51 protein-coding genes (1 of these 51 cut by a window edge) are annotated in these 57061 nt (G+C 70.7%); 17 read left to right on the top strand and 34 right to left on the bottom strand.

The annotated features are described in order from the left end of the window. Positions 1-420, bottom strand: the beginning of a protein-coding gene (gene ggt / locus AC0680_RS00255; RefSeq protein ID WP_478623456.1) for a gamma-glutamyltransferase. It extends 1413 nt beyond the left edge of the window; 420 of the gene's 1833 nt are visible here — the first part of the coding sequence; its start codon is at positions 418-420; its stop codon lies beyond the left edge, outside the window. A gap of 144 nt (positions 421-564) precedes the next feature. Here ggt and AC0680_RS00250 point away from each other — a divergent pair, with 144 nt between their 5' ends. Beyond that, positions 565-1308 (top strand): hypothetical protein, encoded by a 744-nt coding sequence (locus tag AC0680_RS00250; RefSeq protein ID WP_478623454.1) that lies wholly within the window; start codon positions 565-567, stop codon positions 1306-1308. A gap of 86 nt (positions 1309-1394) precedes the next feature. Next, positions 1395-2495: a calcium:cation antiporter gene (locus tag AC0680_RS00245; protein ID WP_478623452.1), complete on the top strand. Its 1101-nt coding sequence runs from the start codon at positions 1395-1397 to the stop codon at positions 2493-2495. Positions 2496-2522: 27 nt separating this feature from the next. Here AC0680_RS00245 and AC0680_RS00240 read toward each other — a convergent pair whose 3' ends face one another. Together AC0680_RS00240 and AC0680_RS00235 are read right to left on the bottom strand one after the other, a co-directional pair. Then, positions 2523-4430, bottom strand: coding sequence for an APC family permease (locus AC0680_RS00240; protein WP_478623450.1), 1908 nt, complete (start codon positions 4428-4430; stop codon positions 2523-2525). 234 nt (positions 4431-4664) lie between these two features. Further along, positions 4665-5402, bottom strand: coding sequence for an SDR family NAD(P)-dependent oxidoreductase (locus AC0680_RS00235; protein ID WP_478623448.1), 738 nt, complete (start codon positions 5400-5402; stop codon positions 4665-4667). Between the two features lie 160 nt (positions 5403-5562). On the opposite strand from AC0680_RS00235, the gene AC0680_RS00230 reads away from it, so the two are divergent. Then, entirely contained in the window at positions 5563-6384 is an 822-nt protein-coding gene (locus tag AC0680_RS00230; protein ID WP_478623446.1) for an alpha/beta fold hydrolase, read from the top strand. A 71-nt stretch (positions 6385-6455) separates the two neighbouring features. Here the strand turns inward: AC0680_RS00230 and AC0680_RS00225 are convergent, their stop codons facing one another. The 3 genes from AC0680_RS00225 to AC0680_RS00215 form a co-directional block, all read right to left on the bottom strand. Then, on the bottom strand, positions 6456-7739 hold the full coding sequence (locus AC0680_RS00225; RefSeq protein ID WP_478623444.1) for an Ig-like domain-containing protein: 1284 nt from the start codon (positions 7737-7739) through the stop codon (positions 6456-6458). A 91-nt stretch (positions 7740-7830) separates the two neighbouring features. After that, positions 7831-8715, bottom strand: a complete 885-nt coding sequence (locus AC0680_RS00220) for an alpha/beta fold hydrolase (RefSeq protein WP_478623442.1) — start codon at positions 8713-8715, stop codon at positions 7831-7833. Further along, positions 8715-9305 carry a TetR/AcrR family transcriptional regulator gene (locus tag AC0680_RS00215; RefSeq protein WP_478623440.1) on the bottom strand — a complete coding sequence of 197 codons (591 nt, stop codon included), beginning with the start codon at positions 9303-9305 and terminating at the stop codon, positions 8715-8717. The genes AC0680_RS00220 and AC0680_RS00215 overlap by 1 nt, the downstream gene beginning before the upstream one ends. A gap of 209 nt (positions 9306-9514) precedes the next feature. On the opposite strand from AC0680_RS00215, the gene ligD reads away from it, so the two are divergent. Continuing rightward, positions 9515-10486 carry a non-homologous end-joining DNA ligase gene (gene ligD, locus AC0680_RS00210; protein WP_478623438.1) on the top strand — a complete coding sequence of 324 codons (972 nt, stop codon included), beginning with the start codon at positions 9515-9517 and terminating at the stop codon, positions 10484-10486. A gap of 62 nt (positions 10487-10548) precedes the next feature. Here the strand turns inward: ligD and AC0680_RS00205 are convergent, their stop codons facing one another. Beyond that, positions 10549-11448, bottom strand: coding sequence for a hypothetical protein (locus AC0680_RS00205; RefSeq protein WP_478623436.1), 900 nt, complete (start codon positions 11446-11448; stop codon positions 10549-10551). A 334-nt stretch (positions 11449-11782) separates the two neighbouring features. Between AC0680_RS00205 and AC0680_RS00200 the strand changes: the two genes are divergently transcribed. Beyond that, positions 11783-12838, top strand: coding sequence for a glutathione S-transferase family protein (locus AC0680_RS00200; protein ID WP_478623434.1), 1056 nt, complete (start codon positions 11783-11785; stop codon positions 12836-12838). Between the two features lie 106 nt (positions 12839-12944). Next, a complete protein-coding gene (locus AC0680_RS00195) occupies positions 12945-13244 on the top strand; it encodes a hypothetical protein (protein ID WP_384436136.1) in 300 nt (99 codons plus the stop codon). Between the two features lie 34 nt (positions 13245-13278). Here the strand turns inward: AC0680_RS00195 and AC0680_RS00190 are convergent, their stop codons facing one another. Continuing rightward, positions 13279-14607, bottom strand: a complete 1329-nt coding sequence (locus tag AC0680_RS00190; RefSeq protein ID WP_478623432.1) for an aminotransferase-like domain-containing protein — start codon at positions 14605-14607, stop codon at positions 13279-13281. A 195-nt stretch (positions 14608-14802) separates the two neighbouring features. Between AC0680_RS00190 and AC0680_RS00185 the strand changes: the two genes are divergently transcribed. Beyond that, on the top strand, positions 14803-15609 hold the full coding sequence (locus AC0680_RS00185) for an alpha/beta fold hydrolase (protein WP_478623430.1): 807 nt from the start codon (positions 14803-14805) through the stop codon (positions 15607-15609). 436 nt (positions 15610-16045) lie between these two features. On the opposite strand, the gene AC0680_RS00180 is transcribed toward AC0680_RS00185, so the two are convergent. Beyond that, on the bottom strand, positions 16046-16252 hold the full coding sequence (locus AC0680_RS00180; RefSeq protein ID WP_478623428.1) for a class I SAM-dependent methyltransferase: 207 nt from the start codon (positions 16250-16252) through the stop codon (positions 16046-16048). 192 nt (positions 16253-16444) lie between these two features. Between AC0680_RS00180 and AC0680_RS00175 the strand changes: the two genes are divergently transcribed. After that, positions 16445-18058, top strand: coding sequence for a CocE/NonD family hydrolase (locus tag AC0680_RS00175; RefSeq protein ID WP_478623426.1), 1614 nt, complete (start codon positions 16445-16447; stop codon positions 18056-18058). A 57-nt stretch (positions 18059-18115) separates the two neighbouring features. Here AC0680_RS00175 and AC0680_RS00170 read toward each other — a convergent pair whose 3' ends face one another. From AC0680_RS00170 to AC0680_RS00140, 7 genes are all read right to left on the bottom strand, one after another. Beyond that, positions 18116-19657, bottom strand: coding sequence for an alpha/beta hydrolase (locus AC0680_RS00170; protein ID WP_478623424.1), 1542 nt, complete (start codon positions 19655-19657; stop codon positions 18116-18118). Between the two features lie 208 nt (positions 19658-19865). Beyond that, positions 19866-20444 (bottom strand): hypothetical protein, encoded by a 579-nt coding sequence (locus tag AC0680_RS00165; RefSeq protein ID WP_478623422.1) that lies wholly within the window; start codon positions 20442-20444, stop codon positions 19866-19868. Positions 20445-20584: 140 nt separating this feature from the next. Beyond that, on the bottom strand, positions 20585-21454 hold the full coding sequence (locus AC0680_RS00160) for an amino acid ABC transporter permease (protein WP_478623420.1): 870 nt from the start codon (positions 21452-21454) through the stop codon (positions 20585-20587). Further along, positions 21451-22095, bottom strand: coding sequence for an amino acid ABC transporter permease (locus AC0680_RS00155; RefSeq protein ID WP_478623418.1), 645 nt, complete (start codon positions 22093-22095; stop codon positions 21451-21453). The genes AC0680_RS00160 and AC0680_RS00155 overlap by 4 nt, the downstream gene beginning before the upstream one ends. 19 nt (positions 22096-22114) lie before the next feature. Continuing rightward, entirely contained in the window at positions 22115-23047 is a 933-nt protein-coding gene (locus AC0680_RS00150; protein ID WP_478623416.1) for a glutamate ABC transporter substrate-binding protein, read from the bottom strand. 13 nt (positions 23048-23060) lie between these two features. Continuing rightward, the gene (locus AC0680_RS00145) at positions 23061-23804 is read right to left on the bottom strand and encodes an amino acid ABC transporter ATP-binding protein (protein WP_478623414.1); all 744 of its coding nucleotides are present in this window, start codon (positions 23802-23804) and stop codon (positions 23061-23063) included. 140 nt (positions 23805-23944) lie between these two features. After that, positions 23945-24385, bottom strand: a complete 441-nt coding sequence (locus AC0680_RS00140; RefSeq protein WP_384436106.1) for a DUF6278 family protein — start codon at positions 24383-24385, stop codon at positions 23945-23947. A gap of 214 nt (positions 24386-24599) precedes the next feature. Here AC0680_RS00140 and AC0680_RS00135 point away from each other — a divergent pair, with 214 nt between their 5' ends. Next, entirely contained in the window at positions 24600-26408 is a 1809-nt protein-coding gene (locus AC0680_RS00135; RefSeq protein WP_478623412.1) for an SGNH/GDSL hydrolase family protein, read from the top strand. A 43-nt stretch (positions 26409-26451) separates the two neighbouring features. On the opposite strand, the gene AC0680_RS00130 is transcribed toward AC0680_RS00135, so the two are convergent. Next, the gene (locus tag AC0680_RS00130; RefSeq protein ID WP_478623410.1) at positions 26452-27276 is read right to left on the bottom strand and encodes an SDR family oxidoreductase; all 825 of its coding nucleotides are present in this window, start codon (positions 27274-27276) and stop codon (positions 26452-26454) included. 128 nt (positions 27277-27404) lie between these two features. On the opposite strand from AC0680_RS00130, the gene AC0680_RS00125 reads away from it, so the two are divergent. Then, the gene (locus tag AC0680_RS00125; RefSeq protein WP_478623408.1) at positions 27405-28277 is read left to right on the top strand and encodes a helix-turn-helix transcriptional regulator; all 873 of its coding nucleotides are present in this window, start codon (positions 27405-27407) and stop codon (positions 28275-28277) included. A gap of 323 nt (positions 28278-28600) precedes the next feature. Here the strand turns inward: AC0680_RS00125 and AC0680_RS00120 are convergent, their stop codons facing one another. The 3 genes from AC0680_RS00120 to pcaDC all read right to left on the bottom strand — a co-directional run bounded on the left by AC0680_RS00120 (position 28601) and on the right by pcaDC (position 31465). Further along, complete coding sequence (locus tag AC0680_RS00120) at positions 28601-29380, bottom strand: exodeoxyribonuclease III (protein WP_478623406.1); 780 nt, start codon at positions 29378-29380, stop codon at positions 28601-28603. A 53-nt stretch (positions 29381-29433) separates the two neighbouring features. Further along, positions 29434-30075: an MBL fold metallo-hydrolase gene (locus tag AC0680_RS00115; RefSeq protein ID WP_478623404.1), complete on the bottom strand. Its 642-nt coding sequence runs from the start codon at positions 30073-30075 to the stop codon at positions 29434-29436. A 106-nt stretch (positions 30076-30181) separates the two neighbouring features. Further along, positions 30182-31465, bottom strand: coding sequence for a bifunctional 3-oxoadipate enol-lactonase/4-carboxymuconolactone decarboxylase PcaDC (gene pcaDC / locus AC0680_RS00110; protein ID WP_478623402.1), 1284 nt, complete (start codon positions 31463-31465; stop codon positions 30182-30184). A gap of 668 nt (positions 31466-32133) precedes the next feature. On the opposite strand from pcaDC, the gene AC0680_RS00105 reads away from it, so the two are divergent. Next, positions 32134-32505, top strand: coding sequence for a hypothetical protein (locus AC0680_RS00105; RefSeq protein WP_478623400.1), 372 nt, complete (start codon positions 32134-32136; stop codon positions 32503-32505). Between the two features lie 277 nt (positions 32506-32782). Beyond that, positions 32783-34159 carry an IS1380 family transposase gene (locus AC0680_RS00100; protein WP_478623398.1) on the top strand — a complete coding sequence of 459 codons (1377 nt, stop codon included), beginning with the start codon at positions 32783-32785 and terminating at the stop codon, positions 34157-34159. A gap of 239 nt (positions 34160-34398) precedes the next feature. Here the strand turns inward: AC0680_RS00100 and AC0680_RS00095 are convergent, their stop codons facing one another. The 12 genes from AC0680_RS00095 to AC0680_RS00040 all read right to left on the bottom strand — a co-directional run bounded on the left by AC0680_RS00095 (position 34399) and on the right by AC0680_RS00040 (position 46882). Continuing rightward, positions 34399-34743, bottom strand: a complete 345-nt coding sequence (locus AC0680_RS00095; RefSeq protein ID WP_478623396.1) for a DUF4352 domain-containing protein — start codon at positions 34741-34743, stop codon at positions 34399-34401. 727 nt (positions 34744-35470) lie between these two features. Next, positions 35471-37114: a hypothetical protein gene (locus tag AC0680_RS00090; protein WP_478623394.1), complete on the bottom strand. Its 1644-nt coding sequence runs from the start codon at positions 37112-37114 to the stop codon at positions 35471-35473. Between the two features lie 55 nt (positions 37115-37169). Continuing rightward, a complete protein-coding gene (locus AC0680_RS00085; RefSeq protein WP_478623392.1) occupies positions 37170-37478 on the bottom strand; it encodes a hypothetical protein in 309 nt (102 codons plus the stop codon). 519 nt (positions 37479-37997) lie between these two features. Then, positions 37998-38678, bottom strand: coding sequence for a hypothetical protein (locus AC0680_RS00080; protein WP_478623390.1), 681 nt, complete (start codon positions 38676-38678; stop codon positions 37998-38000). 221 nt (positions 38679-38899) lie between these two features. Beyond that, positions 38900-39607, bottom strand: a complete 708-nt coding sequence (merB, locus tag AC0680_RS00075) for an organomercurial lyase (RefSeq protein WP_478623388.1) — start codon at positions 39605-39607, stop codon at positions 38900-38902. A gap of 117 nt (positions 39608-39724) precedes the next feature. Continuing rightward, positions 39725-40297, bottom strand: coding sequence for a hypothetical protein (locus AC0680_RS00070; RefSeq protein WP_478623386.1), 573 nt, complete (start codon positions 40295-40297; stop codon positions 39725-39727). Further along, on the bottom strand, positions 40294-41415 hold the full coding sequence (locus AC0680_RS00065; protein WP_384436056.1) for an ROK family glucokinase: 1122 nt from the start codon (positions 41413-41415) through the stop codon (positions 40294-40296). Before AC0680_RS00065 ends, AC0680_RS00070 begins: the two co-directional genes overlap by 4 nt. 229 nt (positions 41416-41644) lie before the next feature. After that, complete coding sequence (locus AC0680_RS00060) at positions 41645-42487, bottom strand: ATP-binding cassette domain-containing protein (protein WP_478623383.1); 843 nt, start codon at positions 42485-42487, stop codon at positions 41645-41647. Next, complete coding sequence (locus tag AC0680_RS00055) at positions 42484-43554, bottom strand: ABC transporter permease (protein ID WP_478623381.1); 1071 nt, start codon at positions 43552-43554, stop codon at positions 42484-42486. The genes AC0680_RS00060 and AC0680_RS00055 overlap by 4 nt, the downstream gene beginning before the upstream one ends. Continuing rightward, on the bottom strand, positions 43551-44534 hold the full coding sequence (locus AC0680_RS00050; RefSeq protein ID WP_478623379.1) for a sugar ABC transporter substrate-binding protein: 984 nt from the start codon (positions 44532-44534) through the stop codon (positions 43551-43553). Before AC0680_RS00050 ends, AC0680_RS00055 begins: the two co-directional genes overlap by 4 nt. A gap of 251 nt (positions 44535-44785) precedes the next feature. Further along, positions 44786-45811 carry a substrate-binding domain-containing protein gene (locus tag AC0680_RS00045; RefSeq protein ID WP_478623377.1) on the bottom strand — a complete coding sequence of 342 codons (1026 nt, stop codon included), beginning with the start codon at positions 45809-45811 and terminating at the stop codon, positions 44786-44788. 351 nt (positions 45812-46162) lie between these two features. Then, positions 46163-46882 (bottom strand): GntR family transcriptional regulator, encoded by a 720-nt coding sequence (locus AC0680_RS00040; protein ID WP_478624444.1) that lies wholly within the window; start codon positions 46880-46882, stop codon positions 46163-46165. A gap of 234 nt (positions 46883-47116) precedes the next feature. Between AC0680_RS00040 and AC0680_RS00035 the strand changes: the two genes are divergently transcribed. The 5 genes from AC0680_RS00035 (at position 47117) to AC0680_RS00015 (ending at position 55012) form a co-directional block, all read left to right on the top strand. Next, positions 47117-47494 (top strand): VOC family protein, encoded by a 378-nt coding sequence (locus AC0680_RS00035; protein ID WP_478623375.1) that lies wholly within the window; start codon positions 47117-47119, stop codon positions 47492-47494. A gap of 219 nt (positions 47495-47713) precedes the next feature. Next, positions 47714-48106 carry a CU044_2847 family protein gene (locus AC0680_RS00030; protein ID WP_478623373.1) on the top strand — a complete coding sequence of 131 codons (393 nt, stop codon included), beginning with the start codon at positions 47714-47716 and terminating at the stop codon, positions 48104-48106. Between the two features lie 48 nt (positions 48107-48154). Next, positions 48155-50320, top strand: a complete 2166-nt coding sequence (locus AC0680_RS00025; RefSeq protein ID WP_478623371.1) for a VMAP-C domain-containing protein — start codon at positions 48155-48157, stop codon at positions 50318-50320. Beyond that, a complete protein-coding gene (locus AC0680_RS00020) occupies positions 50317-51282 on the top strand; it encodes an AAA family ATPase (protein ID WP_478623369.1) in 966 nt (321 codons plus the stop codon). The genes AC0680_RS00025 and AC0680_RS00020 overlap by 4 nt, the downstream gene beginning before the upstream one ends. Before the next feature lie 4 nt (positions 51283-51286). Next, on the top strand, positions 51287-55012 hold the full coding sequence (locus AC0680_RS00015; RefSeq protein WP_478623367.1) for an SAV_2336 N-terminal domain-related protein: 3726 nt from the start codon (positions 51287-51289) through the stop codon (positions 55010-55012). A 16-nt stretch (positions 55013-55028) separates the two neighbouring features. On the opposite strand, the gene AC0680_RS00010 is transcribed toward AC0680_RS00015, so the two are convergent. Beyond that, complete coding sequence (locus AC0680_RS00010; protein WP_478623365.1) at positions 55029-55856, bottom strand: transporter substrate-binding domain-containing protein; 828 nt, start codon at positions 55854-55856, stop codon at positions 55029-55031. Between the two features lie 191 nt (positions 55857-56047). Beyond that, positions 56048-56713 carry a bifunctional 4-hydroxy-2-oxoglutarate aldolase/2-dehydro-3-deoxy-phosphogluconate aldolase gene (locus AC0680_RS00005; protein ID WP_478623363.1) on the bottom strand — a complete coding sequence of 222 codons (666 nt, stop codon included), beginning with the start codon at positions 56711-56713 and terminating at the stop codon, positions 56048-56050. Positions 56714-57061: the final 348 nt, after the last annotated feature.

Raw genomic sequence — 57061 nt, 5'->3', positions numbered from 1 at the left:
GCCGTTCTCCAGGAACAGGTCCTTGCCGGCGGAGCCCGGTGCGGTCTCCCGGCCGTCGAGGGTGCGCACCGTCTTGGACCTGGCGTCGTAGTAGACGAAGTAGCCGCCGCCACCGATGCCCGCGGAGTAGGGCTCGGTGACGCCGAGGGCGGCGGCGGTGGCGACCGCGGCGTCGACGGCGTTGCCGCCCTTCTTGAGCACCGATATGCCGGCGGCCGAGGCGTCCGGGTCGACGCTGGAGACCGCCCCTCCGTAGCCGACGGCGACCGGCGTCTTGTCCGGTGTGGCGAGGGTGGCGCCGTCCCGGTCCGAGGTGGCCGGGCGCGGCGGTGCGGACTGGGCGACGGCCGGGACCGCCACCAGGGAGCCGGTCAGCGCGGCGGCCGCTCCCAGGACGGTGAGACGTCGGAATCTGGTCATAAGCGGGGTTTCCTCCACGGTGTGCGCGAGGGACGGCAGGGGCCGGAGCCTACTCGGGCGAACAGCGCGCCGACAGGGGGCATTTCGGGTGCTACCGGCCCCGGCCTCGAACGCACAACCGGAGAGCCGCTACGCTCCCCGGCCATGGATGACACCCTGCTGCTCCTGTCCGTCGCCCTCGCCGCCCTCGTCCTGGGCCTGGCGGCCGGCTGGGCCGGGCAATCGGCGGCGGTCCGCCGGAGGCTCGCCCGGGAACAGAGCTTCTTCGGGCTGCCGGAAGGCTCGGAGTGCGTACTGGTCACCCACCGGGACAGCTCCTCGGCCCACTGGAGCATCCCGCGCCATGACGCACTGGCGCTGCTGGGGCTGGCCGCGGTGGTGGAGACCTGCGGCGCGCACCCCGAGGTCGCCCCGCACGACACCGGCCTGCAGGGCTTCGGGGCGCGCACCGAATTCTGCGTCGGCGATCCCACCGCGCACCGCAGGCTGGCCGCCCATATGGCCAATCTGCTGCCGGGCATCGCGGTGCACCCGGGTGACGAATCCGGCGCGGGCCGCGGCACCTTCTCGGTCGGCGGCTCGACGTACCGGATGGAGCCCGGCGCGGTGGAGTACGTCCTGCTGGCCCGTCTGACGGCGGGCGAAGGCGGCCGCCCGGTGTTCCTGGCGGCCGGCCAGCGCCCGGTCACCCACCGGGCCGCGGTGCGCCACCTGGTACGCAACCGGGCCCGGCTGGCCCGTAAGCACGGCACGGACGGCCAGTTCTGCCTCCTGCTGAAGGTGGTCAACTCGCAGGCCTACGGGCCGGACGTCGTCGAGCTGGTCGCCGACGTCACCAAGGCCGCGATCACGCCCGCCGAGGTGAAGGGCCACCGGGCGACGGCCTGAGGCCGAGGCACCGCCGGGCGCCCGGGGTACGGCCGACCGGCCGAGCGGACGGGCGGCCGACCCGCTGATCTGCCAGGCTCGACGGCATGATCGCCGGCCTCCGTTCGACCGCCCAGCACTGGAGCGATCTGCTGCCGGTGCTGGCGGTGGTCCTGCTGGTCGTGACCTGGGGACGGTCGCTGCCGGGCGGTTTGGTCGCGCTCGTGTCGTGTTTCCTGGCCGCGGCGGTGCTGGCCGCGGTGCACCACGCCGAGGTGATCGCACTGCGCGTCGGTGAGCCGTTCGGGTCGCTGGTGCTCGCCGTCGCGGTGACCATCATCGAGGTGGCGCTGATCGTCACGCTGATGGCCGACGGCGGCGAGAAGAGCGCGACGCTCGCCCGGGACACCGTCTTCGCGGCGGTGATGATCACCTGCAACGGCATCGTCGGGCTGTCCTTGCTGGTCGGCGCGCTCAAGCGGAGGGTTGCCGTCTTCAACGCCGAGGGCACCGGCGCGGCACTGGCGACGGTCGCGACGGTCGCCGGACTGGGCCTGGCCCTGCCGACGTTCACCACCAGCGCTCCCGGCCCGCAGTTCTCCACCCCGCAGCTGGTCTTCGCCGCGCTGTCCGCGCTGATCCTCTACGGGCTGTTCGTGGCCACCCAGACCGTCCGGCACCGGGACTACTTCCTGCCGGTGACCACCTCCGGCGAGGTGATCGACACCGAGGAACACGCCGACCCGCCGTCGGCGCGGGCGGCGTGGAGCAGCCTGGGGCTGCTGGCGCTGGCGCTGATCGCGGTGGTGGGACTGGCGAAGGCGGTGTCGCCGACGATCGAGTCCGCGGTGATCGCGGCGGGTCTGCCGGCGTCGGTCGTGGGCATCGTCATCGCCCTGCTGGTGCTGCTGCCGGAGACCATCGCGGCGGTCCGCGCGGCCCGCCGCGACCGCGTCCAGACCAGCCTGAACCTCGGCCTCGGCTCGGCGATGGCCAGCATCGGCCTGACCATCCCCGCGGTCGCCCTCGCCACGGCCCGGCTGCCGGGGCCGCTGGTCCTGGGCCTGGGCCCCAGCCACCTGGTCCTGCTCGCGCTGACCGTGACGGTCGGCACCCTGACGGTGGTGCCCGGCCGCGCCACTGTGCTCCAGGGCGGTGTGCACCTCACGCTGCTGGCGGCCTACATCGTCCTGGCGGTGAGCCCGTAGACCCGGCCCGCCTGCCACGCCCTCGCCCTAGAGGCGATAGGGCACGTTGACCACGGTCACCCCCGGCGTGAACATCAGCCGTGCCGTGAGCCGCAGGGCGCTCTGGTTGTGCAGCGGCTGCTCCCACCAGTGGCCGACGATGAACTGGGGGATGACGACCGTGACGGCGGCACCGGGGTACCGCTCGCCGGCGCCGACCACGTAGTCGATCACCGGCTGGGTGAAGTCCCGGTAGGGCGAGCTGAGCACCTGCAGCGGTACGTCGATGTCATGGGCGTCCCACTGCGCGCGCAGGCCCGTCACATCGGCGGGATCGATCGCGACGGTCAGCGCCTCCAGTGAGGTGGCGCGCATCGTACGGGCGTAGCCCAGGGCCTTGAGCGTGGGCACGTGCAGATCGCTGACCAGCACCATCACCGCGTTCCCGGCCGGCGCCCAGGGCCGTGCGTCCGGGGTGGCCGACAGCTCCCGCGCGACCCGCTCGTAGTGCCGGTGCACCGCGCGCATCCCCAGGAACAGCGTCGGCATGGCGATCACCACGATCCAGGCGCCGTGCGTGAACTTGGTGATCAGGACGATGATCAGCACCAGCCCGGTGAGCACCGCGCCGACCGCGTTGATCGCCTGGGAACGGCGGCGCCGGGCCCGTTCGCGGGGCCGCAGCCCCGGGGCGGCCAGGACCGTCCGCCAGTGCCGGACCATGCCGGTCTGGGAGAGGGTGAAGGAGACGAAGACGCCGATGATGTAGAGCTGGATGAGGTGGGTCAGCTCGGCGTCGAAGAGGACGATCAGCCCGATCGCGGCGAGCGCGAGCAGGACGATGCCGTTGGAGAAGACCAGTCGGTCGCCGCGGTTGCGCAGCTGCCGGGGCGCGAAGCGGTCCTCGGCGAGGACCGACGCCAGCATGGGGAAGCCGTTGAAGGCGGTGTTGGCGGCGAGGATCAGCACGCCGGCCGTGAAGGCCTGCAGCAGGTAGAACAGGGCGGCGACGTCGCCGAAGGTGGCCCGGGCGATCTGGGCGAGCGCGGTGGAGGTCGGCGTGTCGGCCGGCAGCCCCAGCTCGGTGGGGTCCACCGCGACATGCACGTCGTAGAGCATGGCCAGGATCGTGATCCCGCCGAACATGGTGACGGAGAAGAACCCCATGACCAGCAGCGTGCTGGCGGCGTTGCGGCTCTTGGGCCTGCGGAACGCGGGCACGCCGTTGCTGATCGCCTCGACTCCGGTCAGCGCCGTGCAGCCGGAGGCGAAGGCGCGCATCCCCAGCAGTACCAGTGCCAGGCCCGTGTAGACCGATTCGGCGTGCAGCGGCAGGTCCGCGGACTCGGCACGGATCGTCGCGCCGGTGGCCATCCGTACGGCGGCGAACGCGAACATCAGGTAGACGAAGAAGACGAAGCCGTAGGTGGGGACCGCGAAGATCCGGCCCGACTCCCGGACCCCGCGCAGGTTCATCAGCGTCAGCAGCACCACGAACGTGACGGACAGCGCCACGTTGTGGCCGCCGAGGGAGGGGATCGCGGAGGTGATCGCGGCGACGCCGGAGACGACGGACACCGCGACGGTCAGCACGTAGTCGACGAGCAGCGCACTGGCCGCGGTGAGCGCCGCGCCCCGCCCGAGGTTCTGCGCGCTGACGAGGTAGGCGCCCCCGCCACCGGGATACGCGTAGCAGGTCTGCCGGTAGGAGGCGACCACGACGACCAGGACCAGGACGATGGCGGCCGCGGCGTACCAGGTCAGATGCAGCAGCGCGACCCCGCCCAGGCCCACGACCAGCAGGATCTCCTCGGTGGCGTAGGCGACCGAGGACAGCGGGTCGCTGCAGAAGATCGGTAGCGCCAGCCGCTTGGGCAGCAGCGTCTCGCCGAGCCGCGCACTGTCCAGCGGGCGGCCCACCATCATCCGCTTCGTCCTGGAGAAAAGGGGGGTCATAGCCGGACAAACTATGGTCCGCCGGAGGGGGCGGGAGGGAGGCTCGCGGAGCCGCGCCACGGCGGGAGCGGCCACCCGCCGCGCCGCCGACTCCGGCAATGGTTTATCGTTCAATCGCAGCGGGCTCTTCCCCCCTGCCCGCTGCGAGCCCCGGCCGGAATCCCCCGTTCGGCCGGGGCTCCCCCACTCCCCACCGGGTGCGCGCACCGTCCGGAGTCCGGGCGCGGCGACCTCTCAGCGCAGGTGCGACGCCCCGTTGACGTCCAGGACGGTCCCGGAGGACCAGAGCGCCTCCGGCGAGGCGAGGTAGTGCACGGCCGAGGCCACGTCCTCCGGCGACGCCACCCGCCCGAACGGGCTCTGCCCCCGGACCTCGTCGGTGAGGCGCTCCGCGACCCGCTCGGTCTGCACGAACCCGGGCGCCACCGACGCCACACCGATCCCGTACGGCGCCAGATGGACCGCCAGCGACTGCCCCATCGCGTGCAGCGCCGCCTTCGACGCGCCGTAGGCGGGATGGTCCGGCTCGCCGCGGAAGGCTCCCCGCGACCCGATGTTGATGATCCGCCCCTCCACCTCCCGCTCGATCATGTTGCGCGCCGCGCAGTAGCTGACGTTCGCCGCGCCCAGCAGGTTCACGTCCACGACCTGCCGCCAGGCGCGCTGCCACTCCTCGAACGACGTACGGTCCAGCGGGTGCGCCACATTCGCGGCGGCGTTGTTGACCAGGACATCGACGCCCCCGAGCCCGTCCACCGCCGCCCCGACGATCTCCGCCGCCCCCTCCGGCGTCCGCACATCGCCCTGCACCAGCACATGCCCGCCGCCCGCCAGCGCCCCGAAAGCGGCCTCGGCCGCCTCCCGGCGCGACGAGTAGTGCAGCGCGACGCGATCGCCGCCGGCCGCGAACAACTCGGCGACCGCACGTCCGATCCCCCGCGAAGCCCCCGTCACCAATACCGCCCGGCTCATCGGACGCCCTCCCTCAGCACATCGATCTCCGCCAGCCGTACCGAAACGATCTTATGGACACGATCCCGGGGAAGTGCGGGGGCCGCACGTGACGGACACGACCCGGGGGTGCACCATCACCCGGTCACTGCCTCGTCCGCCCACAGCAAGGGAGCCCACCATGCCGCCCGAGTCGTTCATCCGCCTTCGTGGCCGTCGCTTCGCCTTCCTGGACTTCGGCGGACCGGGACCTGCCGTCCTCGCCCTGCACGGTCATTTCGGGAGGGGGCGGATCTTCGCCCCGCTGGCGGCGGCACTGGCCGGGCGGTACCGCGTCGTCGCGCTCGACCAGCGCGCCCACGGCCTGTCCGACCACGGCGGCGGGCTCACCCCCGACGACTACGTCGAGGACGCGGCCGCCCTCTTACGCGCCCTGGATCTCGCGCCGGCCACGGTTCTGGGGCACTCCATGGGCGGGGCCGTCGCCTACCTCCTCGCCGAGCGCCACCCCGGCCTCGTCACCGCACTCGTCGTCGCCGACATGACCGTACGCAACGAGGAGCCCGAGACCCACCCCGTTCTCGACGTCTCGGGCTGGCCGCGCAGGGCGGCGTCGCGCGAGGACCTGCGAGCCGCGATCGAGGCACACGGCGTTCCCGACGCCGGCTACTTCCTCGACAGCGCCACGGAGTACGACGACGGCTGCGGACTGCTCTTCGACACCGCCGACATGATGGCCTCTCAACACGCCCTGACCGGGGACCACTCCGCCGCATGGGCCGCCTCCAGGCAGCCCGCCCTGCTGCTCAGGGCGAGCGAGAGCTTCGTCCTCACCGGCGAAACGGCCCGCCGGATGGCCCGGGAGCGGCCGGGTACGGAGCTGGTCGAACTCTCCGGCTGCGGACACTGGCTCTACGCCGACGACCCTGACGGGTTCGCCCACGCCGTTCGATCCTTCCTGGACCGCACCCACGCGCACCTCACCGACGCACCGGCGACGTGACCCCGAGAGCCGGGCCCGGCGACCTCCGCTTCCGCGGTTCGGTCGCCGGGCCCGGCCGAACGTCAACCCGCCTACGCCGTCACCGACTTGGCGAAGAGGCCGTAGAGCTTCTTGTAGGCGTCGTCCTGCGTGGGGATGAGCACGAGGACGCGGAGGGTCAGATGACCGCCCTTCGGGACGATGTGGATTCCCTCCGGCGGCGAGCCGAGGACGACGTTGCCGTCGGAGCCGTCGTTGATGACCATTCCCCAGAAGCTGGCCTCGAACTCCGAAGCCAGGACCGAACCGTCCGGGAGCTGGCCGAAGCCGACGTTCCAGTGCCGGACATCGGTTTCACCGGCGTACATGGTGACGTCGTAGGAGTAGATGTACTTTCCGGTCTGCCAGTCCTGCCAACTGGAATTGAACGTGTAGCCGACGGTGAGGTTCTGCTGGGCCACCGTGAAACGGACCGTGTCCGGTTCGGATTCCTGGCCGCCATGGACGGCCTTTACCGTCACACTGTGACTGCCCAGGCTCCAGCCGCCCTCGGGAGCGAAGGTCCATTTGTCGCCCGTCACCGGAGAGGTGCCGACCTGGGCGCTTCCGTCGACGAGAACCACCGATTCCGCGTTGAACGCGACACCGTCGACGGACACGCCGGGGTCGACTTCCGTACCGTCCTTGGGAGACCTGATGTCCACGACCGGCGTCGGGAGGATCACATAGAAGCTCCGGTATGCCCTGCCGGACTGCACGTCGTCCCGCACGGCGATGGCGGACAGGTCGTGCTGCCCGAGGCTCCAGTCGACGTCCGGGTCGTACTCCCACTTGCTGTCCTTGACCGGGCAGGTGCCCAACTGCTTGGCACCCTCGTACAGCAGCACCTGCTGCACGTCGGGCGCCGCGTTGCCGCGGATGGGCTGGCGGCGCTCCTGGGTCGTCGCGCCGGCCGCGGGAACGGTGAAGACCGGCGTCGGGACGGGCTGGACGAATGCGAGCGCCGACTGGGCCTGGTCGTTCCACGAGCCGGTCGGGCTGCCGGCGAGCGGGATCCTCGTCAGATCTGCGATCGACTCACCGGCCTTGACCGGTAACTGCGCCCCCTGCTGATTGGTCCGCGTGAAAAGGACGTTGTCGATTTCGGTGTTGTTGACGACGGCGCTCACACCGTCACCGCTCTGGTCGAATCCGTAGTCACTGAAGTTGTTCGCCGTCCCCTTGACCGGAATGACGAGAATCTTGTCCCGGTCTCCGCCCACGTTATAGTTGGCGTCGGCGAACAGGGAGAAGGCACCCGCCGGCGCCTTCTCCTTTCCTCGCCCGCGAATGACGTGTGGTTCGTCGGCGGCGGCGCCATTTCCGTTGACGGTCATATCCCGTCCTCTCTGTTGGGCGACTGTGCATGCGCATCGATGCCCACGGTCCACTCCGCAACAAACGCCCGAAAATTCGTATCAAATCAGTTCAGGCCATGGACACCGGCCGCGGGCCGTCGGCGCGGAGGGACGCCTCCTGTCCTCCGAAGGCCTTGCGGAGGGTTTCGCCGAACTCGGCGGGGTGCGTGGTCAGGCCGGTGTGTCCGCCGGGGAAGTGCCGGAATTCCGCGCCGAGGCGCTCGGCCAGGAAAGCGGCCGACCGGTAGGGCAGTTCGCCGCGGGAGTCCTGGCCGCCGGCCAGGACGAGCCGGTCCGAGAGTGCCTGGAGTCGGGGGACGTCCGGAGCGTAGGACATGAAGCGGGGCACGATGCGCCCGACGAAGTAGGGCAGGTTGGCCATGGTCTGCTCGGCCCGCGCCGCCGCCTGCGGCGGAAGCCTGAGCTCGGCCTTCGGCTCGGGGGTCGCCTCGTCCTTCTTCAGCCCCTCGGCGAACACCGCCATCGCCGGCATGAGTCCCTGCGTGTGGAACGTCTCCTGCACGCGCGCGACGAGCGCACGGTGTTCCAAGGCGTCGGGGAGGACCTCCACCACCGGAGGCTCGTGTGCCACGAGGCGTTCGACGCGGTCGGGGCGGGCGGTGAGCAGACACAGGGCGGCGATCGCGCCCGAGCTGGAGCCGAACACCCGGGCCGGCTCACCGGGCGACAGCAGCTCCAGCAGGCGAAGCGCGTCGTCGGCGTGCTCGGCCACGCGCTGCTCGGCCTCGGGGTCGTCCAGTGCGCTGCGGGACATTCCGCGGGGGTCGTAGGTCGCGACGGTGTATTCGGCGGCCAGGTCGTCGGCGATGCCGTCGAAGGCGGCCGCTCCGCCCGCCCCTCCGGGTATCAGCAGCAGAAGCGGGCCCCGGCCGCGCACTTCGTAGTGCAGGGTCGCGCCGTTCACGCGCAGGCGGCCGATGGTGGGGGCGGTCATCAGGAGTCTCCTTCGTTCAGCGGGGGCCAGTGCTCCAGGAGGGAGTGCAGGGCGTCCAGGGCGCGGACCCAGGAGTGCTGCGGCGAGCGCTGGTGCGCGAACCCGCCCGCGGCCTCCAGGGCGACGAACCCGTGGAAGGTGCTGCGCAGCAACCGGACCGCGTCGGTCAGATCGGGCTCGGCCAGCCCGTAGCCGCGCAGCATGCCGTAGGTCAGCTCGACGGCGCGTCGCGGTCCTGGGGCTGCGGCGGCCAGTTCGGGATCGATCTGGAGGGGCGTCTGCGTCGCCATGTAGCGGCCCGGGTGCGCGTGGGCGTACTCCCGCCAGGCGTCGGCGAACGCGACCAGCGCGTCCTTGCCCGAGCGTCCGGCGGTCGCCTCCGCGATACGGATGGTCTTCTCGTCCGCCGCCAGCAGGGCGATCCGGCCGCGCAGATCCTCCAGACCGCGCACGTGTGTGTACAGGCTCGCGTCCTTCACGCCGAGCCGCCGCGCCACCTGCGACATGGTCACCTGATCCAGCCCGACCTCGTCCGCCAGCTCGGCGCCCGCGATCGTCACCCGCTCCGCCGTCAGCCCGGCCCGTGCCATACGCCCACTCCTTCCTAGGGGTATTAGGTTTACCCTAGGAGCCCTAGGAAAACAATCGGGAATCGGACGAGACGGGAGGAAGGAGGGGAGGCAGAGAGGGGGCGGAAGGAGGGGAGAAAGCAGGCGGAAGGAGGGAGGGGGACGCGGCGCGTGCGTCGTGGCGCCGGCGCCGATCTGCGGGCGCCCCGGCCTCGTCCGATCATCGAACCATGGCCCCCACCGCCGAGCACGGCTCGACCCCGTACCCCGTGATCCGGCCGATGCTGGCCACGGTCGGGCCGCTGCCCGACGAGGACGAGGAGGCGGCCTGGGCGTTCGAGGCCAAGTGGGACGGCGCGCGCTGCATCGTCAACACTCCCGGAGACGGCACGCTCCGGCTGGTCACACGGGCGGGCAACGACGCGACCGGCACCTACCCGGAGCTGGCGCCGCTGGGCGAGCAGTTGCGGGGCCGGCCGGCGGTGCTCGACGGCGAGGTGGTGGTGCTGGACGCGCGCGGACGGCCGGACTTCGGGCTGCTGCAGCGGCGGATGGGTGTGGTGAACCCGCGGCGTACGGCCCGGCTGGCCATGGAGCACCCCGTACACCTGATCCTCTTCGACATCATGTACCTGGGCGCCTCGCTGCTCGGCTCGCCGTATCACGAGCGCCGGGCGGTGCTGTCCGGACTGCGGCTGCGCGGCCCCAACTGGTCCGCGCCCGCCTACCTCCGGGGCCATGCGCAGCAGGCGTGGGAGGCCTCGCTGCAGGGCGGGCTCGAAGGGGTCGTGGCGAAGCGGCTGAACTCGGCGTATCTGCAGGGTGTCCGGTCACCCGAGTGGCGCAAGACGAAGCATCTGCTGACCCTCGACGTGGTCATCGGCGGCTGGACGGAGGGGCACGGCGTGCTCGCGGGGCTGCCCGGTTCCGTCCTGGCGGGCGTGGCGGAACCAGCCGGGCTGCGGTACGTCGGCTCCGTGGGCTCGGGGCTGTCGGACCGGGAACGGCGGGAGCTGGCGCAGTACCTGGCGGTGATCCCGATGGACCGTTCGCCGTTCATCAACCCTGTGGACGCCATGGGCGCGCACTGGGCCGAGCCCCGGCTGGTCGCCGAGGTCACGCTCACCGGCTGGACCTCGGCCGGGCGGCTGCGGCACCCGATCTGGCATCGGCTGCGGCCCGATCTGACACGTCTGGGCTGAGGCGGGGGCAGGGACGGCTGCCCCCGGAATGGCCCGGGAACGGGGCGGAGGGCCCCGTCAGGTCACGGGCGGCAGAACGCCGCCGTGGTGACCGAGCCGCCGTCGTTCTCGTCGTCGGTGCCGAGGATGCCCGTGCTCGAACCCGGCAGGCAGGCCAGCGCCTCGATCTTGTGCCCGGCGAACGTGGCGAGCCGGTCCGGCGTACCGGACAGCCGCAGCTCGGCCTCGCCGTCGTCGCGGACGACGAGGCGCCCGGCGGCATAGAGCGCGGAGGCGTACGGGCCGTCGTCGCCGGGATCCGAGGCCGACGACACCGTCAGCCCGCCGCGGGCGGAGAGTTCCACATCGGAGACGTGACGCACGTTCTCGGCGGGGTAGGGCACGCTGAATTCCGCGGAATCGGGCTTGCCGAATGCGTCGGTGGCCGGATTCCAGGTCGCCGCGGTCAGCTTCGCCGGGCGGTCGTCGCCACCCCGGTCCGCCCAGACCGCGACGACGGCGCCGCGGGCGGTGCGGGCCAGCGCGAATCCCTCGTAGTTGCCGTCCGGCGAAATGCCCGGCAGCCGGAATTCATGGATGACGCGTACGGCGTCCCTTTCCCGGCGGATGCGGTACGCCGTTCCGTCGCTGGCAAGGGCCACGTACTCGCGCTCCCGCCCCGGCACGGCGTCGATCGCTTCCAGGTCGACGGGGGGCTCACCCTGCCAATCGACCGCCCGCACCCGCGGTTTCGCGTGCCGGTGGTACCGCACGGCGACCAGCCGCTGCTGCCCGGGCTCCTTGTTGTCGCGCACGGCGAGGGCGTCGACCGTGTCGCCGTGCCCACCGTCGACCACGATGCCGCTGACACCGGCGGTGATGCCGTCCCCGACCCGCTGCCAGTCGTCCGCCGGCAGCCCACCGGAAGCCGGCGCGAGGAGCGTGGCGCCGGCTATGACCGCAGTGATTACTTTCTTGATCATCGGCCGAGTGTAGGGCGGATTCCGAGGTTACCGACGAGTGATCGACGGGCACTTCGTAAAGATTCAACGACCGTCATCCACCGCCGTCAGCCATTTCCCTATTTCCTCCGGGATGCCCATCGGGACCACCATTCCGCCGTCGATCCGTATCAATCCGTATCGATCCGAACGATCGGCGCGACAATGACAGGGGGCGCCATATCCGGTATGTCGATATCCGGTATGTCGCCGGTCCGCGCGATGCGCCGGGCGGCTGACGCACCGGGACGGCAGCGCCGGTTCGGGAAGGCTCGACAAGAGCAGCCACCCACCCCCGGACGGAAAGGAGCCGGTGATGCCCCACGCCACCGAGGGCGACGCGAGGTGCGGCAACACCGAGTACGGCAGAGCGCCCTTCAAGCGCTCCCGGAGTCACTTCGCGGACCGCATCACGGCGGACGGCCGCGACGGCTGGCCGGTCGAGGCCGGCCGCTACCGGCTGGTGGCGAGCCGCGCCTGCCCCTGGGCGAGCCGCGCCGTCATCGTGCGGCGGCTGCTCGGTCTGGAGGACGCGCTCTCGCTCGCCATCCCCGATCCGCTCCAGGACGACCGCAGCTGGCGCTTCACCCTGGATCCGGACGGACGCGACCCCGTCCTCGGCATCCGCTTCCTCAGCGAGGCCTACGACGCCCGCGAGAAGGGCTACCCGGGCGGGGTCAGCGTCCCCGCCGTCGTCGACGTGCCCAGCGGCAAGCTCGTCACCAACGACTTCCAGCAGATCACCCTGGACCTGTCGACACAGTGGACGGCGCTGCACCGGCCGGGCGCTCCGGACCTGTATCCGCAGCGGCTGCGCGAGGAGATCGACGTCGTCATGGCGGGTGTCTACCGGGACGTCAACAACGGCGTGTACCGGGCCGGTTTCGCCACGACCCAGAGCGAGTACGACGCCGCCTTCCGCGATCTCTTCCGGCGGCTGGACCTGCTGTCGGAGCGGCTGTCCGAGCAGCGCTACCTCGTGGGCGACACCCTCACCGAGGCCGACGTCCGGCTGTTCACCACGCTGGTCCGCTTCGACGCCGTCTACCACGGCCACTTCAAGTGCAACCGGTTCAAGCTGGCCGAGGCCCCGGTGCTGTGGGCGTACGCCAGGGACCTCTACCAGACGCCGGGCTTCGGCGACACCGTCGACTTCCACCACATCAAGCAGCACTACTACCGGGTGCACACCGGCATCAACCCGACCGGCATCGTCGGCCTGGGCCCGGACCTGTCCGGCTGGCTGACGCCGCACCGCCGCGAGGAGTTGGGCGGCCGGCCGTTCGGCGACGGCACCCCGCCGGGCCCGGTACCGCCGGCCGAGGAGGTACCGCCGAGCGGCCGCCCCGAGCACCTCCGCCTCGGCTCCTGACCGGCCGCCCCGGCTCCCCGCCCGCCTGACCGGCACGCCCGTACCGTGAGACCCTGAGAACACAGGGACTGTGAACTCCACGAGATCCACGCGAGGAGTGAGCCCGATGAGGATGGTTCTGACGGCCCGCATACCTACCGAAGTGGGCAACGAACTGATCAAGAACGGCGCCCTGCCGAAGATCATGGAGACGGCGATCGCCGCGCTGCAACCGGAGGCGGCCTACTTCACCCTCGACGGCGGCGACCGTGCCTGCTTCTACTACTTCGACATGCAGCAGTCGTCCCAGATGCCGGCCCTGGTGGAGTCGTTCTTCATGGATTTGCACGCCAAGGTCACCCTCCAGCCGGTGATGAACGCGGACGACCTGCGCAGGGGGCTCGGTGAGCTGATGAGCGGCACCTGAGCGCCCCGGCCGGTGCTGCCGCCGCCCGCCCGCGTCACTCCGGTCCGGCGTCCTCCGGTGTGCCGCGGGCCAGTTCGCCGAGCACGCCCAGCGCCTCGGCCAGCGCGTCCAGGGGCGGCGACGCGAGTGCCAGCCGCACGGCGTTGGGTGTGTGGCCCGCGCCCACCGCGAACGCTCCCGACGGTGTGACGGCGATCCCGCGACGCGCGGCCGCCGCGACGAAGGTGTCGGCGCGCCATGGCTCCGGCAGCTCCCACCAGCAGTGGTACGCCTGCGGATCGGCTCGCACCCGGAAGCCGGCCAGCTGTTCGGCGGCGATCCGCTGGCGTGCCGCCGCGTCCCGGCGCTTGTCCGCTTCGACGGCCGCCGCGGTGCCGTCGGCCATCCAGCGGGTCGCGGCGTCGAGCGCGAAGCGGGCGGCCGTCCAGGCCCCCGACCGCAGCGCCGTCGCCACGTCCAGGGTGAGGGCCGCGGGCACCGTGAGGAACCCCAGGGACAGGCCGGGGGCGAGCCGCTTGGACAGGCTGTCGACGACCACGGTGCGTTCCGGCGCCAGCGCCGCGAGCGGCGGCAGGTCGTCGCGGAGGAATCCGTAGATGGCGTCCTCGATGACGTGGATACCCAACTCCCCGACCACCGCGGCGAGTTCCCGGCGTCGCGGGTCGGGCATCGTGATGCCCAGCGGGTTGTGCAGGGCCGGCTGGAGGTAGACGGCGCGCAGGGGGGCGGCCGCGCGGAGCGCCTCGGCCGTCAGGCCGTGCTCGTCCATGGCGAGGGGTACCGGCGTGACGCCCAGGCGGGCCGCGATGCCCTTGACGACGGGGTAGGTGAGGGATTCGACGCCGAGCCGCTCGCCGGCCGGAACCAGCGAGGCGATCGCGGCGGCCAGCGCCTGCCGGCCGTTGCCGGCGAAGAGCAGCCGCCGGGGGTCCGGGGCCCAGCCGGCACGGGCGAGGTGCGCCGCCGCGGCCTGCCGGGCCGCGGGCGTACCGGCGGCGCCCACCGGGCGGAGCGCGTCGGCCAGGGCGTCGGGGCGCAGCAGATGCTCAAGGCTCCTGCCGAGCAGGGCGGGGTGCTCCGGCAGCACCGGGAAGTTGAGCTCCAGGTCGATCCTGGCGTCGCCCGGCTCGGCGAGCGCGGGCTCGGCCGACGGGGCGGCGGTGCGTACGAACGTGCCGCGGCCGACCTCGCCCACCGTCAGCCCCCGTCGGCCCAACTCCCGGTACACCCGGGCCGCCGTCGAGCCGGCGATCCGCCGGTCGCGGGCGAACCGGCGCAGCGGCGGCAGCCGGTCGCCGGGCCGGAGCCGGCCGGCGGCGATCTCCGCCGCCAGCTCGTCGGCGATCACGCGATAGTCGTCCATCACTCTTCCCCCTCCTCCTCGAACAAGCCCGTCAGGCACCCGGGCCGGTCGCTCACGCGAGCCCGCCCTCCTCGGCGAGAGCTCCCTCGACGAGCACCTTACGCGACATTGCACCGAGATCATTATTTATATTGCACCGAGAGATTGCCCCTCATAGCATCGAGGAACCACTGAGCGGCAGAGGGGATGCGCGGCATGGGATCGGCCCGATTCGCAGAGATCAACGTCGGATACGAGGACGAGGGCAGCGGCGAGCCGCTGGTGCTCCTGCACGGCCACCCGTTCGACCGCACGATGTGGCGCCCGCAGATCGCACACTTCAGCCGGGCCGGATGGCGGGTGATCGCCCCGGATCTGCGCGGCTACGGCGAGAGCTCCGTCGTACCCGGCACGACCCCGCTGGAGACCTTCGTCCGCGACACCGTCGCCCTGCTCGACCGTCTGGGCATCGAGCGCTTCGTGCTCGGCGGACTGTCCATGGGCGGCCAGATCGTCATGGAGTTCTGGCGGCTCCTCCCGCACCGGATCCGGGCCATGGTGCTCGCGGACACCTTCCCCGCGGCGGAGACCGAGGCCGGCAAGGCCACCCGCCGCGACATGGCCGAGCGGCTCCTGCGCGAGGGGATGTCCGGCTACGCACACGAGGTCCTGCCGAAGATGATCTCGCCGCGCACCATCGCCGCACGGCCGGACATCGCCCGGCACGTCCTGGGGATGATGACGGGCACGCCGCCCGAGGGCGCGGCGGCGGCCCTGCGCGGCCGCGCCGAACGCCCCGACTACACGGCGCTGTTGTCGCGGATATCGGTTCCGGTACTGGTGGCGGTCGGCGCGGAGGACGCGTACACCCCGGTCAGCGACGCCCGCGACATCCACCGGCGCGTTCCGCACGCCCAGTTGACGGTGGTCGAGCAGGCGGCACACATGCCGAACCTGGAGCGGGCGGACGAGTTCAACGCCGCGCTGGAGGCCTTCCTCACCACCCTGCCACGGACCGCCTGACGGCAGGACGCGGCGAGGCGGGGCCCGTCTCCCCGATCCCCGTCGACCCCTCGCCCGTACGCCGGCAGCGCCGCATGCGGCAGCACCGAAGCGCCGGAGGAGTCCGTGAACTCCCTTGCCGGCGCGGCGAATCGGCGCCTGATGCGCTCGGCCCCGGCGGCCCCCTGGCCGATCACGGTCTGACCGATCGTCGCCACTCCCGCCGCCGCGCCGCTCCACCACTCCCGCGGCGTCGTGCGGTGGTCCCACACCACCGCGCGGCAGCCGGAGTCCACCAGGCCGGCGCCCCGGAGCAGACCGACCAGGCCCCGCGCCGTACGCGGGAAGTCGTCCTCGGGCGCCGGCGCGGGCAGATGCGGCGGACGCTCCGCCCCGGCCGCCCGCACGGCGCGCCCGAGCAGCGCCTGCCCCGGCGCCGCGGGCACCGCCCAGGTCGTCAGAGCGATCCGGCCGCCCGGCCGGTCACCCGGCGCAGCTCGTCGAGGGCCGCCCTCGGCCGCCCCACGTGATTGAGTACGAAGTTGCCGACGACCGCGTCGAACATGGCGTCGACGAAGGGGAGTTGCGGCAGGGCGGCAACCTGGACACACGCCTCGGGAACGACGCCCGCGGCCCGCCGAGCCATATCGGGCTCGGCGTCCACGGCGACCACCCGCGCCCCGCGCGCCGCCGCACCGACTCGCCCTGGACCCAGGGACGTTACCCACCCGTAACCTACCGACGGGTTACCTAAGGTAAGCCCCGCACCTTACTCTCCAGTCAACTCGAGCCGCCGTATGCCCCTCCTGTCTTCCGACAGCGTACGGCGGGCTCGCTTCGAGATCTGGAGCAGAAGATGACGCCCTCCCGCACGACTCTGCGTGCCGCGATCGGCACCGTCTCGGCGGCAGTGCTGGCCACCACCGTTCTCACCGGTGCGCCGGCCACCGCCCAGGCAGCGGCACCGACATCAGCCCCCACGGCGGCGTCCGCCGACTCCGTTGCCGCCTCGTCCGCCGTCAGGTTCGTCGACATCGAGGGCGACGGCGGGATCACCCTCAAGGCGAACGTGTTCACCCCGGCCGGCGCCGACGGCACCCGCCGGTACCCGGTCATCGTGCTGCCGACCAGCTGGGGGATGCCGCAGGTCGAGTACCTGGCACAGGCCAAGAAGCTGGCCGACGCGGGCTATGTCGTGGTCGGCTACAACTCGCGCGGGTTCTGGCAGTCCGGCGGGCAGATCGAGACGGCCGGACCGCAGGACGTCGCCGACGCCTCGAAGGTCATCGACTGGGCGCTGGCCAACACACCGGCCGATCCGCAGAAGGTCGGCATGGCCGGGGTCTCCTACGGCGCCGGCATCAGCCTGCTGGCCTCCGCGTTCGACAAGCGGATCAAGGTGGTCGCGGCGCTCAGCGGCTGGGGCGACCTCATCGGTTCGATCTACAGCGGCCGTACCCAGCATCTGCAGGCGGCGGCGATGCTCGGCGGTGCGGGCGAGCTGACCGGACGGCCGAGCCCCGAACTGCGGACCATCCTCAAGGACTTCCTCGGCTCGAACCTCGCCAAGGAACAGGACATGATCGCGTGGGGGAAGAAGCGCTCCCCCGCCACCTATCTCGACAAGATCAACGCCAACGGCGCCGCCATCATGCTCGGCAACGCCTGGGGCGACTCCCTCTTCCCGCCCAACCAGTACGCCGACTTCTACGAGAAGCTCAAGGGCCCCAAGCGGCTGGAGTTCCGCCCGGGTGACCACGCGACGGCCGAGGCGACGGGGCTCTTCGGACTGCCCAACGACACCTGGACCAACACCAAGCGGTGGTTCGACCACTACCTCAAGGGCGCGGACAACGGCATCGACCGCGAGTCGCCGGTGCTGCTCAAGTCCCGTTCCACCGGCGCGTACGAGGGCTACAAGAGCTGGAAGGACGTGCCGTCCGCGCAGCGCAGGATCGAGCTGGGCGGCAGCAAGCAGATCAACACCAACTGGGACTCCGGCGCCAACGGCGGGCTGATCTTCCTCTCCAGCATGCTGGACCAGTTCTTCCGGTTGCCGCCGATGGCCTCGATCCCGCTGCTGCCGCGCTCCCTGGCCGCCGTCTGGCAGTCCGAGCGCTACGAGAGCGGGCAGCGGGTCCGCGGCACCACCAAGCTGCACACCACCCTCACCAGCACCGCCGAGAGCGGCACCGCCATCGCCTACCTCTACGACGTGGGGCCGCTGGGCCTGGGCAGGCTGGTCACCCACGCGCCGTACACCTTCCACGACAAGACCCCCGGCCAGCCGTTCGGCGTGGACCTGGATCTCTTCTCCACGGCCTACGACGTCCCCGCCGGGCACCGGCTGGCGGTGGTCGTGGACACCGTCGACCCGCTGTACATCGAGCACAATCCGGGCGGCGCGCGGCTGACGTTCTCCTCCCCGGCGAACGACCCGTCGTATGTGTCGGTGCCGGTGCGCGACTGAGGTGCGGCTCGGAGGTCCGAAGGGCGCGCCCCGGACCTTCGAGCCTACGGAACCCCGCTAGCCGCGCTGCGCCGGTACGGGCAGCGGCTTGGTGGGGCACGTCGCATCGTGCGCCGGGACGGTTCCGTTCAGGAGGTAGGCGTCGACGATGCGGTCGACACAGGCATTGCCGTTCTGGTACTGCCCGTGGTCGCCGCCGCCCGCGACCGTGACCAGGCGTGAGCCGCGCAGCGCCTGGTGCGCCCGCACCGCGCCCTCGTAGTACGTGGCCGGGTCGTGCTCGGAGTTGAGCATCAGCGTGGGTGGCAGGCCCTTGCCGGTGACCTTCACCCTCGGCGCGTCCGAGTCCGGCCAGTACACGCAGGTCGCGGCGTACGCCAGCTCCCGCGCCCCGACCAGCGGGTACTTCTTGGTGTCCGCGGCGCTCTGCCGTAGCCAGTAGCCCAGGTCCCGGCTCCACGGGGTGTCGTTGCAGGTGACCGGGAAGTACGTGGCGGCGAAACCGGGAGACAGGTAGTTGCCGAAGGCCTGCTGGGCGAGCCGGCGCTCGGCCGGCGTCGCCGTCTCCCAGTGCTCCAGGGCGGCCAGCACGGACGCCAGCCCGTCCCACTGGCGGTCGGCGTTGTACATCCCCTGGAGCGTGGCGTTGTCGAGCTGGTTGGGCCCGATCGTCAGCGGGCCGACGGTGATCGGGCGGTCGTGCAGCGCCCGGCGGCGCGCCTCCCACGTCGCCTTCGCTTCGGCGGCGGTGCTCCCGTAGTGGTAGACCGAGTCGTACCGGGCGATCCACGGCAGGAAGTCCTGCTCGAAACGGCGCTGGAAACTCTTCGGTTGCCCGAGTTCGGCCTGCTGCCAGGTCTCGGCGAACGGCAGGTTGCTGTCCAGCACGGCGCGCTCGACATGCTGCGGGAAGCGTGTCGCGTAGTACGCGCCGAGCCAGGTGGCGTACGACGGCCCGTAGTACGAGATCCTCCGCACGCCGAGCAGTGCGCGGAACAGGTCCATATCGCGTACGGCCTGGTCCGTGGTCAGGTACTTGACCAGGTCGCCGCTGCGCTCCTGACAGGCCCTGAAGAACTGCCTGGACCGGGCCACCACGCCGTGGACCGCCGCCGGCGAGCGGTCGCGGAAGTCACCGGCGTAGAAGTCGCGGAACTCGGCGTCGGTCTGGCAGGTCGCGTGCGAGCTGCTGCCGACGCCCCGCTGGTCGAAGCCGACCACGTCGTACGCGGCACCGACCGCGGGCGACGCCTTGACGAAGCCCGCGGGCCGCGTGAGCCCCGAGGCGCCCGGCCCGCCGGCGGCCATCATCAGCACCCCGCGGCGCTCTGCCGGGTCGGCGGCCCGGTGCCGGGACACCTCGATGGTCAGATCCGCGCCGGTCCCCGGGTGGTGCCAGTCGCGGGGCACCGTCATCGCCGCGCACTGCAGCGAGGGCTCCCGGTCGCAGGGCTGCCAGTCGAGCCGCTGCCCGGTGTAGCGCGCGGTGGCGGGCGCGGCGCCGCCGGCCGCGCCGCCCGCCGGGGCGGACTGCACCGCGACCGCCGGGGCGACGGCGCTCGCGACGGCCGCGATCACCACACCCGACAGTGCGGCCACGGGCCATCGCGGTTTCCTGGACGTGGACATCGAACCTCCCGGTGGCCGCGCTCGGCCGCGCGGCGTCTGAGGCGATGTTCGCGCTCCGGGAACCCTCGATCGATCATGCTGATTGCCGTCTTCGGGGTGGCACCAGCACCACCACGGCCGTGCCTCGCGCGCCGACCTGCCGGGACGGCGCACCAGGACGTGTCTCCCGGCCGGCCGATCAGGTCCGGCTCGCGCCCCGGGACCTGTCCTTGAGAGTGTACGTCCCGTCGAAGACCGGGGAGTCGGCGGCGGGTGCCAGGCAGCGGGTGCTTCTCGGCTCGTCGGGGCCGGTCGCGCCGGACAGTCCGATGCGGGCCTGTCCGCCGCCCTCCGGCACCAGGAAGCTCACGCCTTGGCGGAAGTGCGGGTGCACCCGGCCGGTCCACGGGTGGCCGGGGCTGGTGCGCACCAGGGTGCCGGTGACGGTCGCGGTCGGGCCGCCGGTGGTCAGGCAGTCGACCTTGAAGTCGCCCCAGAGCACCTGGGTGGTGCCGTCGGACCGCTGGTAGGAGTGCGAGAGGCGGAAGGTGCCCCAGGAGCGCTCGGGCCGGTTGCCCGCCCCGTAGACGCTGTGCGCGTCGACCGCGAAGCGGACCTCCTCGGTGTCGACGGGGTATTCCATGCGGGCCTCGCCCTTGAGGGCGGAGACGGTGGTGGGCGCGGGGGTGTCCGGCTCCGCGGGTGCCGCGGCGACCGGGGCCGCGAGGGCGAGGACGAGGGCGAGGGCGGCGGTGACGCGCAGGGGCTTGAAGGGCATGGTGGGCTCCGATCGACAGATACCGGCAGATGGGGACTGCCGCGGCATCGATCGTCACCGGCCGCCCTGCTCCCCGGCGTCGTCCGTGCGGAGGTTCCCGCTCCGCCGCACGGCGGAGCGGGAACTGCGCCCTGAAGCGCTCACCCCAAATGGCGCCGGTGGTCCCCCGGCATCAGGGTGCCGGGCTCGGCGGGGGCCACCTCGACGGCCTCGACCTTGGGGTTGCGCTTCTGGCGCCGGGAGACCCAGTTGGCCAGCCAGGACAGCAGCATGCACATCCCGATGTAGATCGGCGAGATGATCATGACGACGGGGATGAACGGCAGGCCGTAGTCGAGGTTGGAGGCGATCAGCTTGCCGGCGTGCAGGAACTCCTCGTAGGTGATGAGGTAGCCCAGCGAGGTGTCCTTCAGGGCGACCACCAGCTGGCTGATGATGGCCGGGAGCATCGCACGGACCGCCTGCGGCACCAGGACGTGCGTCATGACCTGGGTCTTGCGCATGCCCAGTGCGTACGCGGCCTCCCGCTGGCCGCGCTCGACGGCGTTGACGCCGCTGCGGAAGACCTCCGCGAGGACCGAGCCGTTGTAGAGGGTCAGGCCGGCGACCAGGGCGGGCAGCGGCGCGACCTGCAGCGCCACATAGATGAAGAAGATCATGACGAGCAGGGGCATCGCGCGGAAGAACTCCACCACCAGGGTGCACACCCAGCGCACGATCCGGTGCTCGGAGAGCCGGCCGGTGGCGAGCACCGCGCCGAGCGCCAGGGAGAACACCGCCGCGAGGCCGAAGGCCCGCAGCGTGTTGCCGAGACCGGTGAGCAGCAGTTCCTGGATCCCCTTGTAGAGGAAGGGGCTCCACTTGGCCGCGGTGAACTGCCCGGTGTCGAAGAGGAGGTAGACGATCCAGACGACCAGGGCGATGATCACGGCCGTCGCCCCGACGCCGTAGAGCCGGTGCCGCGCCCTGGTCCGCGGGCCCGGAATGTCGTACAGGGCGGTGGTGGTCATCGGGCGGCTCCGAAGCGCTTCTCCAGCACGTTGAAGATCGCGCTGATGGACAGGGTCACGATCAGATAGCCCACGGCGATCCAGACGAAGGACCAGATGATGCTGTAGCCCATCTCGCTGAGCGGTTTGTAGACGCCGAGCAGTTCGGTGACGCTGAAGGCGCCGGCGATCGCGGAGTTCTTGGCGAGCGCGATCAGCGTCGAGCCGATGGGCGGGATGACGGACCGGAAGGCCTGCGGCAGGACGATGTCGCCGAGCGTCTGCGGAAAGCTCAGGCCCAGGCTGCGGGCCGCCTCGCCCTGGCCGACCGGCACGGTGTTGATGCCGGAGCGCACCGCCTCGCAGATGAAGGCCGAGGTGTAGCAGCCCAGCGCCAGGATGGCGAAGAGCTTGAAGGGCAGTACGAGGCCGAAGCGCGGCAGGCCCAGCACCACCGCGAAGAACAGCAGCGTCAGCGGCGTGTTGCGCAGCACCGTCACCCATGCCGTGCCCAGGGCCCGCAGCGAGCCGACCGGTGCGACACGGAAGGCCGCCATGAGGAAGCCCAGGCCGAGCGCGAGCAGCGAGGCGTAGACGGTGAGTTCGACGGTGCCCAGCAGGCCCTCCCCGTAGAGGGAGAGGTTGTCGAGGAGAACGTTCATCGGTCGGTTCCTTGGCTCCTCAGTCCGCCGGGTAGCGGTCGATCGGGGGCGGCTTGGGCGCGGGCACCCCGGACAGGCCGAGGGTCGCGTCGTAGGCCTTCTTCCAGTTGCCGTTCGCCTCGTCCGCGGCGAGCGCGTCGTCGAGCGCGTAGCGCAGCGCGTCGTCGCCGTGCGGGACACCGATGCCGTACGGCTCCTGGGAGAACGGCTTGCCGACGACCTTCAGCTCGTCGGGCACCTTGGCCGCGTAGCCCAGCAGGATCGCGTCGTCGGTGGTGACCGCGTCGACCTGGTAGGTCAGCAGGTTGTCGACGCACACCGAGTAGGTGTCGTAGGCGACCAGGACGGCCTTGGGGTACTCGGTCTGCATGCGCTGGTACGGCGTCGAGCCGGCGGCCGAGCAGACGCGTTTGCCGGCCAGGTCCTGCGGCCCCTTGATGTCGTTCTCGTCGGCGCGCACCAGCAGCGACTGGCCGGCCATGTAGTAGGGGCCCGCGAAGCCCACCAGCTTCTTGCGCTTGTCGTTGATGGTGTACGTGCCGACGTAGAGGTCGATCTGGCCGTTCTGCAGGGCCGTCTCGCGGTTGGCGGAGGCGATCGTCTTGAACTCGACGGTGTCGGGCGGGAAGCCGAGTGCGGCCGACGCCATCTTGGCGATCTCGATGTCGAAGCCGGAGTAGAGGCCGGAGGCCGGGTCCCGCTCGCCGAGGTAGGGCTGGTCCTCCTTGACGCCGATGATGAGGTGGCCGCGGCGCTTGGCCCGTACCCAGGTCGGGGAGTCGGGCAGCGAGAAGTCCTTGGCGACCGGGTACTGGGGCAGTTCGCTGCCCTTGGGGCCCTTGACCGGCGGGCTGCCGGGCCGGCCGCAGCCCGCGAGGGCGAGCGCGGCGAGCGCGAGGGCCATGAAGGCCACCAGGGCACGGCGCAGGCGCGTGGATTGACGGTGCGGCATCGCGGCGCCCCCGTTAGTGCTTGAGGATCTTGGAGAGGAAGTCCTTGGCCCGTTCGCTGCGCGGTGCGGTGAAGAACTCCTCGGGGGTGCGGTCCTCGACGATCCGGCCGTCGGCCATGAACACCACGCGGTTGGCGGCGGAGCGGGCGAAGCCCATCTCGTGCGTGACCACCACCATCGTCATGCCCTCCCGGGCGAGCTGGCGCATGACCTCCAGCACCTCGTTGATCATCTCCGGGTCGAGTGCGGAGGTCGGCTCGTCGAAGAGCAGCGCCTTGGGCTCCATGGCGAGCGCGCGGGCGATGGCGACGCGCTGCTGCTGGCCGCCGGAGAGCTGTGCGGGGTACTTGTCGGCCTGCGAGGCGAGCCCCACCCGGTCCAGGAGTTCGCGGGCGCGCCGCGCGGCCTCGTCCTTCTTCTTCTTACGGACCTTGATCGGTGCCAGCATGATGTTGGCGAGCACGGTCTTGTGGGCGAAGAGGTTGAACGACTGGAAGACCATGCCGACTTCGGCACGCAGCTGGGCCAGCGCGCGGCCCTCTTCGGGCAGCGGCCGGCCGTCCAGCTTGATGGTGCCCGACTCGACGGCTTCCAGGCGGTTGATGGCCCGGCACAGGGTGGACTTCCCGCCGCCGGAGGGCCCGATGACCACGACCACCTCCCCGCGGCCGACGGTGAGGTCGATGTCCTGGAGGACATGCAGATTTCCGTAGTGCTTGTTGACCCCGCGCATCTCGATCAGCGCATCACCGGCCATATGCAGTCCTGCCCACTCTCATCCGTACCGCGCGGAGCCCGCAACCTACCGGGACGAAAGGGGCGGTTCTTCGCTGACACGCACGTATCAGCGGATAGGAGTGGATAAATCGGTTAAGCCCGTTACCTCCCAGGCGGGCGTCAGGCCTCGGAGGCCTCGGCGTAGACCTGGGACAGCTCCGGCGCGCCGACATCGGCCCATTCGTGGCCCGCCGCCACCACGTCGACCTCCCGCCCGGACTCCAGCCGGACCACCGGCTGCCCGTTGGGCCAGACATGCCAGACCGCGCCGCGCACCGTGCGCACCAGGACCGTGCCGAGATAGAGGCCCGCGTCGTTGCCGAGCCAGGGCACCACCTCCGGATCGTCCCGCCATACCGGCTGCAACTGATCCAGCAGCTCCAACGACCGTACGGAGTCGTCCAGTTCCACCCCCGCGGTGGCGGCCTGGGCCCGCAGCAGCTCGCATTCGGACAGCAGCTCGACGACGCTTCCGGGATCGGCGCGCACCGACTCCGCGAGCGGCACGGACCGGTGCGCATGCTGACGCCTACGCCACTTGTCCAGGAAAGACATGTTCATGGTGTGCAGGGTCCCACCCGACCTGTGGTGCGGGCCACAGGCGCGCGGCGTGATCGGGCCCGGTTCGTCACCTTGACGCTCCCTGCCTGCCTCCCTACCTTCATGGCGCTCGGATCGGATCGGCCGGATCCGGCACAGCCCCCTGACTCCTTGAGGGAGCGGCCGGATCGCAGCGCACACCTGCCCGTTGACGCCCCCGAAGGGACACCGACCGATGCGCCTACGACGATGGGGAACCATCCTGACCCTGCTGCTCACCGCGACGGCACTGCCCGTCACCACCTCCGCCGGCCCGGCCGTGGCCGCCCCGGCACACCACCCGCTGCCGCTGACGAGGCTCTTCGACAACACGGCGGTCAGCGACGACTCCGCACCCGGCGCGGCCGACTTCGACGGCGCCGGCCACTCGCTGTCCGCGCAGGACCTGGCGGCGGCCGGCTGGACCCCCGGGAGCGCGCTGACCATCGACGCGACCCGGCTCACCTGGCCGCGTACGGCCGCCGGGACGCCCGACAACCTGCGGGCGGACGGCCAGTCGGTGGCCGTGCGCGGACGGGGCGCGGCGCTGACGTTCCTGGTCGCCGGGACGGGCGGCACGGCGTCCGGCACCGGCACCGTGCGCTACCGGGACGGCTCGCGCAGCTCCTACGAACTCACCGCGCCCGACTGGCTGTCCGGGCCGCTCAGCACCAAGGCGGTGGCGCTGCCGCACGTCAACGGCGCGGACGGCGGGCCGGTCGGGCCCGCGCGGCTGTACGCGGTGTCGGTACCGCTGCGGGCCGAGCGGGAGGTGACTTCCGTGGTCCTGCCCAAGGCGCCGGAAACGGGGGCCCAACTGCATGTCTTCGCGGTGTCGGTCCGGGACGACGGGCGCGGCCGGACCGGGAGTTGGGCGGCCAGCACGGCCGGCTACCGGGCCGTCGGGCCCTGGAGGGACCGTACGCTGCGGCTGGTCGTCCACAGCGGGGCGGGCGGGCCGCGGGCGCGGATCCGGATCGCCAACACCTTCGCGGCGACGCCGGTCGACATCGGGGCGGCCAGTATCGCGCTACGCGGCGCGGGGGCGGCGGCGCACGGCGAGCCCGTGCCGCTGACCTTCGGGCGGGGGCGGACCGGCACCCGGATACCCGCCGGCGCCGAGGCCTTCAGCGACCCGGCGCCCTTCGCCGTCCCCGCCGGCACCGATCTGCTGGTGAGCATCCATCTGCCGGGCACGGTGACGGCGGCTCCGGTGCACCAGGAGGCGGCCCAGCTGTCGTATCTGAGCGCGGACGGCAGCGGGGACCGTACGACGGACGCCGCGGGCGGCGGCTATCCGGAGACGACGACCTTCTGGCCGTTCCTGACGGGTGTCGAGGTGGACGGCGGGCCCGGCTCGATCGTGGCGCTGGGCGACTCGCTCACCGACGGGGTGAAGTCGACCAGCGGCGCCAACCGGCGCTGGCCGGACGTCCTCGCCCGCCGCTTCCAGACGCAGAGCGCGCTGCCCCGTTACGGCGTGCTCAACCACGGCATCTCGGCGAACCGGATCGTCACCGACCGCTATCAGGGCGACGGGGTCAGCACGGACACCGGCGGGGTCAGCGCCCAGCACCGCCTGGAACGCGATGTGCTGGCGCAGCCGTCGGTGCGGACGGTGGTGGTGTTCGAGGGCGTCAACGACGTGCGCTGGGGGACCCCGGCCGAGGAGGTCGTCGCCGGCCTTCGGGCCCTCGCCCGGCGGGCGCACGAGCGGGGAGTGCGGGTCGTGGTCGCGACCATCGCCCCCTGCGAGGGCTACCGCGACTGCACCCCGGAGGTGGAGGCCCGCCGCCAGGCCGTCAACGCCTTCGTGCGCGGCGACGCCGGCGCCGTCTTCGACGCGGCACTGGACTTCGACGCCGTACTGCGCGATCCGCAGCGCCCCCAGCGCATGCTGCCCGCCTACGACAGCGGCGACCACCTCCACCCCGGCGACGCGGGCCTGCAGGCGCTGGGCGAGGCGGTGGACCTGCGGGCACTGGTGCCGGGGCGGCGGGGGTGAGGCCGGGTGCCCCGGGAGGCGCGCTGCTCCCGGGGCGCCGGGATCAGCCTTGCTGCACAGGGACGACGACCATATCGGCGACGTTGACGTGCGGGGGGACGCAGACGGCGAAGGCGATGGCCTCGGCGATGTCCTCGGCGGCCAGCGGACGCAGGTCGGTCCGCATGCGGGCCAGTGACGTGCGCAGGTCGGCGTCGTGCATGTCCGCGCCGAGTTCCGTGACGGTGACGCCGGGTTCGACGTTCTTCACGCGGACGCCGCGGGGCCCCAGTTCGGCACGGAGATTGCGGGTCAGGTGGGCGACGGCGGCCTTGGTGGCGCAGTAGACCGACCAGTTGGGGAAGAGGGCGTGGCCGGCCACGGACCCCACGTGCACCAGATCCGCGGGACGGCCGTCGGCCGCGGCGGCCAGGAGGCCGTCGGTGAAGGCCCGCGCCGTGTGGAGCAGACCGCGGAGATTGACGTCGATCATGCGGTCCCACTCGTCGGTCCGGGCGGCCTCGAAGGGGGCGCCGAGCATCGCCCCGGCGTTGGCCACGACGAGGTCGACGGGCCCCAGGGCCGAGGCGACGGCGCGGGCGGCGGTGCCGAGCGCGTCGGGGTCGGTCACGTCGACGGCCACTGGCAGCAGGGCCCCGGTGGCCGTGGCGCGGAGCTGCTCGGCCAGGTCCGTCAGCCGGTCCTCGCGACGGCCCAGGAGGGCGACATGCGCCCCGCCGGCGGCCAGGCGGCGGGCGGTGGCCGCGCCGATCCCGCTGGAGGCACCGGTCACGACCGCGACCCGGCCGGTCAGGGGCCCGGTGAGCCGGTCCTCGCCGGTGGCGGTGGTGAGGGAGGAGGAGGCGGTGGTCAAGGGGGTGGAAGTCATGCCCTCACCCTGCGGCGGGCCCGCCGCGGGGACCAGGCAACGCCTCTCCCGGGAGGAGCGGTCCCAGGAGTTCCACGGCCACCTTCCGGGCTCCCGCAACCGGCTTCGCCGTGTCTAGGGTTGCGGTCATGGACAGCGCGAACCCGCTCGGCGAGTACCTCCGTGCCCGCCGCGCCCTGGTCACACCCGAGGACGCCGGACTGCCGGTGTCCGGCCGGCGCCGGGTGGCGGGGCTGCGCCGGGAGGAAGTGGCGATCCTGGCCGGCGTCAGCACCGACTACTACACACGGCTGGAGCAGGGCCGCGAACGGAGTCCTTCCGCGCAGGTGGTCGAGGCCCTGGCCCGGGCCCTGAACCTGGGCGAGGACGCAGCGGACCACCTGCACCGGCTGACGCGACCGGCCCCGGAGCGGGGGCGGGCACGCACCCGGCCGGAGCCGGTCGGCCCGGCACTGCTGCGGATGATGGCGGGCTGGCCCCGTAATCCGGCCGTGGTGCTGGGACGCAGTCTGACCGTGCTGGCCGACAACTCCCTGGGCCGAGCCCTGTTCGCCGGCCACACCCACAGCGGCGATCTGCTGCGTCTGGTGTTCCTCGATCCGGACGCGCGGGCGTTCTACCCGGACTGGGAGAGGGCGGCGAGCAACGCCGTGGCCGCGCTGCGATCAGCGGCGGGCACCGGCCACGACGACCAGCAGCTCGTCCGTACCGTCGGCGAACTGTCGTTGCGGAGCCCGGAGTTCCGCCGGCTGTGGGCCCGCCACGACATTCGCCGGAAGACCCGCGAGACCAAACGCTTCCGGCACCCGCTGGTGGGGGAACTGACGCTGGACTACGAGTCGCTGACCGTCAACAGCGCCCCCGGGCAGCAGTTGGTCGTCTACCAAGCGGCCCCCGGCAGTTCCTCGGAACAGGCGCTGATCCTCCTGGGAAGCCTGACCGCCGACGACCCCGCCCGCCGTCCGACACCGTCCGGGACGGCGTCCTCCGACGAGAGCTGAACCCCCGCCTCGGGCCCGTGCGGACGACCGGCCCGTGCGGACGACCGGCCCTGCGGCCGGCCGGTTCGTCGCCGGCCGGCCACGCCCCGTCCAGGGCATGACGCCCAGGGGCCTTCGTTCGGATCATCGAGCAGCCCGCGTGGAGATGCCTGCGCATGTGGAGTCCGGCGCCGGTCAGCCGTTCTCCTCCGCCGACCGGGGTGCTTTGCCGGGCCGGATGGTGGTCACGACAGGCCATCACGTCCGTGAAGGCGGATGCGTCCCGGCCTGGCCGGTGGTGAGAACGACGGCCAAGGGGCAGCAAGGGCCGTCGGCTGCGAGGCCTAGACGTCGAGGTCCACGACGACGGGGGCATGATCCGAAGCGCCCTTGCCCTTGCGCTCCTCGCGGTCCACATAGGCGTCGGAGACGGCCTTGGCGAACGGCTCGTTGCCGTAGACCAGGTCGATGCGCATACCGCGGTTCTTGGGGAAGGCGAGCTGGCGGTAGTCCCAGTAGGTGTACGGCCGGTCGTACTTGAGCGGGCGCGGCACGACGTCCGTCAGGCCCGCCTCGCGCAGCGCCGTCAGGGCGGCGCGCTCGGCGGGGGTGACATGGGTGGCGCCGACGAACACCGCGGGGTCCCAGACGTCCTCGTCCGTGGGGGCGACGTTGTAGTCGCCGAGGACCGCGAACGGGCGGGGACCCGCCGCGTCCTCGGCGACCGCGGTCTTCAGCGCCTCGAACCAGCCGAGCTTGTAGGTGTAGTGCGCATGGTCGATCTCGCGGCCGTTGGGGACGTACACCGACCAGACGCGGGCCGGGCCGCAGGTCGCCGAGATCGCGCGCGGCTCCTGCGCCCCCTCGTAGTCCGGACCGCCCGGGAGCCCCTGCACCACGTCCTCCAGCCCCACCTTGGACAGCAGGGCCACGCCGTTCCACCGCCCGGTGGCGTTGACCGCCGCCTCATAGCCGAGCTCGCGCAGCTCGTCGTACGGGAACTGCTCGGCGGTGCACTTGGTCTCCTGGATGCACAGCACGTCCGTGCCGGTGCTCTCCAGCCAGGCCAGCAGCCGCGGGAGGCGGGCGGTGATCGAATTGACGTTCCAGGTGGCGATGCGCATGTCTGTAAACCTACAGCGCGGCACTGACAGTCGGCTCCCGGCCGGTCCGGCGCTCAGCCGACCAGGGTGCTGCTGCCGGGAGCGAGCCGGCCGTGGTCGGTACCGCCCAGCTGGTCGATCATGGTGTCGTAGATCGGCCGGGCGTGGTCCTGGAGCAGGCTGTCGTGGATGTCGACGGCCCGCCGGGGCGCGACCTCACGGACGTAGTCGATCACCTCGGCGACCTTGTTCCAGGGCGCGTGGACGGGCAGCAGCAGGGTGTCGACCGTACGGCCCTCGGGGACGGTGAGCGCGTCGCCCGGGTGGAACACCGCGCCGCCGTCGAGCAGGTAGCCGACGTTGGTGATCCGCGGGATGTCGGGGTGGATGACGGCGTGCAGCTGGCCGTGCACCTCGACCTCGAAACCGGCCGCGGTGAAGGTGTCGCCCTCGCCGACCGTGTGCACCCGGCCGGGGAACGCGGCCGAGAGCTGCTCGGCGACGCTGGCCAGGGTCCAGATCTGGGCGCCGGGGTTGGCCTCCATGCCCGCGCGCAGCCGGTCCTCGTTGAAGTGGTCCCGGTGCTCGTGGGTGACCAGGATCGCGTCGGCTCCGACGGCCGCGTCCGCTTCGCTGAAGACACCGGGGTCGATGACGAGCGTCTGCCCGTCCTTCTCCAGCCGGACACAGGCATGGGTCTTCTTGGTGAGTTCCATGGCCGCCATCTTGCCGCGCGCGGGGCCGGTGGGGGGCGAGATGGGCGAGCGTCCGCAGGGGCGTCCCCGCGGGCCCGGAAGGCGCGGCGAGCCGGGCCCGCCGGCCTCACGCCTCCGGCGTGGTCTCCTCCCGGATCACCCGCTGGGCGATCGCGAAGGCGGAGTTGGCGGCCGGGACACCGCAGTAGACGGCGGTGTGCAGCAGGACTTCCTTGATCTCCGTGGGAGTCAGGCCGTTGCGCAGGGCCGCGCGGGTGTGCAGGGCCAGCTCGTCCTGGTGGCCGCGGGCGACCAGCGCGGTGAGCGTGATGACGCTGCGGGTACGGCGGTCCAGGCCGGGGCGGCTCCAGGTCTCGCCCCAGGCATAGCGGGTGATGAAGTCGTGGAAGTCGCCGGTGAAGGCGTCGGTGGCGGACTCGACCCGGTCGACATGGGCGTCGCCCAGGACCTCGCGGCGGATCTTGATGCCCGCCTCGTACGTGCCGCCGCGGTGCTGCTCCGGCTGGGCGAGGCCGGACTCTATGGCGGCGGGCGGTGCCTGCGGGGGCGGCGGGGGCGCGATCTGCGGCTTGGGGGCCGCGGCGCCGATGGCGGCCTGGCCGCCGGGGCCCGGCTTGTCGTGCCAGGCGGTGGTGAAGTGCCGGATGAGGAGCTCGGTGACGGCCGAGGGCTGCTCGACGGGCGCGAGGTGGGAGGTGCCGGGCACCAGCGCCAGGCTCGCGTCGGGTATGCCGGCGACCAGAGTGCGGGCGTCGGTGGTCGGGGTGACCTGGTCCTCGGAGCCGACGACGACCAGTGTGGGCACGCCGACCCGGCCGAGCGAGGACCGTACGTCGTAGGAGGCCAGCGCCTCGCAGGAGGCGATGTAGCAGCCGGGGTCGGTGGTGCGCACCATCTGGACGGCCCACTCGACGATCGCGGGCTGGGCGCCGGCGAAGCCCTGGGTGAACCAGTGCTCCGGGGAGGTGCGGGCGATCGGGTCGAGCCCGTTGGTGCGGATGACCACGCCGCGCTGGCGCCAGGCATCGGCGGTGCCGTAGCGCGGCGACGAGGACACCAGGGCCAGCGAGGTGACCCGGTGGGGGCGGGTGAGCGCCAGCTGGGTGCCGATGGCGCCGCCGATGTTGCAGCCGGCGTAGCCGAAGCGGTCCACGCCGAGCGCGTCGAGGGTGGCGACCAGCCGGTCGGCCAGTTCGGCGATGGAAGGCGCCGCGTGCGCGGGCGAGCCGCCGTGACCGGGCAGGTCGAAACGGATCACGCGCCAGTGACGGGTCAGCTCGGGGATCTGCCGGTCCCACATGTGCCATGTGGTGCCCAGCGCCGCACCGAGGACGAGTACGGGGGCGTCATCGGGGCCGTCGATCCGGTGCTGCAGGGTCTTCTCACTCACCCGACCACGCTACCCACTCCGTGACGCGATCCTGACACCCGGGTCAGGAAGAGCCGGCACGAGGGCGTCCGGAGCATGGCCGTCGACCGCGCCCGAAGCAGGAGAAGCGCAGGTCGAAGCCTCACGTTCGATACGGCGCAGACGACCCGGTGACCCGGCTCGTCGTAGCTCACCATGATCCGCTGGTACGGATGCGGCGCCTGGCTCTTGATCAGGACGGAGGCGTCTGCTGGCCCATCGCAGCAGTGCTGCGGGGTGTGCGTCGGCAATGGTGATCGTGGCATCGTCCAGGTCGACATCTGCCCACCGAAGTCCGCAGACCTCAGCAGGGCATCGGCCCATGAGAGACAGCAGAAGCGGAAGGGATCACGCCCATTCAGTGGGCCTGGTCGATCGGAGTTCCGGCAGATGCTGGACGTCACGCTCATCCGCACCAACCCCGCGTACGTACAAGCAGCGCTACTCCCGGGGGACGACACAGGTCAGGAGCTGATGCTGCGGGCAGGCCGGGAATCGCCGGCCTGCACACGCAGGAGGCCCCCACGCGCCGACCCTCGTCCGTGAACTGCCCGACATCCTCGCTGTTTCCTTGACCGCCTCCATGGAGTATGAGTCTCGTGACTACCTCCCGAGCTGTACGGCCCCTCAAGGGGGCCGCAGTCACTGCAGTGGCTGGCCTGATATGCCATCTCATCCTCAGCGCCGGTTTCGCTGCCGTGAGGAACGCCGAGAAGAGCGCGGATCCCGCGAATACATGGGCAGGGACTGACATACGCACCGCCACGTGGGTGTTCGGGCTCGTGCTCCTGATGCCGCTGCTGCTCTGGGCGGGCATGCGCATCCTGGGCGAACGCGACAACCATGTACTGGTCATTGGTTGCGGCACAGCCTGGCTGTACGGTGCCGGCCACTACTTGGATTACATCCGGTTCTCGCCGAGCACCCACTTGCCGGTGCCGTTCCTCGTCGGTTTCGTGGCGCTGGGAGCTGCCCTATCGGCCATCCGCCGACGCGGCAAGGAAGGTCATGCACCTCGATGAGGCGAGCGGTCGGACAGGCCCACTGGCGCCGCCGGGTAGTCGGTCACACGAGGCGTATCAGCGATGGTCTCGCGTGCAGGATGCCCACATCCGAAAGAGAGCTGCCCCCTATCTCCCCGTCGCTACTTCCATCGCACACAAAGCGAAGGCGTTAGCCTCGGGCTTTCATGGAGCGGGTTGTCCGACGAGTGGTCAGCTCAGCAGAAAGTGCCCCTGACCAGCAAGAATGAGGATTGCCGAGGTCCTTGTTCCCGCTGAAACCAGAGGCACTTCCCAGATGAAGCACCCTATCGGGTCCTATCCCCGAGTCCGCGTTCAGGATGACGGCCGTCAGGTCGTCTCCCAGGCCGGGTCGGTCCTGCTCGTCGAAACAGTCCGCAAGACCGGTGTTGACCAGGCCATATCCGCAGCTCTGGCTCCGTGGCGCAAGCCGCGGACCGTCCACGATCCAGGCAAGATCCTCCTGGACGTCGCCCTGGCGGTCGCACTCGGCGGAGACTGCCTCGCGGACGTCGCGACGCTGCGGTGTGAGCCAGCCGTCTTCGGCCCGGTCGCTTCCGACCCAACGGTCTCCCGCCTGATCGACACCCTCGCCGCCTCCGGCGAGAAAGCCCTGCAGGCCATCCGGTCCGCACGGTCCGAAGTCCGCAACCGGGTCTGGTCACTGGCGGGCGAGAACGCCCCGGACGCCGATGGACAGGTCACGGTCGACCTCGACGGCGTCCTCCTGATCGCGCACTCCGACAAGGAGGACGCGGCCGCGACCTGGAAGAAGACCTACGGCCATCACCCCCTCACAGCCTTCGTCGACCACGGCCCGGGCGGAACCGGGGAGCCGGTCGCCGTCCTCCTCAGACCGGGGAACGCGGGCTCGAACACGGCCGCCGACCACATCACCACCGCCCAACTGGCCCTGGCCCAGCTGCCGAAGAAGCACCGGCGAGGGCGGCAGACGCTGGTCCGCACAGACTCCGCCGGCGGCACCCACGGCTTCGTGTCCTGGCTCGCCCGGCGGGGCCGATGGCTGTCCTACTCGGTCGGCATGGTGATCACCGACACCATTCACCAGCACGTGCTGAAGATCCCGGCCTCGGCCTGGACGCCGGCCGTCGAGGCCGACGGCAAGGTCCGCGACGGGGCCTGGGTCGCCGAGCTCACCGGCGACCTGCTGGACGGCTGGCCCGAGGGCATGCGGCTGATCGTCCGCAAGGAACGACCGCATCCTGGGGCCCAGTTGAGGATCACAGACGCGGACGGCATGCGGATCACGTGCTTCGCGACCAACACACCCGGCCGGCCAATCGCCGAGCTTGAGCTCCGTCACCGGTTGCGGGCCCGGGCGGAGGACCGGATCCGGGCCGCCCGGTCCACCGGCCTGCGCAATCTGCCTCTCCATCACACCGCGCAGAACAAGGTCTGGCTGGAGATCGTGCAGATCGCTCTCGACCTGCTGGCCTGGATGCCCATGCTCGCCCTGACCGGCAAGGCCCGGCTCTGGGAACCCCGCCGGCTGCGGCTCCGCCTGTTCTGCGCGGCCGCACAACTCGTCACCACCGGCCGGCGCAGGATCCTCCGTCTCGCCCGGCACTGGCCCTGGACAGGTGAAATCACAGGCGCCCTCGCACGACTCACGCTCCTGCCCAACCCGGGCTGACCAGCAAGTTCCCGTCCCGACGACAGCACCACCCGACCCCGGGCAGTGGAATCCGGCGCCCACCCGACGCGACAGGCGGGCCACCGGCCTGCTCACCCCCGCCCCGGAAAACGAAAAGGTCCGCCGACTCCGTCGACGGACCCCCACGAAAGATCGAGGTTAGGGAGATTTGACATCCGCAGTTCCGGCACATGGAAGTCGCGGAGAACGGTTCTCATACGCGAGATATCCGCCCGGCACTACTTCGCGGGCATCACGAAAGTGAGCAATGCCGGCCCAGTTCCCTCGTAGTAGCTGACCGTTCCGCCCTTGCGCGGCACGTCAAGGACGATGTCCCCGGTCACAGCCTCTCCGGGGTGGTAGGTCGTATCGACACTCTGCGTACCAGTTGAGTGCAGCGTAGAAACCCCCTCAACTGCTGCACCCTTGCCCTTCCATTTCATATTCCGGTACGGCTGGAAGGTACCGTCTCTGCTACCGGCATTGACGACCTCGAGGGTGATCACGGCATAGTGCCCTTTGGGATTTCCGGCACCAATCTCTGATGCTGTCACGTACTTGACGGCGTGAAAAGTGACAGCCATCGTGGTCTTTTCCCCGGAAGCTCCGCCGAGGGCGCTGTAGGAAGCCGTCCTTCCAACCGTGATGACGGGAGTCTCAGCATTCTTCTGCGGCGGACCCGCGGTCTTCTCTCGCTTCGGTGCTGGTGAGTGCGGCGGATTCTCGGGGGCGTCCTCGGACGACGAACAGCCGGCCGCAAGAGCTGTGATGCCTAACGCTGCTACCACGAGCACAGTGGCATGGCGAGATGGGCGCATGGTGTCCCCCAGACTCCAGCGGGCCCCCTGCCCGCGATCGAGCGCACTGTACGGCATACGCCCGACAGAGGCTTGTAGCAGCCTCGCTGGCCAGCCGTTCGAGGTCGTCGTAACTGTCTGACCGGCGTGCATCTTCACCGCGGAGGCTCTTTCGCGAAGGCTCTTCGCGGACGCCCAACCACCTTGTGGTTCGGGCCGGTTCCCCGACATTTCGTCGAGGGACGGGGGTCTCTCCCCAACGAGCTCGTGCATGGTTGTCGCTGAGGCGTCGAGCGCTCAATCGTTGATCACGGTCGTGTGGTGGGGAACGTGACGCCTGCAGCGATCATCGGCAACCGAAGGATCACGGCCTGACAGCCGAGGTGAGCTTTGAACTCGTCGCCGAGGTCGGCCCGTTGTGACATGAACGGCACCAGGCAAGGCTTGCGTCACGGCCCCGGAATCGGGCGGTGGGCGCCGGTGCGAAGTACCGGATGGTGACCCGCGCGATCGCCTACTCGATGACCCGCGGCACCGTGTTGCGCCGCGGCAGCCAGGTTTCCTCCTCCTCGACCAGATAGTTGCGGCGGCGGTCGTCGCGGCTCGCGCCGCCCGTACGGCGCTGTGCGCCCGCGCCGTTCATACCCGGGGCGCCGGGCTTCCCGCCGGTGGCGGACCGGGCCCCCGCGCTGCCGCCCCGGCTGCGGTGCAGTCCGGATCCACCCTGGGCCGGGGCCTGTGCCGCACCGCCGGACGGGGTGCCGACCGTGCCGCCGGGAGTGCGCAACCCGCCGGAGCCGCGGCCCGCCGCGGCTGCCTTGCCCGCGGCTCCCTTGCCCGCGGTGCCCATGCCACCGCCGCCCGCCATACCGGGCATACCGGGGCGGCCGGCACCCGAGCCCGTGCGCCCTGCGGACACACCGCCCGGCGCCCCCGGGACGGAACGCGCCCCGGCGCCCGGCGGCGGGACCGAGCGCGGGCCCGATCCGCCGCTCACCCTGCCCGAGGGTCCCAACCCGCCCGGTATGCCCGGCAGTCCGCCCGGGTAGCCGCCGCTGCCGGTACTGCCGCCGGGGGTGCCGGATCCCCCGCTGTGCCCTGAGTACGCGGGTCCGGAGAGGCCGCCGCCACCCGTCATCGAGGGGGCGTCCGTGCTGGGGAAGCTGTCGAGCCCGGTGCCGACCGGCGACGTGGGGTGCCCACCGCCTCCGGACCATCCGGAGCCGTGGGACGCGCCGGGCACGTCCGGCGGCGACCACCCCGGCCCGTGCAGCTCGCCGGCTCCCCCGGACGGGCTCCCCAAGGCCCCCGAGGGTGCCCCACCGGAGATCGACCCGCTCGGCGACACGCCTCCGCCGGGCAGGCCGCCCTTGGGGATCGGCAGGCCGCCCTTGGGTCCGCCGGACGGCCGTTGGCCCGGGGGCCGCGAGCCCCTGATGTCCTCGGGCGGCTTGAGGTCGCCGGTGTGCTTCTTGTACGACGTGGCCAGCTTCTCCATGGCCAACGCGGCCTCGAGCGCCTGCCGCTGGAACTTGGGCATCCACAGATCCCCACGTGCCAGGTCACCGTCGCCATCCGGTTTCCACAAGGAGAGGATGTCTTCCGTACTCATCCCACTGGCGAGGTCCTGCTGCACCTGCTTATAGGCATCGCCGAGCCGTCGATAGCGGTCGTGGCCTATGAATTGGGACTGCAACTCGAGACCGGGATCATCGAAAACACCTTGCTGAATCGCCCGCTCGTACTCGATGTACGGCGACCCCCACGCCGGCAGGTCCCAGTCGATCTTCGCCATGTCCCCCACGGCGTGCTGCAACGCGCCGGCGGCCTCCTTCATCGTGCCCGAGACGTTCTTCGCGAACGTCGCGCCGCGCCCGATGTCCTCGACGACCCTGCCGGCCTCTTCGGAGAACTTCTCGGCGGATGTGCCGTGCCAGGTCTCCCGGACCTTCTTCACGGCCTTGACCAGTCTCCCCCGGACACTGGCCCCGTCGTCGCCTTCCTCGCCCACCAGTTGGTCGTGGACGTCCAGCCAGTTCTTCGCGACGTCATAGACATGGTCCACATCGGCGTCGCCCAGCATCCAGTGGAGATTCGACCCGGTCTGCGTGTTGAAATCCGTGTCGAAGGGCTTGAGGCTTCTCTCCGAACCCGACATTCCCGCTCCCCGTCCCGCTTCAGCTTCCTGACCCTTTTCCCGTGCGCGTCCGCCGCTACCTCACGGCATTCTCCGCCTCGGCGTCGTCGTACGCCCCTTTGACCTTCTTGGTCTTCTGCCCGAAGTCATCGATCAGCTTCTCCAACGGACCGATGACATCGTGCTTGAGATGGTCGACCATCTTGTCGTGCGCGTCGTACAACTCCTGCTGCTCGGAAAAATTCACACCCAGGGCTCCCGGAGCCAGATAGGTATTGTTCTCCGCGGTGCGTTTGGGACCGCCCATATCGCGCAGGATTTCGTTGAGTTCCCGTACGACCTGGTCCAGGGCGTCCAGATCGACTCGGTACTGCTCCTTGGCCATGACAGGCCCCCCGTTCCGCTCCCCGTGAAAGTGCGACACCAGCACCTTCGCGCGGGCCGGACACCCCCGGATCCTCCCGCAGCACGAATCCCCTCCGCCGCACGGCGGAGGCCCCGCCTGACTCGAGCCCGCCAAGGCGTGGGCTGTTCGACCATGAAGTACCCACAGCTCGCAGGTACCGGCATCGAGGTCGACCGACTGGTCCTCGGCGCCATGCACTTCGGTCCGCAAACGACCGAGGACGACAGCCACGCGATCACGGACGCCACCCTCGAAGCGGGCGTCGACTTCTCGGACACCCCAACGTTGGGCGGCGAGGGCGAGCCCGTCCGGCCCCCGTATCGCGACCGGCTGCTGACGGCCCCCCGGCTCATGACCAGACAGGCGCGTCGGAAGCCCACGTCGTCCTCGAACGCCTTGGCGACCTCGTCGCGGGGCCAGAGACAGTGTGGGCTGTCGGCGAAGGCGTCGAAGGTCAACCACGTGACGCGGAAACCTCGAGGCTGTCCTGCCGAGGGGTCAGTTCTGGTTCACCGGCCAGACCGCCGCCGGGTCGCAGTGGGCCGGGCACGCCATCAGGTAGACCTCGTTGCCGAGGAACAGCCAGTAGCTGTCGGCGCGGATGCTGTAGGTCTGCTCCGGTTGGCCGGGGTGGACGGCGAACTCCATGCCCTCCGGCACCTGGCAGAGGAACACCAGGTCGGTGCCGCACGCGCACCTGTAGGACTCGGGGTCCTGCGCCCAGGACGGCGTACCGCCCACCTTGAAGGTCTGGGCTCCGAGCCCCCGCGGGTCGGGGGTGTCCGTGAAGGGACGCAGGGTCAGCGGCAGGGCGCGCAGGGAGGGTTCGGCCTCCGCCGCCGGCAGCGCCGCGTGGCGCTGGAGCAGTACTCGCCAGAACGGGCCCGGGTAGGGCGGCTGCGGAGCGTCCCAGTACCGGGGTACGAGCCGGCCGTCGGCCAACTCGGCTTCGGACGCGTCGTTGTGCGCACGGCAGTGGAAGACCAGCAGGTGGTCTCCGCCGAACACCGCCACGTCCAGGGGTATGTCGAGCTGGAAGAACAGAGCCAACCGCTCGCCGCAGAAGCACTCGGGCCACCTCTGGGCGTCGTCGAGGAAGGGCCAGCCACCCACCGAGTTCCGTGTCGGCCGGTCCAGCGGCTCGGTCCCGACCTCGACCACGTGGGCAGGCTGCACCACACGCCCCGTCCTCACCTCACGTTCGACCACCCGCTCACCCTATGGGCTGTCCCATGGCTGCTGATCACGGGTGAGATGGTCCTGGAACGGCTGGTGTGATCACGGCGTCGCGGTCGTCCCGGCGCTCCCTGGTGTGATCACGGCGTCGCGGCCGTCCCGGCACCCCGTTCACCGGTGATCACGGGCGGCTGCCCGGCGGGCCGGGACCGCGGGCCGGGACCTCAGTCGGGCAGTCCCCAGAAGGAGCCGTGCAGGCCGACCTCCGCGAAGTAGGCGGTGGCGGAGGCGAGGTCGCGGCGGGTGTAGCCCGGATCCAGGCGGCCGGTGTACCAGTCGCGGGCGAGGCGCCACAAGGTGCCCAGATCCATGACGTAGCCACGCTCCTGGTCCGTCCTTCGCAGCCAGGTGTCGACGCAGTCCGTGGAGCAGAACAGGCGCTGGTTGCCGCAGGTGTGAACGACGTCGTCCCAGGCCTGGTGCATGGGGGTGAGGAAATGGGCCACCTGGTCGCCCGGCGGGGGTACCTCCCGGCCGACCACCCAGGCGTGCGGGGTGTCGCAGGCCGGGCAGCGGGTGGCGACCAGGACGTCGGGCTCGTCCTGAAGCAGATGGGGCATGGCGAACGAGTCCCAGGCGCAGCCGCCCCACCACAGTGTGTGTGCCCCCATGACGGAGAAGCCGAGCGGCACGGAAGCGAAGGGGTGGGCCATCACCACGCGGTCGGTGTCCCGCGGGTCCAGGGCCACGTCATGGCTGTCATGGAGGGCGCGCAGTTCCCGGCGCACCTGGTCGGGAGCGAGTCCGGTGAGTGCGGCGAGTTCCGGCACGCCCGGTGCACGACCGGTGCGCGCGAATCCGTGGTAGACGGCCAGGCGGACCCGCTCCGTCCCGTGAAGGGCCTTGGGGGCTTCTGGGATGCTCCCGGTCATTCCTGTGCTCCCTCCGCTGGTCGAGGCGATGGCGTCGATGGCGTCGGTGGTCTCCAGCGTGCGCCTTGAGGAGGCCGGGGGGCGTTCGTGTGCAGAGGGGAGCGGAGTCCGCGCAGGTCAGAACCTCACGGTCGAGACGGTGTAGACGACCGGGTGCCCCGGTTCGTCATAGCTGACCATGATCCGCTGGGACGGGTGCGGTGCCGTGCTCGTGGTCGTCGTGCCCGCCCACGGCCAGTCCACGCCGAAGTCCCAGCCGACCTTCGCCGCCTGGGCGGGCGGAATCGTCTGCCGGTCCTTCTTGAGGGCGGCGGTGCTGGTGCCGACGGCCTTGAGGTAGTGCTCCAGGCCCCATTCGTTGGTCCGGAACTGGACGAACAGCGAGCTGGTCTGCCAGGAGTTGGTCTCGTAGTACCAGACCGGGGTGGAGCCGATCGGGACCGGCACGTTGTAGATCCGCTGCTGGACCTTGGAGGGGAAGGCGTTGGTCAGGCCGGTGGCGGCGGCCTCCTGCTCCTTGCCCTCGCCGCTGTCGCGGCTCTGCTCGGCGGAGATGACGATGTAGCCGGCCGGGATCGCGATCAGCAGGAAGACGATCAGCGCCGTCAGCAGGGGGCGGCGGCGCTTGGCTCGGGGCTGCGGGGCGGGGTGGTGGTCGTCGTGCATGGTGGGAGACTCGGTTTCGGTCATCGGCGGCCGGCCCGTTCGTAGCGTTCGTAGCGCTCCACGCGCCGGCGGTTGGCGCGGCGGAAACGGCGGGCCACCAGGCGGGCGAGGTCGGCGGCGCCGACCATTCCGGCCTCCGGGCCCAGCTGGGCCTTGGCGATCGTGGCTTCGGGGCGGTAGCCGCGGCCGGTGAGGTGGCGCCGGAAGGCGTCCCTGGCCGGGGCGATCAGGAGGTCGTCGGCGGCGCTGACACCGCCGCCGATCACGAAGCAGGACGGGTCGAGGGCGGCGGCGAGGTTGGCGATGCCGACGCCGAGCCACTGGCCGATGTCCTGGAGGAGCTCGACGCACATCGCGTCGCCCTCCCGGGCCAGCTCGGTGATCAGTGGCCCGGTGATGTCGCCGATACGGCCGCCGACCCGCTCGATGATGTTGTACGCGACCGGGGAGTCGGCGGCGGCAAGCTCCCGGGCCTCCCGTACGAGGGCGTTGCCGGAGCTGTACTGCTCCCAGCAGCCGCGGTTGCCGCACGGGCAGCGGTGGCCGCCGGGGACGACCTGCATATGGCCGAATTCACCCGCCACGCCGTATTTGCCGCGCTTGACCGCGCCGTCCTCCAGGATGGCGCCGCCGATACCCGTGCCGAGGGTGATCATCACGAGGTGGTCCTCGCCGCGGCCGGCGCCGAACCGCCACTCCGCCCAGGCGGCGGTGTTGGCGTCGTTGTCGACCATGACGGGGACGGCCAGGCGGCCGGCGAGCCGGTCGCGCAGCGGCTCGTTGCGCCAGTTCAGATGGGGGGCGAAGAGCACATTGGAACGGTCGGCGTCGACCCAGCCGGCCGCGCCGATGCCCACCGCGTGGACGTCGTGCCGGTCGGAGAGGTCGAGCACCAGCTCGGTGATGGTGTCCTCGACGACCTTGGGACTCTTGGACTTGTCCGGCGTCTCGGTGCGGACCTTCTCCAGGATGGTGCCGTCGGCGTCGACCACGCCCGCCATGACCTTGGTGCCGCCGATGTCGATGCCGACGGTGGGCACGCGGGGGGCGGTCAGATGCGAGCGCCGCTCGCGGGTGCCGACCGTGCGCAGCACGGTGGCCCTGGCGGATCCCCGGTGCACCCGGTCCCGGTACATGCTCATCGACCCACCTCTTCGCCGTTGCTCCCCCACTGCCTGAAGGGCGTGGGTGGTGCCCCCGTGCGGCTGCTGCGTGCGCGCAAGAGTCGTCTCGTCCCTGCGGGTCTCGGGAGGCCGGGGCCTCGATGTGCTGGTTCGCTGCGATTGTGCATCACCAGGGCAGTGCGGCGCATCGCGCACATGCTTCCGCGCCCCGCGGTGCATCGCGGGGCGCGGAGGCACGGGCCGGTGATCAGTCGGGCCGGTGGCCGCCGGGGAATTCCGGTGTCGCGGTGCGGGCCAGCTCGTGGCTGAGCTGTTCCAGTTCGCTGCCGCCCGCCATTTGGCGGGTCAGCTCCTCCAGGGCGATCTCCGACTTGGCGTGGCTGCCGGCCATCGTGCCGCGCTTGAGGAGGACGAAACGGTCGCCGACGAGGTAGGCGTGGTGCGGATTGTGGGTGATCAACACCACGCCGAGTCCGGCGTCCCGGGCGGCCGCGACGTACTTGAGCACGACGCCGGACTGCTTGACGCCGAGCGCCGCCGTCGGCTCGTCCAGTACGAGGACCTTGGCGCCGAAGTAGACGGCCCGGGCGATGGCGACGCACTGCCGTTCACCGCCAGAGAGGGTCCCGATCGGCTGGTCGACGTCGCGCAGGTCGATGCCCATCCGCAGCAGTTCGCTGCGGGTGGTCTCGCGCATCGTGCGCACGTCGAGCCGCTTGAAGGGGCCCACACCGGTGGTCGGCTCGGAGCCGAGGAAGAAATTGCGCCACACCGGCATCAGGGGGACCACGGCCAGGTCCTGGTAGACGGTGGCGATACCGCGGTCCAGGGCCTCGCGCGGGGAGGACAGGGTGGTCTCCTCGCCCTCGATGGTGAAGGTGCCGGCGTCGTGCTGGTGCAGCCCCGCGATGATCTTGATGAGGGTGGACTTGCCGGCGCCGTTGTCGCCGAGCACACAGGAGATCTCCCCCGCGTGCACCTCCAGGGACACGCCCTCCAGGGCCTTGATGTTGCCGTAGAACTTGCTGACGTCCGTCAGCTCGACCAGGGCCGTCTTCCCGCCCTCGGCGGTCTTGTCCAGGTCTGTCATGACTTCTCCTCCGCCCGCTTGCGGACCCATGCGTTCAGGAGTGTGGCGAGGAGCAACATCGCACCGAGGAAGAACTTGTACCAGTCCGGGTTCCACTGGGCGTAGACGATGCCCTTGCTGGTCATGCCGAAGATGAAGGCACCGACCGCGGCACCGATCGCCGAGCCGAAACCGCCGGTCATCAGACAGCCGCCGACCGCCGCGGCGATGATGTAGAGGAACTCGTTGCCCACCCCGTCGCCGGACTGGATCGCGTCGTACGAGAACAGCAGGTGCTGTCCGGAGACCCAGGCGGCGAAGGCGACGCCCATATAGAGGCCGATCTTGGTCTTGGTGACCGGGACGCCCACCGCCCGTGCGGCGTCGGAGTTGCCGCCCACCGCGAAGATCCAGTTTCCGACGCGGGTGCGCAGCAGGATCCAGGTGGCCACCGCGACCAGCACGATCCACCAAAGGATCGTGATCTGTACGTCGACGCTGCCGATCGTCAGATGCGAGGCGAAGAGCGCACGGGCCGACTCGAAGCCCTCCATGTCGGAGATCGACTTCGTGGAGACGGTGCCGCTGATCAGCTTGGTGAAGCCGAGGTTCAGGCCCGTCAGCATGAAGAACGTGCCGAGCGTGATGATGAAGCTCGGGAGCTTCGTACGGGTCAAAAGGAATCCGTTGAAGACCCCGATGGCGAGGGTGACCAGCAACGACACCCCGACGCCGACCCAGGTGTTGGCCGTCATCTGGTAGCTGAACATGGACGAGATCAGCGCCGAGCTGACGACCATGACACCGGCCGAGAGATCGAATTCGCCGCCGATCATCAGCAGCGCCACCGGCACGGCCATGATGCCGATCGTCGACGAGGCGTACAGCACGGTGGAGAGGCTGGACGCCTGCAGAAAGGGTTCGGCGGCGAAGGAGAAGAAGAGGAAGACGGCGGCCGCGCCGACGACCGAGCCGAGCTCGGGGCGGCCCATCAGGCGGCGCGCCAGGGAGCGGTGCAGCAGGCGTTCGTCGGCGTGCTTGGCGGGCGGGCCCGCGGGCTGCAGAGGTGGTGCGTCGGTGGTGCTCATCGTGTTCCCCGCTTCGTGTATTCCTGCAGCGCGGCGGCGTCCTTCTTGGTGATCACCTGGGGGCCGGTGAGCACCGGCTTGCCGCCGCCGAGAACGTCGGAGTTGTACTTGTAGAGCCAGAGCAGATCGACCGCCTCATAGCCCTGCAGATAGGGCTGCTGGTCGACCGCGAAGCCCAGCGAGTCGTTCTTGAGGCCGTCCGCGACCTGCGCGTTGAGGTCGAAGGTGTCGATCTCGGCCCGGCTGCCGGCCTGCTCCTTGGCCTTGACCGCGGTGGCCGCGAACGGCGCGCCGAGCGTGACGACGGAGTCGATACCGCGGTCCGACTGGAGCTTGGACTCGATCGAGGACTGCACGTCGGGCATGTTCGTGCCCTCGACGTAGAGCTTTTGAAGATCGCCCTTGAACGTCTTCGCGGCGCCGTCGCAGCGCTGCTCATGACCGACGTTGCCCTGCTCGTGCAGGACGCAGAGCGCCTTCTTCTTGCCGCGCCCGTTCAGTTCCTCGCCCACGGCCTCGCCGGCCACCGTCTCGTCCTGGCCGATATGGCTGAGCGCGCCGAACGCCTTGGACTCCTCGGCCCCGGAATTCACCGTGATCACCGGTATACCGGCCTTCTCGGCCTTGCGGACGACGTCCTTCATGGCGTTCGGCTTGGCCAGCGAGACGATCAGCCCGTCGACCTTCTGGTCGATGTAGGACTGCACGAGCTGGCTCTGCCGGCTGGCTTCCTTGTCGTGCCCGTAGACGAACTTGATGTTGTCCTTGGCGGCGGCCTGCTCGGCGCCGTTCTGCACGATGTCCCAGAACGTGTCGCCGTCTCCCGAGTGGGTGACCATCGCGAACGTCCACCTGGGGGTGTTCACCGCGGCCCTGCCGCCGGCGGCCTGGGCGGCGCGTTCCTCCTCGGCCCGCTTGCCTCCGGTGGCGCTGCATCCCGCCAGCGAGGCGCCGAGCGTCGCCGCCACCACGGCGCTCACGACGCGTCCCCTTCTTTGAACCCTTGCCACGAGGACTTGCCCTTCCCGCTGATGTCACGCTGTGTTGGCTGTATCGGCCGTGTTGGCTGCTCCGGCCGTCCTGGCTGTCTCGCCCGTCCGGCCCCGCCGGGCCGTCCTGGCTGCGCCTTCACGGTGTCGCACGCCGCTACCGGGCGGCCGGCTCCAACCGCCCAAGTATCCGTTACCGGCGATCTGTACCGGTTCATCGGGTCCCGCCTTCCGTTACGGCTTCACCGGGTCCCGCGCCCGGTGTACTCCTCCAACTTCGGCACGTCCTCCTGGCCGACCAGGGCCGGGCCGGTGAGCACCGGCTTTCCGCCACCGAGCACATCGGCGTTGGTCTTGTTCAGCCAGAGCAGATCCACCGCCTCGTAGCCCTGGAGGTAGGGCTGCTGGTCGACGGCGAAGGCGACGTCCTTGGCCTTGAGGAGCTTGACCACGGCGGGGTTCAGGTCGAACGTCGCGACCTGGGCGTCGCTGCCCGCCTCCTCCTTGGCCTTGACGGAGATCGCCGCCATCGGGGCACCGAGCGTGACGATCGAGTCGATGGACTTGTCGGACTGCAGCTTGGCCGCGACCGAGGACTGCGAGGCCGGCGCGTTGGTGCCGTCGACGTTGAGGTTCTCGACCTTGCCGTCGAAGCCCTTGCGGACGCCCGCGCAGCGGTCCTCCAGCGACACGTTGCCCTGCTCGTGGATCACGCACAGGACCTTCTTGGCGTGCCGGCCGGCGAGCTCCTCGCCGACGGCCTCGCCGGCCACCGACTCGTCCTGGCCGATATGCGTCAGCGCCCCGTACGCCTTGGAGAACTCGCCGCCGGAGTTGATCGTGATCACCGGAATGCCCGCCGCGACGGCCTTGCGGACGGCGGCCTTGACGGCCTCCGGCTTGGCGAGGGTGACGATCAGGCCGTCGACCTTCGCGTCGATGTAGGACTGGATCAGCTGGGCCTGCTTGGAGCCCTCTTTGTCGCTGGCGTAGAGGAACTTCACGTTGTCCTTGGACGCGGCCGCCTTCGCGCCGTTCTGGACGATGTCCCAGAAGGTGTCGCCCTCACCGGAGTGGCTGACCATGCCGATGGTCAGCCGGGGCGTACCGGCGGCCTTGCCGCCGCTGCCGGACGCCCCGGGCTTGCTTTCGGAGCCCTTTCCCCCGGAGCTGCTGCATCCGGCGACCAGCGCGAGGCCCGCCACCAGGGCCGCCGCGCTGAGGACATTGACGGGTCGAGCCATACGTACGTTTCGCACGCCGATCATCGTGGGACCGCCTTTCTCCCGGCCGCCTGAATGCGGCTGGAAGAGTTCTAAGGCGCCCACGGAGCCACGTCAATACTTTGTCCGAACATTCTGACGCGGGCGTGCGGCATATCGGTGCATAGCGGGTCGCATCACCCCGCCGTACGGGCTCAGGGAAGCCGCCGGCCGGACTCCGAAAGAGGATCACCCACCCGGCAATCCCCGCCGAAAACACCGCGCAAAACACCCACGGAAAACATCACGAAAACACCCCGAAATCACGACGAAGACACAACCACGGCACAACGAAGGGGCCGCCGGACTTTCCGGCGACCCCGAAGACGACATGGCCACGCGCCCCTTACGAAGCGCTCAGGGGCGGACCAGCAGCTGGAATTCGAAGGCGTAGCGCGAGGCGCGGTAGACGTGCGAGCCGAACTCGACCGCGCGCCCGGTGTCGTCGAACGTCGTCCGCTGCATCGTGAGCAGCGGGGCACCCTCGGGCTCGTCGAGCCGCTGCCCCTCCTCGGCCGTCGCGGCCCGGGCGCCGACGGCCTGACGGGCGCTGTGCAGGGTGATCCCGGCCGACCGCATGAGCCGGTACAGACCGGTCTCCTCCAGCTGGGCGGTCTCCAGCTTGAGCAGCCCGGCGGGCAGGTGGTTGCGCAGATGGGCCACGGGCTCACCGTGCGTCAGCCGCAGCCGCTCGACCAGCGCGACCTCCGCGCCCTCGGCGATGCCCAGCGCGGCGGCGACCTCGGCGTCGGCCTCGGTGGTGGTGTTGAGCAGCACACGGGTGGCCGGCTTCTGCCCGGCCGCCTCCAGGTCGTCGTAGAGGCTGCTCAGCTCCAGGGGGCGCTTGACCTGGCTGTGCACGACCTGGGTGCCGATGCCGCGGCGGCGCACCAGCAGCCCCTTGTCGACCAGCGACTGGATCGCCTGCCGCACGGTCGGCCGGGACAGCCCGAGGCGGCCGGCCAGCTCGATCTCGTTGCCGAGCAGACTGCCGGGGGCGAGCCTGCCGTTCTCGATCGCCGCCTCCAGCTGCTGGGACAACTGGAAATACAGCGGGACCGGGCTGCTCCGGTCCACGCTGAACTGGACGGGGCTCTCGGCGCCCAGGGCATCTTCTGTATCGCGTTTCCCCACGCTGGCGAGCGTATCCGCCCCGGCAGATGACGGGAAGTCCGGAGGTCACATTGTCCGGACAAGGCCTCCTACCCGAGGACCCATGATCGGCCAGGGGCAGCGCGGCACCCCGGCCCTCCCCCTGCGCGCTCCCGGCCTTTTCTGATAGCCAGTGGGGCCCCGACCGAGGAGGCTCCCATGTCCGTACGCCGTGTCGTCCCCGACATCCACGCCGAGTCCCTGGAGGAGAACCGCACGTTCTACGGCCTGCTGGGCTTGGAGGAGGTCATGAACCTGGGCTGGGTCATGACCCTCGCCTCCCCCACCAACCCCACCGCACAGCTCATCTTCATGACCGAGGACCGGACCGCCCCCGTCGCCCCCGACATGAGCATCGAGGTCGACGACGTCGACGCGGTGTACGCCGCCCTGCTGGCCGCCGGCGCCGAGATCGTCCACCCCCTCCAGAACGAGGAGTGGGGCGTACGCCGCTTCTTCACCAAGGACCCCAACGGCCGGGTCGTGAATGTGCTGGGCCATGCGACACCGCGACACGACACCGCGGCCGGCGACTGACGTCTAACGGGCGCCTTCCGCTGACGCGCCGTCGAGCGGCAGCACCGTCCCCTGCGCCACCGCGCACAGGCTCTGCACCCCGTCCGATCCGATCACCGTCAGATCGCAGCGGCACGTCTCTCCTCCGTCACCCGGCTCATCACCTGCTCGCATAGGCCGCCGCCCGTCTATTCCCTGGAACCACGTGGCTGACGTGTCGGCGATCGGCACAATGAGTGCATGCCCGATTACGCCGAACTGCGCCTGGCCGATGACACGTCAGTGCGACTGGCCCTCGATCCGGTCAGCGATCCCGACACCGCGCCGGCCACCCCCGGGCACGATCTGCCCGACGGCTCCGGGGCGGTCGAGCCGGTCGGCCGGCGCCGCGAGCAGGTGGCCCGGATCGCCGCCGACGGGGTGCGAACCGTGCTCCAACCGCTCGGACCACTACTGCAAGAGGTGCACGATTCCGTCGCGAGGACCGACAGTCCTCCGCAGGAACTGAGCGTCGAATTCGGCCTGCAGATCGGCCAGGACCTCAAACTCGGCATCGTGGGCGGGAACAACCAGGCCGTCATGAAGGTCACGGCGACATGGACGCTGACGTCCGACGCGCCGCAGGGCGGTTGAGCGGTGGGCTGGTTCGGCCGACGTGGTGGACGCCCTGGCAGGGAGGACATGGCGGGTCTGATCACGGTGCTGGACGGCGCCGGGGGCCGGACTGTCGGTGCCGGGGCCTGCCTCTCCTCGGACCGGTTCGTCACCTGCGCGCATGTCGTCAACCGCGCCCTGGGCCGCAGTGCGTTCGAACCTCGCCATCCAGGTCCGACGACGGTGTCCATTGGTTTCGCCGGATCGGCCCCGGGGACCCACAGCACGGCTCGGCTGACGCACTGGATTCCACCACGCGGCGAGGAGACCTCATCCCGGCCGGAGGGAGCGCGGCGCTGGAAGGGGGACCTGGCGCTCCTGGAATTCACCGAAATCCCGCCCTCGGACCTGGTTCCGCTGCCCTGGCGGGAAATGGAGGAACTCCAGGAAGTCCGGGCGAACTTCGGCAATGGCGATCAGGAGCACACCGCCTACGGAAAGGTCCGTTCCTGTCACGGAGGATTCGGTTATCTGCACGGTGATCCCACCGGCCCCTCGATTCGCCCGGGATACAGCGGCGGCCCGGTCTGGTCCTTGAAGCATGCAGCTGCGGTGGGGCTGGTCGTCGCTGCGGTGTCGAGCACCGAAGCTCCCTTCAACCCCCAGCAGTCGATGCGTCTGAGCTGGACATTCACGTGGCAGGCCATGCGTGCCGAACTCATCCGGGCGGGTGCAGGGGACCTGTTGCCCCCCACCCGAGATGAAAGGGCACCGGTCAGGCTGGACCCGGTCCATGAGGAGATATGCCGACTACTGGAACAGACGCTGCCCGACGAACGGCAGCTCAGCCGGTGCGCCGTACAGTTCGCGAAGCGCTGCGCGCTGACCCACCCTGACGACGGATCAGTGCCGAGCATCGAGGAACTCGTGGAAATCCTGCTGTCCGTGCCACGAGCCCTGCCTGCGATGGCTGAAGTTCTGGCGCCGACGTACGCCGACGCCGCCTCGTCCCTGCGCCGACTTGCCTTGTGCTCGCCCGCGTTGTCCCGGCATCTGCTGTCTGCGACGGAAGAAAAAGGCCTGCTGCACACTCTCACCTCGCTACCCGATGACGTACGCAGTCGCATACCGGCCGCCACCCGAAATGCGCTACCCGGACACCACCTCCTCGAGACGCTCGTGGACAACCGGACGCCCCTGGATTCCGAGCACTTCACGGCCTACGCCCGCCAATGGATAGCGGAGCTGGAGAAATATCACGGCGACGGGCAACCGAAATCCGGCAATGTTCCCCGCGTACCGGCCCTGTTACGCGCCGTGGAGTTCGTGGCAGCACTCTGCCCGCCGGATGCAAAGGCGGAGTTGCAGCGGTGGACGGCGAAACTGGCTGATCTTCTGGGAATCGACGGCGCGACCCTTCAGGAGCGGCGCGGCGACGCCGAACAATGGGCGGGCACGTCCGCACCTGCCGCCCCACGGCTGCTGGTGGAGCTCACGGGTGGCACCGGCCTCGAGCGTACTCGTCGCTATGACGTGCGAGTGTGGTCGGACTCCGGAGACGGGCATCTACGGCCTGTGTCCAGTGCCCTTGGGTGCTTACAAGCACCCCCCGAAATCGTGCGTATGCTCCGCGGTCAACTAGACCGGCTGGCGATCGCCACCGCTGGGGAGTGGCCGACCATCGAGTTGGTCGTGGAGTACGGGGATCTGGAAATCGATCTCGACGCGATAGGCACTCCGGAGCCTCCCCCACTGCCGCCCATCGTGGTGGGGACCCGCTACCCCATCGTGCTGCGCTGCCCCAGCATCCGCCGCCTGACTGACTCCCACGGTGTCTGGCATCGTCGCTGGCGGGCACTCGGCAAGCACCCCGCGCTGCTGCTCGATGCGGACCACGACGATCCTGATCGGGTGACCGGGATGCTCGATGAGGATCTCGACGCCTCGCTCGTCGTCATCCACGCTCCGCCCGAAACCCGAACAGAGATCGCCGTCTGGTGTCTGGCGGGTGGCGTGCCCGTGGTCCTGTGGGACCGCGGCGATCACGACACAAGGAGTGAGGCCCTGTTCTCGATCGACCCACCGGGCAAGGCGTTCGATCTGCCGCAGGCCGTGCAGAAGTACCGCGCGAAGGCACGACACTCGCCCGACATCCATCGCGCCCGGCCCGTGCTGCTCTGGGACGACCCCGGCCGCCCACTGCCCGAACCTCCCCGCCTGGCAGACCCCATGGAACGAACGGAGTCACGATGACACCCTCACACGACGCCTCCGGGGCGGAACAGTGGCGCCTGTTCCGAGGCGACGGACAGGCGCGTACGCCGGCCATGCCGGAGCCGCCGCCGTGGCGGACCTTCCCTGCCGCCGAGGCCGAGGAAGCCGTGCGGCGTCCCTACCTCATCGGACAGGAACAGGCGGACGTCGTGAACGCCGCCCTGTATCTGCGACGCCCTCTGCTGGTGACCGGTCACCCCGGCACCGGCAAGTCGTCGCTGGCATACGCCGTTGCCCATGAGCTCTCACTGGGGCGTGTGCTGCACTGGCCGGTCAACAGCCGGGCCACTTTGCAAGACGCGCTCTACGGCTACGACGCAGTGGGGCGACTGCGCGAGGCCTCACTCTCCCGCGATCGGGCCGAGCCGGAGCCTCCCATCGGCAGCTACGTACGGCTCGGTCCCCTCGGTACCGCACTGGCGCCGTCCCCACGCCCCCGTGTGCTGCTGGTCGACGAGCTGGACAAGGGTGACGTCGACCTGCCGAACGACCTTCTCGCGGTCTTCGAGAACGGCGAATTCGAGATCCCGGAGCTCAGCCGACTGGCCGAGGACCAAGCCGAGGTCGAGGTTCTCACCGCCGACCCGCAAGTCCGCGTACCGGTGTGCCGGGGCCGCGTACGGTGTACCGAATTCCCCGTAGTTGTCATCACCAGCAACGGTGAACGCGATTTCCCGCCCGCCTTTCTCCGCCGCTGCGTCCGACTCGACCTGCCCGATCCGGACGAGTCCCGTTTGCGGGACATCGTCGCCGCCCACCTGGGGCACGACGCCCTGGCTCAGGTCGACGATCTGCTCACGACGTTTCTCAACCACCGAGCCCTTGGGGAACTGGCCACGGACCAGTTGCTCAACGCGGTCTTTCTTCGCGTCGGCGGTGTCGACATCGATGCGAACGGGGTACGCAAGGCGGTGCTGCATCAGCTGAACGGAACGGTGTAGGGCCGTGCCGGAGCGACTGCGTCGCATTCTGCTCGACAGTGGGCTGGAACTGTCACGGCTGGAACTCCTCGACGCACTATGGCTGGCAACGCAACTGCCCGACACCTCGCAGATCGCGCAGCAGGCACCAGAGCGGCCCGGGCCGCTCGTTGACGCCACGAGGGACCCCGCGGACCAGCGTGGAGAGCCCAGGCGGCTGTTTCCCTCCGAATCCGGTGCCGAAGGCGTCGAGGACCTGGAACCGCGCACAACGCCTCGCCGGCGCACCCTCGCCCTGCCCGCACCCCGCAGGGCTCACGGAACCGGCATCCATTCCGATCCCGCGTCCCCTGCCGAACGGGAACGGGCAGCGCCGGCGCTGCCCGTCCGCGCACCGGAGGGCAAGGCGCTGACCGACAGCCTCTCCCTCTCGCGAGCGCTGCGCCCACTCCGCGGGCATCGCGCCAGCCCCGTCAGGGTCGAGGTCGACGAGGCCGCGACGGTCACCGCCATGGCCGAGACGGGGCTGGCCGACGTGGTCATCAGCCCCGCACGCGAGCGGTGGCTGGATCTGGCGCTGGTGATCGACGACGGAGTGTCGATGCTGCTGTGGCAGCGGCTCTGCGCCGAGCTGCGCACCCTCCTCGAAGGTCTGGGGTGCTTCCGGGACGTACGGGTCCATGGCCTGCACACTCGGGGTCCCGGCAACCCGGCGCTGCACGCCAGGCCCTTCACCAACAGTCGCGCGGCGGTCAAGCCCGCCACGCTCGCCGCCCCATCCGGCACCACCATGGTCGTGGTCCTCAGCGACGGTATCGGTGCCGCCTGGCGCGACGGCCGGATGGCCGAGGTGCTCGCCCTGTGGGGACGCAGCGGGCCAACGGCGATCATGCAGGTCCTGCCTCCCGGGCTGTGGGGCGGCTCCGCCATCGCGGCGGACCGGTGGGAGGTGACATCACACGCCAAAGCGGCACCGAACTCTGCCTGGCGGGTCGCTGCCCCCGCGTTGCCGCCCGCGCTGGCCACCTTCCACGGCAGACCTGTGCCGGTTCTCGCCCCCCGCGCGGCATCCGTCGCCGAATGGGCCCAGCTGGTCGCCTCATCCGGTGGCACTGCCGTCCTTCCGTTGATGAGGATGGGCCGTACCGGTCGCCGGGAGGCCACTGACGACGCCGTCGCCAAGGACACTTCGCCTGCATCCCACGGCGACGCCCCGGTTGGCTCCGCCCTGGCCTCGGTCCTGCGCTTCCGGGACAGCGTCTCCCCGGAGGCATACCGGCTGGCAGCGCATCTGGCCGCCGTCACACCCATGTCGGTGCCCGCGATGCGGCTGGTTCAGGAGAGCGTGCCGTGGCCCAGCGAGACTTCCCACCTCGCCGAGGTCTTCGCCGGCGGACTCATGCAGCCCGCAGCCACGACTTCCCGTGCCGACCTCCCTGTCCGTCTGCACCAATTCGACTTCCACGAGGAGGCGAAGGCGGTGCTGCTCGACGCCGTACCGACGGGCGAACTCCTCGACACCGGAGTCGCGGTGGGGCGACGCATGGACCAATTGGTGGGCCGCTCCCCCGATTTTCCGGCGTGGTTGCGTCACCCCTCGGGTACGGCGCGCCTGCCGGAGCACGCGCGCGCGTTCGCCTGGGTCGGCAAGTCACTGTTGGAACGCCTGGGAATCATCGAAGGCACCTCCCCGGAGGTCCCCATCGGACGCGCGGGCTTCGCCGGGGCACGGAACCGGTCGGCGGCGCCGTCCGACGCCCTGCCAGGCGAAGCGGACACCACTGACGGCAATGCCGCTGTGCCCTGGCCGGGTATCGGCCCCAGGGCGACCGTTCTCGACATCGACGAGTCCATCGAGGACCTGGTACGGAAATCCCTGCACGGGGAGCCGGAGGTAGCCCAAACACTTCCGGCATTCCTCTATGTGGGCCCCGGGGGCAGCGGTAAGACCACGCTGCTCGGCAGGTTGGAAGACGCCGGGCGGTCATCAGCGGCGTTCGTGGCACGGGTGGATGTGTCGGCTCTTCCACCGACAGCATGCATGCCGGTGGGAGTGCTGCTGGACCTCACCTCACGGCTCAGCCGCGGAGCAACGCACGCCATGCCTCCAGCATTCCCCCTGTTCCTCGGGGTCCTGGCCTGCTACGCCCTGGCCGAGACCCACGAGCTCGACGAGGGGTTCGAGGCGAATATGGACGCTTCCTTGCGGGCGGACCAGCACACCCAAAGTGCCGATCAGTTGATCGGCACCACCTTGGGTGCAGCCCTCGCCGAGACCGACGCCGCGCTTCCACTGCATCTCCGGCTCAACTCGATTCTCCGAAGCACACATGTTTCGGTCGAGACCCTGCTGACGTCCCTGGAACACGTCGTTCGAGGAAGAGCCTGCGGCGAACAGACGGCACTTGAGCTGATTTTCCGCGCCTTCCTGTCGGATCTGAGATCGGCATGCCGGCAGGACTCCACAGACTCACACCGACCCCTTCACTGCCTGTTGCTCCTGGACAACGTCGACTGCCCAGCCGGAGAGCGTCTGCTCGCCCTGCTCGCCAGGGCACGCCCGATCGGCGCGCAGGGGTCGATGGTGGTGGATCCGCTCCTGACCATCGCCACCGCACGTCGGCCTCCCCACCACGTCGGCATGGCCCGTGACGACACCATCGATGTGCGATTCGCTCAGTGGTGGTTCGACTCCTTCGGCGCTGTCGGTCCCCGGAACGACGTCGTCAGTGGACGACTGCCCGGACTCTCCGTCGACGAGGTTGCCAAGCGCGCCGAACGGCTGCTCCACCGCCTGCCCGCCAACACCGTCCGGCCGCCGGTACCCGACCCCAGCGCCTGGCTCGGAAAGATGTTGTACGACCTGAGCATGGGCCATCCGGGCGCGGTGACGACCATGCTCGATGCGCTTGAGATGTTCGCACCGCACACCGATTGGGCGCACCGTCTGCGAACGCTTTGCACACCCGGCGGACAACCGCCGCACACCTACGCTGCGCTGCTCGACCTCCTGGCCGGGGATGTCTCCGCGGCCGATCGAAGTGTGTTGATCCGGTCGGCCGCCGTGCACGACCTCGACCAGGCGCTTGCTACTGGAAGTCTCTGGGAGAGCCTGGGACACGAGGGAACGGAACGCCTCGTCCGGCTCCGGAACGACGCACCACTCACCGTGCCCGGCCCCCGCGAGTACTCGCGGCAGTTGCATCCGCTGCTGCGGCACCTTCTGCTGCGTGGCCTGGCGTCACGACGGCAGACCCATCCGTACTCCTGGCGGAATGTCCACGACGGACTGCGCCGGGACGCCCATGACCGCGGCGATGGTGCGACGGCCGCGTACCATTCGCTGGCGCTCGGCGACGTCCGTGCGTCGGCGGCTTACCTCCACCAACGCCTCGCCACGTTGGATCCTGCCAAGTGGCTCGAAGAGTTCGAGCTGGTCCGACAGGCTCCACCGCGCAGCTACGCGCTTGCGGCCGATCGCTCGCCGCGCGACGTATACGAGCGGCTCGTCCCCGACATCACCGGGGACGACTGCTACTCAGCGGTGGCCCAGGCGTTGGTGGCCTGCTGGCTCGCACCGGGCGCCCCCTCCTCAAGTGCGCGCACCACTGGTACGAGGGCCGACCCGCTCACAGATCCATACGGCCAGTTGATCCCCGATGCCGTAAGCGCCTGTTCGGTCCTGATGTCCCTCCATCCAACCGCCCAGCACCTTTATCAGGACGTCGTTGCCCGCTACGCCATTGGGTGACGGCCTGCCGTCTTTGCTACTTCATCCACTCCTCCTCGTACCGGTGGTACGTCCCGTCGTGGGTGGCCAGATGGACCCACTGGTTCACATAGGCCGTGAACTCGGTGTCGCCGCGGGGCAGGGCGTAGGCCTTCTCGGAGAAGGTGAAGGGCTTGTCCGGGTGGACCGGGCAGAGTTCGGGGTGGATTTTGGCCTGGTAGCGGGTCTCGCTGGCGTCCGTCATCATCACGTCGGCGCGGCCCGCGACGATCTCGTCGAAGATCGTGGTGTTGTCGGGATGGACCTTGAGGGTGGCCCGCTTGATGTGGGCGCGGGCGAACTCCTCGTTGGTGCCGCCGGGGTTGACGATGACGGTCGTGCCGGGCTGGTCGATCTGCTCCAGGGTCTGGTACCTGTCCTGGTCCGCGCAGCGCGCGATGGGTGTCTTGCCGTCCGTGCGGGTCGGCTCGCTGAAGGAGACGGAGCGGGCGCGCGGGAGGGTGATGGACACCCCGCCCATGGCGATGTCGCAGCGGCCCGCCGACAGGTCGGCGACGAGCCGGGCCCAGGTCGTGGCGACATAACGGGGCCTGGCGTCCAGGCTCTTGGCGAGGTCCTGGGCCATCTCGATGTCCACTCCGCGGTACCTGCCGGTCGCGGGGTCGAGATGGCTGAAGGGGCGGTAGTCGCCGGTGGTGCAGACGCGCAGCACACCGCGCCGCGGGACGGTGTCGAGGGCCGAGGCCTTCTTGCCGGCCGCCGCTACGACTCCCCCGGGCGCGGCGGGGGTTTGGGAGGCGGCCGGGGCGGCGGCGGTGGCGGCGAGCAGACAGGCGAGGGCGGACAGGGTGGCGGCGCGCTTCATATGGGCTCCGGTGGCTGCTCTGGCTCCTGGTCGGGCGGTCACGCGCTCGGCCGCGGTGCGCGCCGGGGAGACGGCGGCGCGCACGGCGGCGTGATCACATGGCCGAAGCGAACAGCGTGGCAGAGCCGTTGGCCGCGGTGAACCCCTCGACCGGCCGGTGGGACGGGGCCGCCGTGGAAGCCTCGGGGCCGTCAGTCGTCGTAGAGGCCCGCGGCGGGTCCCGACTGCTGGTCAGGAGTGGCCTCGGCGAGGCGGGTGAGGAGTTCGGCGGCGCGCTTGGCGACGGTGTCGCGGTCGCCTTCGGAGAGCGCCGAGCCCATGCCGACGGCGACGGCACCGGCGGCGATCCACTCCGGTGCGCTGTCGAGCGTCACCCCGCCCGTCGGCAGCAGCGGCACCTGCGGCAGGGCGGCGCGGATGTCCCTGAGCCAGGACGGGTGGTGCGCCGAGGCGGGGAACAGCTTGACGGCGTCCGCGCCCAGTTCGAGGGCGCGGACCATCTCGGTCGGCGTCGACACTCCGGGGAAGACCGGGACGCCGTAGCGGTGGCCCGTGCGGATGACCTCGGCGTCCAGGCTCGGTGAGACCAGGTAGCGGGCGCCTGCGTCGACCGCCATGCGGGCCGACACCCCGTCAAGGACCGTGCCCGCGCCGATGACCGCGTCATCACCCAGCTCGCGGGTCAGCGTCGTGACCGCCTCCAGCGCGAAGGGGGTGGTGAGGGATATCTCCAGGCTCGTGATGCCGGCGGACAGCAGGGTGTCGGCGGTGGCGCTCGCCTCGTCGTACGTCGTGCTGCGGACGATGGCGAAAACGCGCTGCGCCAGTGCGGCCCGGGTGATCTCCCAGCGATACACGGCAGTTCGCCGTCCTTCCTTTTCTCCAGCGCCTCATGCCGACTCGCCAGACCCACGGCGGATACGGCCTTTACGGGGCGCGCCGCGGCAGCTGACCGCACATGGTCCCTTGTCCGCCGATGCCCGCCCGCTCCTCGTTTCTACCGAAACGCTACCGGGAACCACTGACAATCGTGCCTCGGGGGTGCGCCCCATGCGCCCCTTCCGCCAAGAAGGCGAGAAATGGCAGGTAAAAGGGGGCGCACAGCACGGCGGGGGGGGGGGGGGGGGGGGGGGGGGGGGGGGGGGGGGGGGGGGGGGGGGGGGGGGGGGGGGGGGGGGGGGGGGGGGGGGGGGGAGGGGGGGGGG

The organism is Streptomyces sp. NPDC043738 (assembly GCF_056436545.1).
This window is presented reverse-complemented; position numbering and strand designations above follow the sequence as displayed.

Coding starts and splice junctions, on each gene's coding strand:
- AC0680_RS00250 (WP_478623454.1), top strand. CDS start 565: ATGGATGACACCCTGCTGCTCCTGTCCGTCGCCCTCGCCGCCCTCGTC.
- AC0680_RS00245 (WP_478623452.1), top strand. CDS start 1,395: ATGATCGCCGGCCTCCGTTCGACCGCCCAGCACTGGAGCGATCTGCTG.
- AC0680_RS00240 (WP_478623450.1), bottom strand. CDS start 4,430: ATGACCCCCCTTTTCTCCAGGACGAAGCGGATGATGGTGGGCCGCCCG.
- AC0680_RS00235 (WP_478623448.1), bottom strand. CDS start 5,402: ATGAGCCGGGCGGTATTGGTGACGGGGGCTTCGCGGGGGATCGGACGT.
- AC0680_RS00230 (WP_478623446.1), top strand. CDS start 5,563: ATGCCGCCCGAGTCGTTCATCCGCCTTCGTGGCCGTCGCTTCGCCTTC.
- AC0680_RS00225 (WP_478623444.1), bottom strand. CDS start 7,739: ATGACCGTCAACGGAAATGGCGCCGCCGCCGACGAACCACACGTCATT.
- AC0680_RS00220 (WP_478623442.1), bottom strand. CDS start 8,715: ATGACCGCCCCCACCATCGGCCGCCTGCGCGTGAACGGCGCGACCCTG.
- AC0680_RS00215 (WP_478623440.1), bottom strand. CDS start 9,305: ATGGCACGGGCCGGGCTGACGGCGGAGCGGGTGACGATCGCGGGCGCC.
- ligD (WP_478623438.1), top strand. CDS start 9,515: ATGGCCCCCACCGCCGAGCACGGCTCGACCCCGTACCCCGTGATCCGG.
- AC0680_RS00205 (WP_478623436.1), bottom strand. CDS start 11,448: ATGATCAAGAAAGTAATCACTGCGGTCATAGCCGGCGCCACGCTCCTC.
- AC0680_RS00200 (WP_478623434.1), top strand. CDS start 11,783: ATGCCCCACGCCACCGAGGGCGACGCGAGGTGCGGCAACACCGAGTAC.
- AC0680_RS00195 (WP_384436136.1), top strand. CDS start 12,945: ATGAGGATGGTTCTGACGGCCCGCATACCTACCGAAGTGGGCAACGAA.
- AC0680_RS00190 (WP_478623432.1), bottom strand. CDS start 14,607: ATGGACGACTATCGCGTGATCGCCGACGAGCTGGCGGCGGAGATCGCC.
- AC0680_RS00185 (WP_478623430.1), top strand. CDS start 14,803: ATGGGATCGGCCCGATTCGCAGAGATCAACGTCGGATACGAGGACGAG.
- AC0680_RS00175 (WP_478623426.1), top strand. CDS start 16,445: ATGACGCCCTCCCGCACGACTCTGCGTGCCGCGATCGGCACCGTCTCG.
- AC0680_RS00165 (WP_478623422.1), bottom strand. CDS start 20,444: ATGCCCTTCAAGCCCCTGCGCGTCACCGCCGCCCTCGCCCTCGTCCTC.
- AC0680_RS00160 (WP_478623420.1), bottom strand. CDS start 21,454: ATGACCACCACCGCCCTGTACGACATTCCGGGCCCGCGGACCAGGGCG.
- AC0680_RS00155 (WP_478623418.1), bottom strand. CDS start 22,095: ATGAACGTTCTCCTCGACAACCTCTCCCTCTACGGGGAGGGCCTGCTG.
- AC0680_RS00150 (WP_478623416.1), bottom strand. CDS start 23,047: ATGCCGCACCGTCAATCCACGCGCCTGCGCCGTGCCCTGGTGGCCTTC.
- AC0680_RS00145 (WP_478623414.1), bottom strand. CDS start 23,804: ATGGCCGGTGATGCGCTGATCGAGATGCGCGGGGTCAACAAGCACTAC.
- AC0680_RS00140 (WP_384436106.1), bottom strand. CDS start 24,385: ATGAACATGTCTTTCCTGGACAAGTGGCGTAGGCGTCAGCATGCGCAC.
- AC0680_RS00135 (WP_478623412.1), top strand. CDS start 24,600: ATGCGCCTACGACGATGGGGAACCATCCTGACCCTGCTGCTCACCGCG.
- AC0680_RS00130 (WP_478623410.1), bottom strand. CDS start 27,276: ATGACTTCCACCCCCTTGACCACCGCCTCCTCCTCCCTCACCACCGCC.
- AC0680_RS00125 (WP_478623408.1), top strand. CDS start 27,405: ATGGACAGCGCGAACCCGCTCGGCGAGTACCTCCGTGCCCGCCGCGCC.
- AC0680_RS00120 (WP_478623406.1), bottom strand. CDS start 29,380: ATGCGCATCGCCACCTGGAACGTCAATTCGATCACCGCCCGCCTCCCG.
- AC0680_RS00115 (WP_478623404.1), bottom strand. CDS start 30,075: ATGGAACTCACCAAGAAGACCCATGCCTGTGTCCGGCTGGAGAAGGAC.
- AC0680_RS00100 (WP_478623398.1), top strand. CDS start 32,783: ATGAAGCACCCTATCGGGTCCTATCCCCGAGTCCGCGTTCAGGATGAC.
- AC0680_RS00095 (WP_478623396.1), bottom strand. CDS start 34,743: ATGGCTGTCACTTTTCACGCCGTCAAGTACGTGACAGCATCAGAGATT.
- AC0680_RS00090 (WP_478623394.1), bottom strand. CDS start 37,114: ATGTCGGGTTCGGAGAGAAGCCTCAAGCCCTTCGACACGGATTTCAAC.
- AC0680_RS00085 (WP_478623392.1), bottom strand. CDS start 37,478: ATGGCCAAGGAGCAGTACCGAGTCGATCTGGACGCCCTGGACCAGGTC.
- merB (WP_478623388.1), bottom strand. CDS start 39,607: ATGACCGGGAGCATCCCAGAAGCCCCCAAGGCCCTTCACGGGACGGAG.
- AC0680_RS00070 (WP_478623386.1), bottom strand. CDS start 40,297: ATGACCGAAACCGAGTCTCCCACCATGCACGACGACCACCACCCCGCC.
- AC0680_RS00065 (WP_384436056.1), bottom strand. CDS start 41,415: ATGAGCATGTACCGGGACCGGGTGCACCGGGGATCCGCCAGGGCCACC.
- AC0680_RS00060 (WP_478623383.1), bottom strand. CDS start 42,487: ATGACAGACCTGGACAAGACCGCCGAGGGCGGGAAGACGGCCCTGGTC.
- AC0680_RS00055 (WP_478623381.1), bottom strand. CDS start 43,554: ATGAGCACCACCGACGCACCACCTCTGCAGCCCGCGGGCCCGCCCGCC.
- AC0680_RS00045 (WP_478623377.1), bottom strand. CDS start 45,811: ATGATCGGCGTGCGAAACGTACGTATGGCTCGACCCGTCAATGTCCTC.
- AC0680_RS00035 (WP_478623375.1), top strand. CDS start 47,117: ATGTCCGTACGCCGTGTCGTCCCCGACATCCACGCCGAGTCCCTGGAG.
- AC0680_RS00030 (WP_478623373.1), top strand. CDS start 47,714: ATGCCCGATTACGCCGAACTGCGCCTGGCCGATGACACGTCAGTGCGA.
- AC0680_RS00025 (WP_478623371.1), top strand. CDS start 48,155: ATGGCGGGTCTGATCACGGTGCTGGACGGCGCCGGGGGCCGGACTGTC.
- AC0680_RS00020 (WP_478623369.1), top strand. CDS start 50,317: ATGACACCCTCACACGACGCCTCCGGGGCGGAACAGTGGCGCCTGTTC.
- AC0680_RS00010 (WP_478623365.1), bottom strand. CDS start 55,856: ATGAAGCGCGCCGCCACCCTGTCCGCCCTCGCCTGTCTGCTCGCCGCC.